Raw genomic sequence first — 56,723 nt, 5'->3', positions numbered from 1 at the left:
GCGAGCTCGACCTCTGCCTGCTCGCCGGTGCGGCCCCGGCGGGCCTGTCCTGGGGCAACCCCGTGAAGAAGGTCACGGACGTGCGCGCGGCCCGCGCCGCCGGCGTCACCCGCTTCACCACCGACGCCCCCGCCGACGTCGACCTCCTCGCCCGCGAGGCCCCGGGCGCCACGGTGGGGGTCCGGTTGGCGGTCGGCGACGACGGGTCGGCCACACCGTTCGCGGGCAAGTTCGGCGCGGGCGAGGACGAGGCCGTCGCCCTGCTCGAGCAGGCACACGCCGGTGGTCTCGACGCGGCCGGCGTCGGCTTCCACGTCGGATCGCAGCAGAACGACCCGCGCGCCTGGGCACGCGCGATCGACGCCGCCGCCCGCGTGGCCGCCCGCCTCGGCGAGCACGCGCCGCGGGAGCTCAACCTCGGGGGCGGCTTCCCCACCCCGCACGCCGGGGGCGCAACGCCCGACGTCGACGCCTGCGCGGCCGCGATCCGCGAGGCCCTCGCCCGGCACGCCGGCTGGTGGCGACCGCGCGCGTTCGCCGAGCCCGGCCGCGCCCTCGTCGCCGACGCGGGCGTGCTGCGCGCCGAGGTCGTCCTCGTCACCGAGCGCGCCGGGCGCCGCTGGGTCTACCTCGACGTCGGCCGCTACCAGGGGCTCGCCGAGACCGAGGGCGAGATGATCGTGTACCGCCTGCGTACGCCGGGCCGTGACGGGGAAACCGGGCCGGTCGTGCTCGCCGGACCGACCTGCGACGGCGACGACGTCCTCTACCGCCACGCGGACGTCCGCCTGCCCCTCGACCTCGCGCCCGGCGACGTCGTGGAGTTCCTCGGCGCCGGCGCGTACACGGCGAGCTACGCCTCGGTGGGCTTCAACGGCCTGCCCCCACTGCCCACGTACGTCCGCGACGAGACCCCGGAGGAAGGTGGAATTGACCACCACACCAGCGAGTACTGAACCCGCCACGTTCGCGGGCCGGCACGTCCTCGCCGAGCTGCGCGGCGTCGACGCTGCGCTCCTCGGCGACGAGCAACGACTGGCCGACGCCCTGCGTCGTGCCCTCGACACCGGCGGGGCGACCGTCCTCGACGTCGTCGCGCACCGGTTCGAGCCCCAGGGCACGACGGTCCTGGCCCTGCTCGCCGAGTCGCACGCGTCGGTGCACGCCTACCCCGAGGCGTCGGCGGCGTTCGTCGACGTCTTCACCTGCGGCGTGCAGGCCGACCCCGAGCTGGTGGTCGACGCGCTGGGCCGGGAGCTCGACGCGCGGGAGGTGCGGGCCCAGGTCGTGGCCCGCGGGGCCGGACTGGCGCCCGCGGCCGGGGGCCGGGAGGTCGACGAGCCGCTCGCCGCGGGGATGCGGCGGCGCTGGCGCCTCGACGAGGTGCTCTGGCGGGGACGCACGGAGTGGCAGGACATGATGGTCGCCCGAACCGCGCAGGGGGTCTCGCTCTTCTGCGACGGCGAGCGCCAGTCCACCGAGGCGACCCAGCTCGTCTACCACGAGGCCCTCGCCGTGCCGCCGATGCTGCTGGCCGACGAGCTGCGCTCGGTGCTGGTCGTCGGGTCGTCCGAGGGTGTGGTCTCGCAGCTCGCCGTGGCCGCCGGCGCCTCCCGCGTCGACCACGTCGACATCGACACCGAGTGCGTCCGCCGCTGCGCCGAGCTCCTCCCCTACGGCTACACCCCCGAGGAGCTCGCGGCTGCGGAGCGCGGCGACGGCCCGGTGCGGATGCACGACGCCGACGGCTGGCAGTTCCTCGCCGACGCCGCCGCGCGCGGCGACCGGTGGGACGTCGTGATCGTCGACCTCCCCGACGAGCCCGTCGAGATCACGGACCCGGCCCAGCACGCCCGCCTCTACGGCGCGGAGTTCCTGCAGCGGTGCCGCGACGTCCTCGCCCCCGGCGGTGTCGTCTGCTCGCAGGCCGGCTGCCCGACGCTGTGGCGCAACGACACCCTCGGGCGCATGACGCGGCGCTTCGACGACGTCTTCGCCACCGTGCTGCCGTACTGCTCCGACGAGCACGAGTGGGCCTACCTGACCGGGCGCGTCGACGACGTCGACGACCCCGTCGAGCTCGCGATCTCCCGCCTCGACCGCTTCCCGACGCTGACGTCCGTCGACGCCGACGCCCTGCGCCGCGGCGCGGTCCTGCCGTTCGCCCTGCGGGCCCGCGAGCGCGTCTCCGTGCCCTGACCGGTCACCCCGGCCACGGTCGCGCACCATCGACGGTGTGCTGACCGTGGCCGGGTGGGTGCCGGGCGGGCTGTGGCTGCTCGGGCTCCTCGGGCTCCTCGGGCTCCTCGCTCGCGGTGTCGGTCGGCTGCCTCGTCACCCACCTCGCCGGCGACCGCCGTCGTTCAGGCCCCTGACAGCGCCGCGGCCAGCTTCTCCGGGATGCCCGGGGCCGTGGACCACGCACCCGTCGCCTCGTCCTTCTCGACGACGACGTAGACGTTGCGTCCCGTCACGGCCACCTCGTCCGCCGAGCGGTAGACGCTGAACCCGAGCGTGAAGCTCGTCGTCCCCTGCCGCTCGCAGACGACCTCGACGTGCGCGTCGTCGCGCCAGCGCACCGACCCGCGGTAGTCGAGCTCCGAGTGCACGACCATGACGTCCACGCCCGCCGCGATGAGGTCGGGGTAGGACATCCCGGCGTGATCGAGGAAGCCGGTGAAGGCCTCGTCGAACCACGTCAGGTAGTGGCCGTTGAACACGACGCCCTGCTGGTCGACCTCCGCGTAGCGCGGGACCACCGGGAACGAATAGGTCACGCGCGCAGCTCCGGGAAGTCCTCGTCCCGGTACTCGCCCTCGGGCGCGGCGCCGGCGGACGGATCGGAGCGCAGGTCGGTCTCGCGGGTCCGCAGCTCGACGCGGCGGATCTTCCCGGAGATCGTCTTCGGGAGCTCGTAGAACTCGAGGCGCCGCACGCGCTTGTAGGCCGGCAGGTTCTCGCGCGCGTGGCGCAGGATCGCCAGCGCCGTCTCGCGGGACGCCTCGTACCGCGACGAGAGCACCACGTACGCCTTGGGCACGGCCAGGCGCAGCGGGTCGGGCGAGGGCACCACCGCGGCCTCGGCGACGGCGTCGTGCTCGATGAGCACGCTCTCGAGCTCGAAGGGGCTGATGCGGTAGTCCGACGCCTTGAACACGTCGTCGGAGCGGCCGATGTAGGTGATGTAGCCGTCCGCGTCGCGGGAGCCGACGTCACCGGTGTGGTACAGCCCGTCGCGCATGACCTCGTCGTTGCGCTCCGGGTCGTCCTTGTAACCGACCATGAGCCCGAGCGGGCGCGCCGCGAGGTCGATGCAGATCTCGCCCTCGTCACCGCGCTCCCCGCTGACCGGGTCGACCAGCACGATCGGGTAGCCGGGCAGCGGCCGACCCATCGAACCGTCCTTGACGGGCTGGCCGGGCGGGTTGCCGATCTGCAGCGTCGACTCGGTCTGCCCGAACCCGTCGCGGATCGTCATGCCCCAGGCCTCGCGGACCTGCTCGATGACCTCGGGGTTCAGCGGCTCCCCGGCCCCGACGAGCTCGCGCACCGGCACCTGGACCCGGGTCAGGTCGGCCTGGATGAGCATGCGCCACACGGTGGGCGGCGCGCAGAAGGTGCTGACGCCCTTCTCGACGATGACGTCGAGCAGCCGGTCGGCGTCGAACTTCGTGTAGTTGTAGATGAAGATCGTCGCCTCGGCGATCCACGGCGCGAAGACGTTCGACCACGCGTGCTTGGCCCAGCCCGGCGATGCGACGTTGAGATGCACGTCGCCGGGCTGCAGGCCGATCCAGTACATCGTCGACAGGTGGCCGACGGGGTAGCTCGTGTGCGTGTGCTCGACGAGCTTGGGCTTCGCCGTCGTGCCGCTGGTGAAGTAGAGCAGCAGCGTGTCGCTGCCCCTGGTCGGCCCGTCGGGGGTGAACTCCGCGGGCGCGTCGTAGGCCGCGGCGAAGTCCAGCCACGGCTCGGTGAGGCGGTCTCCGACGGCGATCCTCGTGTAGTCACCGGGCACGTCGTCGAACTTGTCGACGTCCACGTCGCGGACCACGACGTGGCGGGCGTGCCCTCGGTCGATGCGGTCGCGCAGGTCGGCCGGGCCGAGCATCGGGGTCGAGGGGATGAGGATCGCGCCGAGCTTCATCGCGGCGAGGATCGTCTCCCACAGCTCGACCTGGTTGGCGAGCATGAGGATGATCCGGTCGCCGCGGCCGACGCCCTGCGCGCGCAGCCAGTTGGCGACGCGGTTGGAGCGCTCGCTCATGTCGGCGAACGAGTACCGCTGCTCGCGCCCGTCCTCCTCGACGATCCACAGCGCCGGGCGCTGCGCGGTGCCGGGGTCGGCGCCGATGGCGTCGAAGTGCTCCAGGGCCCAGTTGAACTCGTCGAGCTGCGGCCAGTCGAAGTCCCGCATCGCGGCGTCGAGGTCCTCGCGCCGCTCCAGCAGCAGGTCCCGCGCCCGGCGGAACTCGGTCGCGGCCTTGCTGAGCTCGGACACGGAAGGATCCTCCCCTACAGACGCCGATGGCCGAGGCGGTTTCTACCACCTCGGCCATCGCACCCGGGAGACGAGACGTCTCCGCCGGTGCCCTACCGGAACAGCTTGCGAAGGATCAGCAGCCCCACGAGCGCGCCGGCGGCGTAGACGGCGTACTTGACGCGGGGGTCGGCCCACTTCTGCGCGGCCATCTCCTTGCCCTGCTCCGAGAGGCGCTGGGGATTCGCCCGCTCGGAGAGCTCGTCGAGGGCCCCGGCCAGCGCCTCGCGGGCCTGCTGGATGTCCCTCTCGATGGCGTCCGTGTCCCGTGCCACGGCACCTCCCTTGGTCGTCTCCTCGCCCGGACGGTCCTCGCTGGGGAGGCGACCGGTGTGTGGTCGGCGGCTATCCTGCCCGCCCGTGACCGCCGATACCCGCCTGGCCCCCGGTCAACCCGCCCCGGACTTCTCACTCACCTCCGATCGTGGTGAGACGGTGTCGCTGGCGGACTTCCGGGGACGCCGCGTCCTCGTGTACTTCTACCCGGCCGCCATGACCCCGGGGTGCACCAAGGAGGCCTGCGACTTCCGCGACAACCTGGCGACGTTCGACGACGCCGACGTGGCGGTGCTGGGCATCTCGCCGGACAAGCCGGAGAAGCTCGCGACGTTCCGCGACAAGGAGGAGCTGACCTTCCCCCTGCTCTCCGACCCGGACAAGTCGGTGATGCAGGCGTGGGGTGCCTGGGGCGAGAAGACGATGTACGGGAAGTCGACCACGGGCGTCATCCGCTCGACCTTCCTCGTCGACGCCGACGGGTTGGTCGAGGAGGCCCGGTACGGGGTCAAGGCCACCGGCCACGTGGGCCGGTTGTTGCGGGATCTGAAGCTGTAGGGAGTGCCGGCGGAGGGATTCGAACCCACACTGTCGCGGTCCTAGGCCGCGTGCCTCCTGCCGTTGGGCTACGCCGGCTCTGCCATTGGTCTACCTCTTCCGGCCGCGGGAGCACCACGTCTCGGTCTGTGAGTGACAGTTGGCGCAGAGGATACGGAGGTTCTCGAGCTGGTTGTCGGTGTGGTCACCGTTGATGTGATCGAGCTGCAGCGGGAGCTCCTTCCCGCTCCACTCCGACAAGCCACACTCCTCACACTCAGCCTCCTTCAACCCCGCAGCGATGAGTCGACGGCGGAGGGAGCCTGATCCGACCGTGGACCCCTTCACGAGGGCGTCCGCTAGGGCTCGGGACCTCTTGGCCTCGAAGGTCCGCCCGCGCGACCATCCTTGGCCGGTGAAGTGTTCGGTCTCCGCTCCGATCGCCTTGAGTCGTGCGCTCATCCATCGATGCATGCCGCCGTTGGGCTGACCACCGACCGCCCTGATGACGTCGGACAGATCGGTGGACCGAGCCGCCAGGTCTCGGAGCTCCTCGTCCGACCATGTCCGTGCCCGTCGCGGTCTCCGCTTCCCATTGATCGTGGCCATGAGGTGGTCGTGCGGGATCGCGAGCCTCCTGATGTGTCGGAGCATGGCGGAGTACTTGCCGGGGCGAAGGCCGAGGCGCCGGTGCACCTCGGCGAGAGTCGTACTCGCTGCGACGGCCTCGCGGAGCTGCTCGTCGGTCCAGGATCGTGCTCGGGGCATGACCCCATCTTCGTCGAACACGTGTTCGAACAGGGCTCGTTTCGCGGAACTCCTACAGGAGAGCCCGCACCGCCGCGGCGACCTCGTTCGCCGCCTCCAGCGGCACGAAGTGCCCCACGTCCTCGAGGTGCGACACCCCGCGCAGGTCGGTGAACGCCTGCTCCAGCCCCGCGGCCAGGCGCGGCGGGAAGAGCGGGTCCTGGTCGCCCCAGAGCACCGTGGTCGGCACGGCGACCGGCGCCGGCGGCTCCTGCCCCCGCATCGCGAGCGCCGTGGCCAGCGTCGCCGAGCCCGAGCGGTACCAGTTCACCGACACCGTGAAGGCACCCGGCCGCGCGTAGGCCTCGACGAGGTCGTCGGTCACCGCCGCGATCCTCCGGTGCCCCCAGTGCGACCAGAAGTGCTCCAGGTACGGACGGACGTTCGCCGCGGACCCGTCGAGGAGGTCCTCGACCAGCTCCAGCTGGTGGAAGTCCTGGTACCAGAACTCGGCGCGGTGGTCGTCGTCGAGCGCCGCCCGTGCGGCACCGGGGTGGATGGCGTTGCCGAGCACCAGGGCACGCACGCGCTCGGGGCGGGTCCGCGCGAGGTGGGTCGCCGTCGTCCCGCCCACGTCGTAGCCGACGAGGACCGCGTCGTCGAACCCGAGGTGGTCCATGACCTCGAGCACCGCGGCGGCCTGGGCGTCGCGGCCGAAGTCCGACGCCGGCCGCGCCTCGTCGCCGGGCGTGAACGACGCCCCGAACCCCAGCAGGTCCGGCACCACCACCTGGGCGTCGCGTTCGAGCAGCGGCAGCAGCGCGCGGTAGTCGGTCGCGGCCCCGGGCCAGCCGTGCAGGCAGACCACCGGGACGCCGTTGCCCTCGTGCGCGTACGCGATCACGAGACGTCCAGTACCCGGAAACCCGCGTGCGACGAACGGCGTCGTGTCGGGTGCCCCTGCTCGTCGAGCCACCGGGCCAGGGAGTCCGAGCCCAGGTTCTTGCTGACGACCAGGTACGACGGCCCGTCGACGCGCGGCAACCACCGCAGCAGCAGCTCGTGCAGCGCCGCCTTGCCCGACCGGATCGGCGGGTTGGACCACATCTCCGCGAACCGCACGTCGTCGGGCACCTCGTCGGGACGGCAGGCGCGGACGTTGGTGAGGTGGGCCGCCGCGGCGTTGGACCGCACGAGGTCCAGCGCGCGGTCGTTGACGTCGACCGCCCACACCGTCGACGCGGGCCGCTGGGCGGCGAGCCAGAGCGCGATGGGGCCGTAGCCGCACCCGAGGTCGAGCAGGTCGCCGGTCTCCGCGGGGTCGGGGGCGTTCTCGAGCAGCACGCGCGTGCCCTTGTCGAGACGGCCGCGGGCGAACACCCCGGCGTCGGTCGTGAGGTCGAGCGCGACCCCGCCGATCTCGAGCCGGAAGGAGACCGGGTCGGAGGCCGACGTGGGCTGCTCGGAGAAGTACTGGTCGGTCACGACACCGCTACGCCAGCTCGGACAGACGGGGGATCAGCGCCCGCAGCGCCTGCGCCCGGTGCGACACCGCGTCCTTCTCCTCCGGCGCCATCTCCGCCGACGTCCGCGACTCGCCCTCCGGCACGAACGCCGGGTCGTACCCGAAGCCGTTGGTGCCGCGCGGGAGGCGGATCAGGCTGCCGGCCCAGCGCTCGACGACGACGACCTCGCGGCCGTCGGGGTGCGCGGCGGCGGCGGCGCACACGAACGCGGCGCCGCGACGCTCTTCGGGGACGTCGGCGGTCTGGTCGAGGACGAGCGCGAGGTTGCGGGCGTCGCGCTCGGCGCGCGACCCGTTGCGCCCCGACCAGCGCGCCGAGAGCACGCCCGGCATGCCGTTCAGCGCGTCGACGGCGAGCCCGGAGTCGTCCGCGACCGCCACGAGGCCGGTCGCCGCGGCGGCGTCCCGGGCCTTGGCCAGCGCGTTCTCCTCGAACGTCGCGCCGACCTCGGGGGCCTCGGGGAACTCCGGCACGTCGTCGAGCCCGAGGATCTCGAGGCCCTCGACCCCCTGGGCGGCCGTGAGACGCCGCAGCTCCGCGAGCTTGGCGTCGTTGCGCGTCGCGAGGAGAACCCTCACGGCAGCTCCCCCGGGTACGGCTCGGCGAGCGCGGCGACCTGCAGCTCGGTGAGCTGCGAGCAGCCGGCGAGCGCCGAGTCCAGCATGGCGTCGAGGGTGGCGCGGGTGTAGGTGGCGCCCTCGCCGGTGCCCTGGACCTCGACCAGCGTGCCGGTGTCGGTGGCGACCACGTTCATGTCGACCTCGGCCCGCGAGTCCTCCTCGTAGGGCAGGTCGAGGCGCACGCGCCCGTCGACGACCCCGACCGAGACCGCGGCGATCGAGCACGACAGGGGCTGCGGGTCGGCGAGGCGCTTGTGGGCGCGCAGCCAGGTCACGGCGTCGGCGAGGGCGACGTAGGCGCCGGTGATCGCCGCGGTGCGCGTGCCGCCGTCGGCCTGCAGGACGTCGCAGTCGACCTGGATGGTGTTCTCGCCGAGCGCGCGCAGGTCGATCGCCGCGCGCAGGGCCCGCCCGACCAGGCGGCTGATCTCGTGGGTGCGCCCGCCGACGCGGCCCTTGACCGACTCGCGGTCGCCGCGGGTGTGCGTCGCCGAGGGCAGCATCGCGTACTCCGCGGTGAGCCACCCCAGCCCGCTGCCCTGCCGCCAGCGCGGCACGCCCTCGGTGACGCTGGCTGCGCACAGCACCGTCGTCTGCCCGAACGAGACGAGCACCGACCCGGCCGGGTGCTGCTGGAACCCGCGGGTGATGCTGACCTCGCGGAGCTCGTCGTCCGCCCTGCCGTCGCTGCGTGCCACGGGCGACCACCCTAGGTCTCACCCGGCAGCGCCCCGGTCGTCGGGCCTAGCCTGGACCTTCGTGCGTACCGATGGCCGGACCGGCCTCGTGCTGTTCGCGAGCTGCCTCGCGCAGTTCATGGTCGTGCTCGACGTGTCGATCGTGAATGTGGCGCTGCCCGCGATGCGGGAGGCGCTGGGGTTCGACGCCGAGGGCCTGGCCTGGGTGGTCAACGCCTACACGCTCGCGTTCGCCGGCTTCCTGCTGCTCGGCGGGCGGGCGGCGGACCTCTTCGGTCGCCGCCGCGTCTTCCTCCTCGGCCTCGCCCTCTTCGGGCTGGCGAGCCTCATCGGCGGCCTGGCGAACGACCCGGCCCTGCTGCTCGCCGCGCGGGCCGTGCAGGGCCTCGGGGGTGCCGTCCTCTCCCCCGCCAGCCTGGTGATCCTGCAGACCACCTATCCCGAGGGCGCGGCGCGGTCGCGGGCGTTCGGCTGGTGGTCGGCGATGGGTGGGATCGGCGGCGCCGCGGGCGGCCTGGCCGGCGGGGTGCTCGTGGCCCTGCTGAGCTGGCGCTGGATCTTCCTGGTCAACGTGCCGGTGGTGGTCCTGACCGCGCTGCTGACCCTCGCCGTCGTCCACGAGACCCGTGCCGACGACCGGCCCGGCCTCGACGTCCGGGGCGCGGTGCTCGTGACCGGCGGGCTCGTGGCGCTGGTCTACGGGGTCGTGTCGCTGGAGTCCGCGCCGTGGACCTCCCCGCGCGTCCTGGGCGGGGTCGCCGCGGCCGTCGTGCTGCTCACCGCGTTCGTGTTCTCGCAGCGGCACACCAGCCACCCGCTCGTGCCGCTGTGGGTGTTCCGCATCCGGTCGGTGACCACGGCGAACGTCGTCATCCTGCTCATCACGTCGTCGATGTTCTCGATGTGGTTCTTCGTCTCGCTGCACATGCAGGGCGTCCTCGGGTTCGACGCGCTCACCGCGGGGCTGGCGTTCCTGCCGCAGTCGTTCTCGATCGTGATCGGCTCGCAGATCTCGTCGTGGCTGCTGCCCCGGGCCGGGGCGCGGGCGCTGCTCGTCGGCGGGGGCCTGCTGACCGCCGCGGGCTTCGCCTGGTTCGCGCTCCTCACCCCGACGACGAGCTGGGTGGCCGGCGTCCTCGGGCCCGGCATCGCCGTCTCGCTCGGCATGGGGATCGTCTTCCCGGCGGTGACGACCGCCGCGACGAGCGGGGTCGAGTCCGGGCTCGCGGGGCTGGTCAGCGGCCTGGTGACGACGTCGCGGCAGATCGGGGGCGCGGTCGGGCTGTCGGTGCTCTCGACGCTCGCGGCGGCGCACACAATGTCGGTGGCGGCGACGGGCGCGGCACCTCCGGTGGCGGCGACGGCGGGCACGACGCGGGCGTTCGCCGTCGCCGCGGTGATCGTGCTGTGCTCGGTGGTGGCCGCCCTGTTCGTGCCGGCCCCGCGGAAGGCGGAGGCGCCGGAGCCCGCCCGCACGTAGACGGCGTGTCGCGCCGGCGAGGATGTGGCGATCCTGGCGACCAGTGCCAGCAAAGCCGCATCGCTCGCACCGGCGGTGTCAGATCGTGTAGTGCCCGTCCGGGACGACGAGCTCGGCGGGGCCGGAGAACTCCTCGCGCGCCTCGGCCAGCAGCGCCGGGCCGTCGGCCCAGGCCGGGACGTGGGTGAGCAGGAGCCGCGCCACCCCGGCCTCGCGGGCGGTACGGCCGGCCTGGCGGCCCGAGAGGTGCACGCCGGGGGGGCGCTCGGGGCCGTCGGACCACGTCGCCTCGCACAGCAGCACGTCGGCGCCGCGGGCGAGGTCGACCAGCTCGCGGCACGGCCCGGTGTCGCCGGAGTAGACGAGGCTGCGGCCCTCGTGCTCGAGGCGCACGCCGTAGGCCTCGCACGGGTGGTCGACCGGCGCGCTGGTCAGCGCGACCGGTCCGATCGCGGCCGGGCCCCGGACGAACGGGCGGTGGGAGAAGACGTCGGTGAGGTCGGTGGCGACCCGCTCGTCGGACGACGGCGCGTAGGCCACCGCGAGGCGCACCTCGGACTCGGTCGGCCCGTGCAGCGGGATGATCTTGCCGGGGCCGTCGGGGTGGTAGCGCCGGTGGACGATCAGCCCGGAGACGTCCGCGCAGTGGTCGGGGTGGAGGTGCGAGAGCACCAGGGCGTCGAGCTCGAAGGGGTCCATGTGCCGCTGGAGCACACCGAACGACCCGTTGCCGAGGTCGAGCACCAGGGACGTGTCGTCCGCGCGCACGAGGTAGCCCGAGGCCGGGGAGTGCGGCCCGGCGCCGCTGCCGGAGCACCCCAGGACGATCAGTTCCACGCGCGCACCCTACGGGCCCGACCTCTCCGAACGCACAGGACAGGAGACCGCGGCGGTCACGGAACGAGCACGATGTCTCCGCCGGCGATCAGGGCACGGCGGGCGTGCCGGGCGGGGTGCGCCGGCGGTCGGCCGCGACGGTGATGCGGGCGGCGAGGACGCCGCCGATCGCCCCGCACAGGTGCGCCTGCCACGAGATGCCCGGGTTGCTCGGCAGGACGCCGAGCAGGAGGCCGCCGTAGATGGCGAACAGCACGACGGCGAGCACGATCTGCCCGGCCGACCGGGCGAAGAAGCCGCGGACCAGCAGGAACGCGAACCAGCCGAAGATGATGCCGGACGCGCCGATCGTGGAGCCGGGGCTGCCGATCAGCCAGGTGCCGACGCCGCTGACGACCCAGATCACGGCCGTCACGGCGATGAACTGGCCCAGCCCGCCCGCGAGCACGAGGAACCCGAACACGAGCAGCGGCACGGTGTTGCTCGCGAGGTGGTCGAAGCCGCCGTGCAGCAGCGGCGCCCACAGGATGCCGCCGAGCCCGTCGAGCGTGCGCGGCACGATGCCGTCGTCGTCGAGGCCCTGGGGCGGGTCGAGGGAGACGAAGACCGTCCGGTCGGCCAGCTCGAGGAGCCAGAGGACGGCCACGATCCCGACCATGAGGATCGCCGCCCGCAGCGGACGCTCGGGCAGGAGGCGGGGTGACGGACGGGCCGGGCTGGTCACCCCACCGAGGTTACGGCCGCCGGCGCAGGATCCGCGTGGGTCGCGGCCCCCGGCTTTCCTCGGGGTCGGCCGGACCGCGCCGGTGTGGCGAGGACGGAGTGGAGATACGGACACTGAACGTCTGCGGAGCCACTCCGCAGACACGCCCGCTACGCCCAGAGCTGTCCTTCCAGGGCCTCCGCGGCCTCCTCGAGCGTGCCGGAGTAGGCGCCCGTGGACAGGTACTTCCACCCGCCGTCGCACACCACCATGACGATGTCGGCCTCGTCGTCGGCGCCAGCGGCCTTCTCGGCCTGGGCCAGCGCGGCGTGCAGGATCCCGCCGGTCGAGATGCCGGCGAAGATGCCCTCCTGCTCGACGAGCTGGCGGGTGCGCCGCAGGGCGTCGTACGCCCCGACCGAGTAGCGGCCGGTGAGCACGTCGGGGTCGTAGAGCTCCGGGACGAAGCCCTCGGCGATGTTGCGCAGCCCGTAGACCAGCTCGCCGTAGCGGGGCTCGGCGGCGATGATCTGGCAGTCGGGCTTGTGCTCGCGCAGGTAGCGCCCGGTGCCGACGAGCGTGCCGGTGGTGCCGAGACCCGCGACGAAGTGGGTGATCGTCGGCATGTCCCGCAGGATCTCCGGCCCGGTGCCCTCGTAGTGGGCGAGGGCGTTCGCCGGGTTGCCGTACTGGTAGAGCATCACCCAGTCCGTGTGCTGGGCCGCGATCTCCTTGGCCGTGGCGACGGCCTGGTTCGACCCCCCGGCGGCGGGCGAGAAGATGATCCGGGCGCCGTACATCTCGAGCAGCTGGCGCCGCTCGGCCGAGGTGTTCTCGGGCATGACGCACACCAGCTCGTAGCCCTTGAGCTTGGCGGCCATCGCCAGCGAGATGCCGGTGTTGCCCGAGGTGGGCTCGAGGATGGTGCAGCCAGGGGTGAGCCGGCCGTCCGCCTCGGCCGCCTCGATCATCCGCAGCGCCGGCCGGTCCTTGATCGAGCCCGTCGGGTTGCGGTCCTCGAGCTTCGCCCACAGCCGCACGTGCGGCGCCGGGGAGAAGGACGGCAGGCCGACCATGGGCGTGTCGCCCAGGGCGTGGATCAGGGAGTCGTACCGGGCCATGGGCCTCTCCTGGAGCGCTCCGACGGTGGAGTCGCGCTGGTCAGCGGGCCCCGCCCGCGACCGCGGGCAGGATGGTGACGGTGCCGCCGTCGGGCACCTGCGCGTCGAGGCCGCCGCTGAAGCGGACGTCCTCGTCGTTGACGTAGACGTTGACGAACCGGTGCAGCGCGCCGTCGGTGACCAGCCGGTCCTTGATGCCGGGGTGGTTGGCCTCGAGGTCGGTGATGACCTCCTGGAGCGTCGAGCCCTCGGCCTTGACCTGCTTCTCGCCGCCGGTGTGCGTGCGCAGGATGGTCGGGATCGAGACGGTGGCGGACACGGGTTCCCTCCGGTTCGTGGTGGACGCCTTGCTCGGGTGTCAGCGTCCCACGCGGACGCGACATTCCGTGACCCCGCGACGGGGCACGGCGGGACGTCAGGCCTGCGGGTCCGGGACGTCGTCGGAGCCGGTGTGGGCGAACATGTAGTTCTCCACGACCGCCACGTCGTCCTCGACGACGGCGCCGGCCTCGTCGAGCAGGAACGAGCGCAGGTCGTACGACGACTCGGGCCCGGTCAGCGCGACGATCGCGAAGTGCACCCCGGGCTGCAGGCCCATGTACTGGATGTCCTTCTCCGAGGGGTACGCCTCGGGGAGGCCGGTGTCGGTGAGCGGCCGGCGCGGCACCCGCGTGTGCGAGTGGAAGACCACGACCGGCTCCTCGCCGCGCTCCTCGCTCTCGCGGTGGACGCGCAGCTGCTCGCGCGAGTCGAACGCGTAGTCGCTGGAGACCGCGTCCGTGTTGGTCATCGGGATGTAGCGCTCGGGGCGGTCGGAGCCCTCCGGCCCGGTGAGCTGGCCGCAGGCCTCGAGGGGGTGGTCCCGGCGGGCGTGCGCGACCATCTGCTCGACGAGGTCGGCCCGGATCACCAGCACGCCGTCCAGGATACGGATGCGGGGGCGACTCAGCCCGTCAGCGTCGTCACCAGGGAGTCCTGCAGCCACGTCAGCCAGTGGTAGACGGGCAGGTGGTCGGCGCGGGGGTCGTCGGCGGGAAGCTGCTCGGGCATGTCCTCGGTCACCTCGAGCGCGACGCCGAGGGCAAGGCGCACGTCGTTGACCGCGGCGATCCACTCCTCGGCCTGGGACGGCGCGAGCTCGACGCGCCCGCCGCCGGGCGGACAGGTGGCCAGCACGGTGGCGATGGCGGCCTGCTTGGCCTCGATGAGCTCCGGCTCGCGCACCGAGCGCAGCGCGGCCGACAGCTCGCCCGCGTCGTCCTCTCCCGACGAGGCGAAGTCGGGCAGCAGGCGCGCGAGCACCGGGTCGTCGGGCGGGGTGGACGGGCCGGTGCGGATGCCCGTCAGGGCCGCGAGCTCGTCGTCGGGGGACTCGGCCCCGCGCCCGGTGAGCATCTGCTCGACCTGCCCCATGAGACCCCGCAGCACCGACGCCTCGGGCCGCTCGAGGACCGCGACGATGCGCACGCGGTCGCCCCGGCCCTGCCGTTTCCAGGCTTTCACCCGCGCTAGCTCGCCCGCTGCATCGTGGCCCAGAGGCCCGCGGCGTGCAGGCGCGCGACGTCGCCCTCGACCTTCTCGCGGCTGCCCGAGGACACGGTCGCCCGGCCCTTGTGGTGCACGTCGAGCATGAGCGCGGTGGCCTTGGCCTTGTCGTAGCCGAAGAGCTTCTGGAACACGTAGGTGACGTACGACATGAGGTTGACCGGGTCGTTCCACACGATCGTCTGCCACGGCGTGTCGGCGAGCGTGGCCTCGTCGGCGTCCGCCTCGGCCCGCTCGTCGACCTCGGGGTCGGCCGGAGCGGACAGAACGACCTGCATGGCTCCATCGTGACACCTCGGCGGCACGCCCCGCACGGGGGCGGGCGGACCCGCGTGACCCCCTACTGTGGTGCGCGTGACCTCTCCGGGGCCGAGCACCGCGCTCCTCACCGACCAGTACGAGCTCACGATGCTCGACGCCGCCCTCGCCGACGGCACGGCGCAGCGGCGGTGCACGTTCGAGGTGTTCGCGCGCAGCCTGCCCCACGGGCGGCGCTACGGCGTCGTCGCCGGCGTGCCGCGCCTGCTCGAGGCCCTGTCGCGGTTCACGTTCGACCGGGCCGAGATCGACGTGCTGTGCCACGCCGGGGTGCGTGACCGCGTCGCCGAGTACCTCTCGGGGCACCGCTTCTCCGGGGACATCACCGGCTACCCCGAGGGCGAGCTGTACTTCCCCGGCTCGCCGGTGCTGTCGGTGACCGGGACGTTCGCCGAGTGCGTGCTGCTCGAGACCCTCGTGCTCTCGGTGCTCAACCACGACTGCGCGGTCGCCTCCGCCGCCGCGCGCATGACGACGGCCGCCAACGGCCGCCCGCTGATCGAGATGGGCTCGCGGCGCACCCACGAGGAGGCCGCGGTCGCGTCGGCGCGCGCCGCCTACCTCGCCGGGTTCTCCGCGACCTCGAACCTCGAGGCGCACCGCCGCTTCGGCGTGCCGACCACCGGCACCAGCGCGCACGCGTTCACGCTGCTCCACGACAGCGAGGCCGAGGCGTTCCGCGCGCAGGTCGAAGCCCTGGGCGTCGGCACCACGCTGCTCGTCGACACCTACGACATCACCCGGGGCATCACGACCGCCATCGAGGTGGCGGGCCCCGATCTCGGCGCCGTGCGCATCGACTCCGGCGACGTCGGCGTCCTCGCCCAGCGCGCCCGCGCCCAGCTCGACGCGCTGGGCGCGACGGGCACCCGGGTGGTCATCTCCGGCGACCTCGACGAGTACGCCATCGCCGCCCTGCGCGCCGAGCCGGTCGACGCCTACGGGGTCGGCACCTCGGTGGTCACCGGCTCCGGGGCCCCGGCCGCGGGGATGGTCTACAAGCTCGTCGAGGTCGACGGCCGGCCCGTCGCCAAGCGCAGCTCGTCGAAGGAGTCGCGCGGCGGGGCGAAGTCCGCGGTGCGCCGGCACAAGCCGACCGGCACCGCGGTCGAGGAGCTCGTGCACCGCCTCGACGCCGAGGTCGAGATCGGCGAGCACGACCGCGTCGTGCCCGTCCCGCTGCTGGTCAAGGGCGAGCCGGCCGGCGAGCTGCCGACCCTCGAGGAGTCCCGCGAGCACCTGCGCCGCGGCCTCGTCGCCGTGCCCTGGGAGGGCCTCAAGCTCTCCCGCGGCGAGCCGGCGATCCCGACGACCCAGGTCCCCTGAGGTGTGTCAGCGAAGTGCCGTCGCAGACGTTCAGTGTCCGTATCGGTACTTCGATCATGCTCGGGGCGCTCGGGGCGCTCGTAGGCTCGGGGCATGACGACCGCACTCATCGTCGTGGACGTGCAGCTCGACTTCTGCGAGGGCGGCTCGATGGGCGTCGACGGCGGCGCGGCGGTGGCGGCCGCGATCAGCCGGTTCCTCGGCATGAACGAGGCCGAGTACGCGCACGTCGTCGCGAGCCGTGACTACCACGACGACCCGGGCGACCACTTCTCCTCGACCCCCGACTTCGTCGACACCTGGCCCCCGCACTGCCGCGTCGGCCACCCCGGCGCCGCGTTCCACCCCGACCTCGACGTCGGCCTCCTCGAGGCCGTGTTCTCGAAGGGCGAGTACGAGGCCGCCTACTCGGCGTTCGAGGGCCGCGGGCCGGGCGGGCTGCTGCTGGCGCCCTGGCTGCGCGACCGGCACGTCGACACCGTCGAGATCGTGGGCATCGCCACCGACCACTGCGTGCGCGCCACCGCCCTCGACGCCGTCCGCGCGGGCTTCGCGACCCACGTGCGCCTCGACCTCACCGCCGGCGTCCTGCGCGAGACCACCGACCGCGCCCAGGCGGAGATGGCCGACGCCGGGGTCACGCTGACGGGCGCGCCGCATCGGCCGTGAGCCTCGACGGAACCGATCGGGCCTCCTCGTAGTCTGAACCGTCGTGGGAGACGCGAGCACGGACACGATCACCGGGCCGCCCCCGGTGGCCGAGCTGCTCGCGGCGGCGGTCTCCGCGCTGGGCGGCACCGAGCGCGAGGGCCAGCAGCAGATGGCCGCGGCGGTGGAGCGCGCCCTGCGCACCGGGGAGCATCTGGCGGTGCAGGCGGGCACGGGCACGGGCAAGTCCCTGGCCTACCTCGTGCCCGCGGTGCGCCACTCGCTGTCCGGTGAGCAGGCGGTCGTCGTCGCGACGGCGACCATCGCCCTGCAGACCCAGCTCGTCGACCGCGACCTCCCCCGCCTCGCCAAGGCCCTCGAGCCCGAGCTCGGGCGGGCCCCGACGTTCGCGATCCTCAAGGGCCGCGCCAACTACCTCTGCCTCCACAAGATCCAGAGCAGCGCGCAGGCCGAGGACCCGGTCGACGAGCAGCTCTTCGACCCGTTCCAGGTCTCGGCGCTGGGGCGCCAGGTCACGCGGCTGCACGAGTGGGCCGAGAAGACCACCACCGGCGACCGGGACGAGCTCGTGCCCGGCGTCCCCGACCGCGCGTGGCGGCAGGTGTCGGTGTCGGCCCGCGAGTGCCTCGGGGCGGCCCGCTGCCCGGTCGCCGAGGACTGCTTCTCCGAGCACGCCCGCCACGCCGCCGGCGCCGCGGACATCGTCGTCACCAACCACGCCATGCTGGCGATCGACGCCATCGAGGGCCGCGCCGTGCTGCCCGACCACGACGTGGTCGTCGTCGACGAGGCCCACAACCTCGTCGACCGGGTCACCTCCGTCGCGACCGGCGAGCTGACCGCCGCCACCGTCACCGCCGCCGCCCGCCGCTGCGGCAAGCTGGTCGACCAGGGGCTCTCCGACGCGTTGCTCGACGCGGGCGAGGGCCTCGGCACGGTCCTCGAGGACGTCGTCCCCGGTCGCTGGGAGCGACTCCCGGAGGCGGTCGGGCGGATGCTGTCGTCGATCCGCGACCGGGCGTGGGCGTGCCGCCAGGCGCTCGGCCCGGACCGGGAGCGCGGGAAGGACGACGACGCCACGAACAGGAAGCTCGCGCTGGCCCTCGTCGAGGAGGTCCACGACGTCGCCGGACGCCTGCTGACCGCCTTCGACCGCGAGGACCCGGCGACGCGGCCCGACGTGGTGTGGTGCTCGGAGACCGAGCGGAACTCGGTCACGACGCGCGCGCTGCACGTCGCGCCGCTGTCCGTCGCGGGCCTGCTGGCATCGCGCCTCTTCGGACGCTCGACGGTCGTGCTCACCTCGGCGACGCTCGCCCTCGGCGGGTCGTTCGACGCGCTGGCCCGGCAGTGGGGGCTGCCCGTCGGGAGCTCGCGGGAGGTCACCGAGCCCATCCCCGACGACGGGACTGGTCACGGCAACGACCCGGCCACGAACCTCGTCTGGCACGGCCTCGACGTCGGCTCGCCGTTCGCGCACGACAAGGCCGGCATCCTCTACGTCGCCCGCCACCTGCCCCCGCCCGGGCGCGACGGCCTCTCCCCCGCGGTGCTCGACGAGATCGAGGGCCTCGTGCGGGCCGCCGGCGGGCGGGCGCTGGGGCTGTTCTCGTCGATGCGGGCGGCCAAGCAGGCCGCCGAGGACCTGCGCGGGCGGTGGGACGGCACCGTGCTCTGCCAGGGCGACGACTCCACCGGCACGCTGGTCACGAAGTTCGCCTCCGACGTGGAGAGCGTGCTGTTCGGGACGCTGTCGCTGTGGCAGGGCGTCGACGTGCCCGGCGAGTCGCTGCAGCTCGTCATGATCGACCGCATCCCGTTCCCGCGCCCCGACGACCCGCTCGTCTCGGCCCGCCAGCGCGCCGTCGACGCGCGGGGCGGCAACGGGTTCCTGACGGTGTCGGCGACGCACGCGGCGCTGCTGCTCGCCCAGGGCGCGGGGCGGCTGCTGCGCGGCACCGGCGACCGCGGGGTCGTCGCCCTGCTCGACTCGCGCGTGGCGACGAAGCAGTACGGCGGCTTCCTGCGCGGGTCGCTGCCGCCGTTCTGGACGACGCAGGACCCGGCCGTCGTGCGCGGCGCGCTCGAGCGGTTGCGGGACTCGGCCGGCTGACGTCCGGACCGGGCGGTCGGTGCCGGCGCGCCGAGTCGAGGGACTGACGCACCCCGAGTGTCAGGCCAGGGTCGCGAGGAGGGCGTCGGCGAGGCGGTCGGGGGCGGTGGGGGCGCGGCGGAGGAAGAGCTCGGGCTCGATCAGCTCGAGCTCCATCACCACCGGCTCGCCGTCGAGGCGGACCAGGTCGACGCGGGCCACGGGGACGTCCGTCGGGGCGGCGGCGAGGGCCGCGTCGGCCACCGCCACCTCGCGGGCGGTCGGCGTGTGGTCGTGGAGGCGCCCGCCGTGCTTCTCGTGCACGAGGAAGCCGCCGGCCGCGGGCACCTTGCGCACCGCGTGCGACCACGTCCCGCCGATGCGTACCAGCGACACCTCGCCGTCGCGCGCGATGCTCCCGACGGCGGGCTGGACGAGGACGTCGCCGCCGGCGAGGAGGTCGGCGACGGTGTCGCGCAGGTCGTCGGGCCGGCCGAGGTGCGTGCCGCGGCCGCCCGCCGACACCGCGGGCTTGACGACGAGCGGCCCGGGGCCCAGGTCGTCGGGCACCGCCGCCCCGAGCTCCAGCAGGGTCGTCGGCACCGTCGGGACGCCCGCCGCGGCCAGCTCCACCAGGTAGCGCTTGTGGCTGTTCCAGCGCAGCACCGGCAGGGGGTTCACCAGCCGCGTCGCGGCGGCGACCCGCTCCGCCCACGCGAGGAAGTCGTCGCGGCGCTCGGTGTAGTCCCAGGTCGTGCGCACGGTGACGAGGTCCGCGTCCGCCCAGTCGACGGTGCCGTCGTCCCACGGCGCGTTCGCGGCGTCGACGCCCCGGGCCGCGAGCGCGGCCAGCAGCGGGCGGGTCTCGGCGTCCGAGCGCTCGCTGCGCACCCGCGAGCCGGCGACGAGGACCCTGGTCACGCCGTCGCCCGGCGCTGCGCCAGGCAGGTCACCGTTCCGGGCGCGACCTCGGTGAACCCGGCGTCGCGCACCGGCACGACGCCGTGCTCCTCCCACGCCGTGCGCCCGGAGGGGTCGGCGTCGAGCGCGCGCACCCAGCCGCCCCAGGCCTCCCGCGGGGCCGGGCGCACCGAGCACCGCAGGGCCGCGGCCGGGTCCCCGTGGTTCGAGCCGTCGGCCGCCAGCACCGTCGCGAGGATCATGCTGGCGTGCCCGACCTGTGCGGCGGCCTTGCCGACCGTCTGCTCGACCTCCGGGCTCAGCCAGATCACCGGCCGGTCCTCCGCGGCCGGGCCGGGCTCGTCGGCGGGGAGGTCGGTGCCGCCGATCTGCAGGCGACGCACCTCGTGCGGCACCTCGTCGACCGGCCCGGGCACGAGCGCGCGCACCAGCTCGTCGACCGTCACGCCCTCGACCTCCTGCACCGCGCGCCAGTGCGCCGTCCGCGCCCGCCGCGCGAGCTTGCGGATCCGCCCGGCCCCGGCCCACGCGGCGACGGCGTCGTACCAGGGGCCGCCCGGGGCGGCGCGCTCGTCGAGGCACAGCGCGACCGCCGCGGACGCCGCCGCCTCCAGCACGGCGGTGCGTGTCGGGCCCTCGCGCTCCAGGCGCAGGACCAGCGTCATCGCCCGCACGACACCGTCGGCGGGCTCGTCGTCGGAGAGCTCCGGCGCGGGGCCGTCGACCAACCACGGAGCGACCCGTGCGGCCAGCGCACCCAGCGCGGGGGTCAGCGCGTGCTCGAGCACGAGCTCACAGGGGCACCCGGCGCAGGAGGCCCTCGGCGGCGTCGGCGTGCTCGATCTCGTCGCGCGTGACCCCGAGGATGAACAGCACCGCGTCCAGGTACGGGTAGGACAGCGCGGTGTCCGCGGCGGCCGCCACCACCGGCTTCGCGTTGAACGCCACCCCGAGCCCCGCCGCGGCGAGCATGTCGAGGTCGTTGGCGCCGTCGCCGACGGCCACCGTCTGCTCGAGCGGCACCCCGGCCTCGTCGGCGAAGCGCCGCAACGCCTCCGCCTTGCCCGCACGGTCGACGACGGCCCCGACGACACGGCCGGTGAGCCGGCCGTCGACGATCTCGAGCTCGTTGGCCGCCGAGAAGTCGAGGCCCAGGTCCTCGACGAGACGGTCGATGATGGTCGAGAAGCCGCCGGAGACGACGCCGCACCGGTAGCCGAGGCGCTTGAGGGTGCGCACGGTGGTGCGCGCGCCGGGTGTGAGCTCGAGCTCCGCGGCCACGTCGTCGAGCGCGCCGACGGGCAGGCCGGCGAGTGTCCCGACGCGCTTGTGCAGCGACTCGGCGAAGTCGATCTCGCCGCGCATGGCGGCCTCGGTGATCGCCCGGACCTCGTCCTCGCAGCCCGCACGGGCGGCGAGCATCTCGATGACCTCGCCCTGGATGAGCGTCGAGTCGACGTCGAACACGATGAGGCGCTTGGCCCGCTGGGCGAGCCCGACCCGCTGCACCGCGATGTCGCAGCGCGCCCGCCGCCCGGCGGCGGCCAGGGCCTGGCGCAGCGCGGTGTCGCTCGGCGGGTCGAGCGACGGCAGCGAGACCCGCAGCTCGAGGCCGATCACCGGGTAGTCGGCGATCCGCCGCACCCGGTCGATGTTGACGCGCAGGGCGGCGAGGCCGCGAGCGACCTCGGCGAAGTTCGCCGCGGTGATCGGGCGCCCGAGCACGAGCACGACGTGGGTCGAGAACGGGTGCACGGCCGACGCGTCGCCGCCGGTCTCGATGCTCACCGACAGGCCGAGCGACGGCATCGTCAGCTCCAGCGCCGCCTGCAGCCGCGCGGGGTCGCCGGGCAGCGTGACCAGCGCCGACAGCGTGATGCGGCGGTGGATGGTCGCCTGCTGCACGTCGAGCATGGCCGCGTCGTGCTCGGCCAGGACCGCGAAGAGCGCCGCGTTGACGCCCGGGAAGTCCGGCCCGGTGACGGTCACGAGGACCGGTACCGGGTCGGGCTCACCGTCGGGCGTCGGGGGCGAGCCGGCGTCGGTCAGCACGAACGCCGGGGTCTCGCCGTCGGACGGGTCGTCGGGGACCGCGCGGCTCACTTGTTCCGGGGGTCGGAGCCGGGGATGTGCTCCTGGCCGGTCTGCCCCGCCGCGGCCTCACCGATGCTCGAGTGCCCGGACCCGACGTGGGCCTCGAGGCGGATGCGCTCGGTGAGGTGCGGGTAGTGCAGCTCGAACGCGGGGCGCTCGGAGCGGATGCGCGGCAGCTCGGTGAAGTTGTGCCGCGGGGGCGGGCAGGACGTCGCCCACTCCAGGGAGTTGCCGTGGCCCCAGGGGTCGTCGACCTCCACCGGCCGGCCGTAGCGCCAGCTGTGGAAGGCGTTCCACAGGAACGGTAGCGTCGAGGCCCCGAGGATGAACGCCCCGATCGTCGAGATCGTGTTCAGCGTCGTGAACCCGTCCGTCGCGGCGTAGTCGGCGTAGCGGCGCGGCATGCCCTCGTTGCCCACCCAGTGCTGCACCAGGAACGTCATGTGGAACCCGATGAAGGTCAGCCAGAAGTGGAACTTGCCGATGCGCTCGTCCATCATCCGGCCGGTCATCTTCGGGAACCAGAAGTAGATGCCGGCGTAGGTGGCGAACACGATCGTGCCGAACAGCACGTAGTGGAAGTGCGCCACGACGAAGTACGAGTCGGACACGTGGAAGTCCAGCGGCGGGCTGGCCAGCAGGACACCGGTGAGGCCACCGAAGAGGAACGTCACCAGGAACCCGACCGAGAACAGCATCGGCGTCTCGAACGTCAGCTGGCCGCGCCACATCGTGCCGATCCAGTTGAAGAACTTGATGCCGGTCGGCACGGCGATGAGGAACGTGGTGAACGAGAAGAACGGGAGCAGCACCGCACCGGTGGCGTACATGTGGTGGGCCCAGACGGCCACCGACAGCGCCGCGATCGCCAGCGTCGCGTAGATCAGCGTCTTGTAGCCGAAGATCGGCTTGCGGCTGAACACCGGGAAGATCTCGGTGACGATGCCGAAGAACGGCAGCGCGACGATGTAGACCTCGGGGTGCCCGAAGAACCAGAACAGGTGCTGCCAGAGGATCACACCGCCGTGCTCGGGCGCGAAGAGCTGCGCGCCGAGGTGCCGGTCGGCAGCGAGCCCGAGCAGCGCGGCGGTGAGGATCGGGAAGGCCAGCAGCACGAGCACGACCGTCACGAGGATGTTCCAGGTGAAGATCGGCATCCGGAACATCGTCATGCCCGGCGCGCGCATGCAGACGATGGTCGTCACGAAGTTGACGCCACCGAGGATGGTGCCGAGACCGGAGACGACGAGGCCGACGATCCAGACGTCGGCGCCGAGGCCCGGCGAGTGCACGACGTCCGAGAGCGGCGTGTAGGCGAACCAGCCGAAGGCGGCGGCGCCGTCCGGGGTGAAGAACCCGGAGATGACGATGAGGCCGCCGAAGAGGAACAGCCAGTACGAGAAGGCGTTCAGCCGCGGGAACGCCACGTCCGGCGCGCCGATCTGCAGCGGCACGATGTAGTTGGCGAACCCGAACAGGATCGGCGTCGCGTAGAGCAGCAGCATGATCGTGCCGTGCATGGTGAACAGCTGGTTGTACTGGTCCACCGACAGGATCTGCAGCCCCGGCTGCGCCAGCTCGGCGCGCATCAGCAGCGCCATGAGCCCGCCGACCAGGAAGAACCCGAACGATGTGATCAGGTACAGGATCGCGATGTCCTTGGGGTCCGTCGTCTTGAGCATCCGTCCGACGAACGACCCGCGCTTCGCCTCCCGCGCCGGGTACGGCGTGGTCGCGATCGGCTTGGGTGCCACGGCGGTCACGAGGGCCTCCTGCTCACGGTGCGTCTCCTCCACCCCGGCGGCCGGACCGGCCGCGCGTGCGGACACCGGGATCGTAACCGCCGTGCGGCACCCCGGCTCGCCGGGTGAACCCTCCCACGACGTCTCGTCGTAGACCAGCCGGGGGCCCGCGACGGGTCAGCCGGGCCGCGCCCCGCGGACCTCGTCGTGGTGGCTCACCGGCGCCGCCGGGCCCGGCTGTTCGCGGTCGGGGGCGGGGCCCCGCGAGGTCTCCGGGCGCTCCCCCGTGCGGAGGACCGGCCGCCGCTCCACCGCTCCGGAGGCGCCGGCCAGGGCGTCGTCGAGGGCCCGCAGCGCGCCGGCGCCGCGGCCGCCGAGCACCCGGTCGACGACGCCGCCGACCTGCTGGAGACGGTCGCGCGTCCGGTCGAGCACGGTCAGCGGCAGGGCCGAGAGGACCTGGCCCGGCGGGCGCCGGGACACGACGGGGTGGGCCCGCGTCGGCGACGTCAGCCGCAGCACGCCCCATGCCAGCCCGAGCAGGCGCAGCCGCCACGGCGAGAGCTCCTCCTGCAGGCGCGGGAGGAGCTCGTCCTCCTCGCTGCGCACGTCCTCGTCGAGGGCGGCGAAGGCGCGCTCCATGAGCTCGGCGTGCTCGGGGTCACCCGCGTCGGAGCGGTCGAGGCGAGCCACCAGCTCGTCGACCTCCTGGTGCTCCTGCTCGATGTGCCGGCTCAGCGGGTCGCCCTCGGGCAGCACGCGGCGCGCGGCGGGGAAGAGCACGGCCTCCTCGGCGAAGGCGTGGGTGAACACCAGGCGGGCCAGCGCCCGGAGGGCCACCGCGTGCTCGGGACCGCCCGTCGTCAGCGTCGTGCGAGCACGGTCCATGAGCCGGTCGAGCCGGACGTGGTCGCGGCGTTGCAGGGTCAGGATGCTCAGCGGCCCGCCGAGGGCGGCATCGTCCTGCTGGGCGATCGAGGTCGTCACGAGGGCCTCCTCGGCCGTCGGGCACGCCGCGGGCACGAGGCGCGGCAGCGTGGAGGGCACGGGCAGCGGCGGACTCGGCTCGACCTGCGCCTGACGCTCGTGGCGGTACCCGATCGCTCGCGGCGGCGAACGGGCGTCAGGGCCCGTACGCGGCCGCCAGCGCCGCGGCCCGGTCGCGCACGGCGGCCCGCAGCGACGGCGGGGACACGACCTCGGCGTCCGTGGCGAGCTGCCAGAGGACCCACTCGGCGTGCCGCGCATCCTGGAACGTGACCTCGAGACGGAGCCGGCCGTCGGCGTCGGCCTCCTCACCGTCGAGCGCCAGCGCGGTCCCCACCAGCGCCTCCCGCCGCGCCGGGTCCACCCGGACGACGGCGGTGACCTGCTCGCCGCCGGTGCGGAACCGCGTCGTGCGCTCCTGCCACAGGCGCTCCAGGTCGACACGATCCGGACGGTCGGCGGCCTCGACGAGCTCCTCGGCCTCCAGGACCCGGGACAGCCGGTAGGTGCGGTCCGCGCCGTCCCGCGTCGCCACCAGGTAGCCCCGCCCGCGCACGGTGACCAGGCCGATCGGGTCCACCGTGCGCCACACCGGGTCCCGATCCGTCGCCGCGTACCGGATCCGCAGCCGGTGCCCGGCCAGCACCGCGCGCCGGACCGCGGCGAGCACGGCGCCCGGCACCTCCTCGGCGACGAGCCGGCGCGCGAGCAGGTCGGCCTCGGGGTCGACGAGCAGGCGCTCGGCGGCGCCCGCCGCGACGGCCCGGTGCCCCTCGGGCAGCGCGTCGACCACCTTGAGCATCGCCGACGCGAGCGCCGCGCCGAGCCCGAACGCCTGCGCACCCGGCCGCGACCCGGCGACGAGCAGGGCGAGCGCCTCGTCGTGGTTCAGCCCCGTGAGCTCGGTCCGGAAGCCCGGGAGCAGCGCGAACCCGCCGTGGCGGCCCCGCTCGGCGTACACCGGCACGCCGGACGCGGAGAGCGCCTCGACGTCGCGCAGCACGGTGCGCGTCGACACCTCGAGCTCGCGGGCCAGCGCCGCGGCGGACAGCCGCCCGTGCCGGCGCAGCAGCAGCACCAGCGAGACCAGCCGGTCGGCACGCACGCGAGGACCCTACGGAGATGTACGACACAGGGTGTCGCCTATGGCGCGGATGCTCGTCCCAGGACACGGGAGGAGACCCGGATGACGCTCGCGATGACCAACCCCGACGGACTGCACGACCCCGTCCCCTTCGGGTACAGCCACACCGCCACCGTCCCCGCGGGGTCGGACCTGGTGCTCGTCGCCGGGCAGTACGGATCGGGACCGGACGGCACGGTCACCTCGGGCGACTTCGGCGAGCAGGTGGCGCAGGCGTTCCGCAACCTCGGCGTCGCCCTCGCCGCCCACGGCCTGGGCCTGCGCGACGTGGTGCAGCTGCGCACCTACGTCGTCGACCACGACCTGGCCCGGCTCGGGGCGATCACCGGGGCCGTGCAGGAGGGCTGGGGGTCGGCGCCGCCGACGCAGACCCTCGTCGGGGTGGCGCGCCTGGCGATGCCCGAGATGCTCGTCGAGGTCGAGGCCGTCGCGGTGCGGGCGCCCGGCTAGCGGGCCGGAACGCCGACGAGGCCCGTACCCCGCCGGCGGTCGTGCCGGAGGATGCGGGGCTCGTCTGCCGGGTGGAGCTGAGGGGACTCGAAACCCTGACCCTCACACTGGTCGTCCGCCTGGGCATCGACCGACCGAGTCTCGCTCGGCGCGGCCCCGCTGCTGCTGTCCGCCGCCGTCAGCCGTCAGCCCACGTGCTCGCGGCGGGCGACCGGGTACCACTCGTCTCCAGCGGGTTCCCCACTCAGATTCCAGCTCCACGAGGTCGTCGGCGTGATCCGCATGTAGGTGCCTGGCCCGACCATGCCGACACGCTCGAAGGGCTGCTCGGCCTCGCCGTCCACCCTGATGCCGCGGGCCACGAACGGCTGCATCGACGGCAGGTCATCGAAGACGATGCTGACCCGAGCAGAGCCGCCGGCGACGTTGCGGAACTTGCGTGTCCGGACGACGTCCCCGGGGCCTCCCACCCAGAAATGCTGCCCGTCGAACTCGACCGCGACGGGCACGACGTCCGGCTGACCGTCGGGATCGACCGTTGCCAGCCGTCCGATGCCTTGGGACCGGATGAACTCGATCTCCGCGTCGGTGAACGACACGAGGTCACCCCCTTCGGTACGCCGCAGTATCGGGCACAGCGCCCGCGGTCGACAGCAGTCCTCGGCGCTGCGTTCGGCCCTCGGCCTCCGAGGACCACGACGACGTTGCTGCCATCGCCCGCTGTCACCGACACGACGAAGGCCCGCCGACCGGGGTCGGCGGGCCTCTGTCCTGGGGTGGAGCTGAGGGGACTCGAACCCCTGACCCTCACACTGCCAGTGTGATGCGCTACCAGCTGCGCCACAGCCCCAACGCGGCGCAACGTTACACGCCGGGGGCCGCCGACCGACGCCGGGGGGTGCACGCCGTCCGGTCTAGAAGTCCTTCCGGCCGTGCTCCTGTTCGAGCACCGTATCGAGGTCGGAGAGACGGTCCATCGTGGCCACGGCGCGGGCCGTGCGCTGGTTGCCGCGCAGCAGGGTCTGGTGCCGGTGCACGAACTGCCAGTAGCCGGCGGTGAAGGGGCACGCCTTCTCTCCCACGCGCACCTTGGGGTCGAAGGCGCAGTCGCCGCAGTGGTCGGACATCTTGTTGATGTAGGCGCCGCCCGAGGCGTAGGGCTTGGTGGCGAGCTTGCCGCCGTCGGCGTGCTGGCTCATGCCGATGACGTTGGGCGGCATCACCCAGGCGAACCCGTCGACGAACGACGTCGTGAACCACTCGGACAGCGCGCTCGGGCGGTACTCGCGCTGCAGGGCGTGGTTGCCGAGCACCATGAGCCGCGGGATGTGGTGCACCCAGCCGCGGTCGCGCACGCCGTTCAGCGTCTCGGACAGGCACGCGGCGGTGACGCCGTCGCCGTCGAGCTCGGTCCACCAGGACGGGAGGGCCTTGCGGTGGTCCATCTCGTTGCGCTTGGTGTAGCCCTTCCCGAAGTGCCAGTACAGGTGCCAGATGTACTCGCGCCACCCGAGGATCTGGCGCACGAAGCCCTCGACGGAGTTCAGGCGCGCCGTGCCGTCGTGATAGGCCTGCTCGGCGGCGTGGACGGCCTCGAGAGGGTGCAGCACGCCGAGGTTCTGGGGCACCGAGAGCAGAGAGTGCGCCATCCACGGGTCGCCGGACAGGATCGCGTCCTCGTGCGGCCCGAACGGGTCGAGGCGGTGCTCGACGAACCGCGTCAGCGCCTGGCGGGCCTCGTCCGGGGTGACGGCGAACAGCCGCGGCCCGTCGGACCCGACGGTGGGCAGGTCCATCCCGTCGAGGTCGCGGCGGACCTGCTCGTCGATCTCGTCCTCGGTCGGCCACCACGGGTCGGGCACCCCGAGGGTCCCGGCCTTCTTCGGCGGGGGCTCCCGGTTGTCGTGGTCGAGGTTCCACTTGCCGCCGACGGGGCTCTCGCCCTCCATGAGCACGTCGAAGCGACGGCGCTGGTTGCGGTAGAAGTTCTCCATCGTGAAGGAGCCGTCCTCGCCCGCCCAGGCGGTGAACTCCGCGCGGGGCCGGGCGAAGGTCGTCGGCGGCAGCACCGCCGCGACCAGCCCGTCCTTGCGCAGCCGCTCCACGAACTCGACGGCGGTGTGCGAGGTCGGCTGGTGCACGACGACCGGGCGCCCGACCTTCTCCAGCGCCTCGCGGTAGCCCTCGGTGCGGTGGTAGGTGGCGCGGTCGCCGAGCTCGGCGTCGAGGTGGCGCATCCCCGAGAGCACCAGGTGCAGCTTCTGGCGGTGGTAGCGGCGCCGGCGCAGCACGCCCGCGGACTCGACGAGCACGACCTCGCGCTCGGCATGCTGGGGCAGGCCGTGCACGGCGGGGCCGAGCTGGTCGCCGAACACCCACAGCGGCGCGTCGTGCTCCGCGCCCGCGTCCTCGAGGGCCTGGTCGATCGCCTCGGTGTAGGTGTCCTCGACGCCCGCGGGGACGCCGGTGCGCCGTCGGCTCATGGGCCGCGGGTGCCCGCCTCCTGCTCGGTCGAACCGGCGACCGGACCGCGACCGAGCCGCGCCCACACGACCAGGGCCACCAGGGCGACCGCGGCGGACAGCGCGAAGGCGGCCGGGAACGACGCGCTCTCCGCGAGCGCCCCGGCCGCGATGGGCCCGACGATGGCGCCGACGTCGGCGGCCATCTGGAACCCGGAGAGCGCCGGGCCGCCGCTGCGCCGCGACCCGACGAGGTCGGCGACGGCGGCACCCTGGGCGGGCTGCAGCAGGCCGGCGCCCGCGCCGGCGATCGCGGAGGCGCCGAGGAGGACCACGAGCCCGAGGGCGCCGGGCACCTGCGCCAGCGCGATCGACCCGGTGCCGAGGGCGACCAGCCCGAGGCCGGCGACGACCACCGGGCGCCGTCCGCGCCGATCGGAGAGCCCGCTCGTAGCGAGCAGGACGAGGCCGTCGCCGACCGCGAAGACCGTCAACGCGATCCCGGCCCACAGCGGCTCGCGCCCCAGCGCCACGGCGACGAACAGCGGCACGAGCGCGACGCGCACGCCCTGAACGGCCCACCCCGTCGCGAGGCTCGAGACCAGCGCCGCGCGGTACATCGGCAGGCGCAGCGCGGCCCCGATGGTCAGCGGCGCCTCCTGCCCGCCGTCGCGGCGCGCGCCGACCTGGCGGGACCGCGCGAGCAGCGCCCCGACCACGATCGTCGCCACCACCAGGGCGACGGCGTACACGACGAACGGCGCGCGCAGGTCCACGGCCACCAGCGCGCCGCCGAACGCGGGCCCGGTGACCCCGCCGAGCAGGAACGCGCCGGTGAACAGGCCGCTGGCCTGCCCGCGGCGTCCCTCGGGCGCGAGCCGGAACATCAGCGAGAAGGCGGAGACGGTGAACATCGTCGAGCCGATGCCCCCGAGCCCGCGGAACACGAGCAGCTGGACGTAGCTGGTCGCGAGCGCGCAGGCCCCGGTGGAGGCGGCGACGACGAGCAGGCCGGTGAGGTACATCGTGCGCTCGCCGGTGCGGGCGACCAGCCGCCCGGACACCGGCGCGAACAGCAGCCGCATCACGGGCAGGGCGCTGACCACGGCGGACGCCGCGGTCACCCCGACGCCGAAGCTGCTGGCGAAGACGGGCAGGGCCGGCGCGACGATGCCGTAGCCGGCGGCGACGAGGAAGCTGCCCGCCAGCAGCGCCCAGACCTCCCAGGGCAGGCGCGCATGCTCCGGGGGGCCGGAGGGCCCGTCGGGCGTGCGGTCCCGCTGCGGTGCGGCACCCATTCCTGCTCGGGGGCTCCCTCGCGCTCGGTGTGTCGGCGTGTCTCGGCGGCCGTCCGCCAGTCTGCCCCTCCCCCGGCGGTGCCCGCCCGGGCGGGGCCGGTGATCAGGGACTCGTGCTCCGGGGGGACTCGCGGTCAGGGTGCGGCGAGCGTGGCGCCGCGGGGTGCGGTGGGCGTCGTCGTGGTCGGCCCGGTCGGCCCGGTCGGCCCGGTCGGCCCGCTGGTCGGCCCCGTCGTCGGCTCCGGCTCCGTGGGTCCCGTCGTGGGCCCCGTCGTGGGTCCGGTCGTCGGGCCGGTGGGCACGGTGGTCGGGACGGTCGTGGGCGGCACCGTCGAGGGCACCGGCGGGACCGGCACCGAGGGATCCGTGGACCCCGGCAGCGTGGTGACGTCACTGGTGATCGGGCTGCGCGAGGTCGTGTCCCGCGCGGTGGTCCCGGCGGAGCCGTCGGTGCCGTCCGAGCCGTCGGAGCCGTCGGACTCGTCGCGGGAGACCGGCTCGTCGCTGCCGGACGCGCCGCCGGGCGGGGCCACCGCCACCGGCCCGGGCGCCGCCGGCGTGGTGCGGTCGGAGAGGCCCGCCTCGAGCGGGGTGCCCGGGTCCTCGCCGGTCCAGATGACGAACCCGGAGGCCGCCGCGACGGCGAGCACGGCGCCGCCGAGGGCCGCCATCCGCAGGCCGCCGACCCGCCGGCCCCGACGCGCGCGGCGGGGCGCGGCGGCGGCCGCGAGCGCGGGCTCCGGAGCGGGCGCGGGCGCGGCGGGTGCGGGAAGGGGGGCGGCGGGCTCCGCGACCGGCGCGAGCAGGGCCGCGGGCAGCGCGACGACGCTCGTCTCGTCCTCGTCGACGTGACGCAGCACCTCGGCGACGCGCGCGAGGGACTCGGACGCCGCGCGGGCGGTGACCTCCCCCGCGGCCATGGCGCCGAGCGCGTCGGCCAGCGCAGGTGCGGCGGGGGCCTCGGGGTCGAGGACGACGGTCAGGGCGTGGCCGAGGTCCGCGACGTCGTCGTCCGGGCGCGGCTGGGCCGGGCCGGCCCCGTCGGCGTCCGGGATCTCGCCGGTGCCCGGGCTCGCGGGCGGCGCCGGGTGGAGCGCCGCGGTGAAGCCGGTGAGCCAGGCGTAGGGCGCGCCCGGGGTGCCGCCGACGACCACGCTCGCCGGCCCGATGTGCCCGTGGACCACCCCGCGACCGTGGGCGTGGGCGAGCGCGGAGGCGACCTGCGCCCCGATCTCGGCGACCGCGAGCGGCGACCAGCGTGCGAGGTCCGCGGCGGGCTCCAGGCCCCGTCCGGCGACGCTCTGGAGCACGAGCGTGCTCTCGGTGTCCTCGGCGAGCCCGTCGACGTCGAACACCTCGACGAGGTGGGCGTGGTGCAGCCCGGCCAGCCGGCGGACCTGCTCGGTGCGCACGACGAGGTCGTCGCCGCGCGCCGGCGGCAGCGTGACCATCGCGACCTCGCGGCCGAGAACCGCGTCGAGCCCGCGGGTCGCGGCGTCGACCGCACCGGGCCAGGCGTCGGGCCAGGCCTCGGGAGCCGGGGTCACCGACGGGGGACCGTCGCCGGGCGCGGACGGGGACACGCCGTCGGGCTCCGTGGCCACGTCGCACCTCCCCGTCCTCGTGCTCCTCCGGACGAGTGAGCACCGGTCATTCACGGTAGCGCCCGCCCTCACGCTGAGTCGACCGGTCGACCAGCCAGAGCCGATCAGCCGACAGGACGAGGCCACCTGTCCGAACGACGACGGGCCGGGGAGCGTGTGCTCCCCGGCCCGCCGTCGCCTCGGGGTGGAGGTGCCGGGAATCGAACCCGGGTCCTCCGATCAGCAATCAGGACTTCTCCGTGCGCAGTCCGCCTCGTCTCTGCTCGGATCCACCGGGCCTGCGGACGGGCCGGTGTGACGATCCCAGTCACTGTGCGGTGTCCCGACGGGCTCCGTGACCGAGCCCGCCGGTGGAGTCATCTAGCTGATGCCGGCGACCGGGCCGATGACGAACCCGGGCCGACAGACTTCCCTACTCGCTGTCAGGCAGCGAGCTGGAAGTCGCGCTGAGAACTCTCGGCGCTTATTTCTTTGCGACGGATGGTTAACGAGATCATCGTCGCCTTCCTCGGCACGCTTCTCCTGATGAACCACTCGGAGTCGAAACCAGTCACCCCCTCGGCGCCCGCGCGGTGCGGACGGCCATCGATCATAACGCGGACCGGCGTCCGTTTCATCCGGCCCCGCGTCCTCCCGTCCCCAGCAGCCGCGCCGGGGTGTCGTGCAGGACCGCGCGCAGGAACGACCCGCCGAGGCGGTCGTCCGCGGCGGCCCAGCCGGCGATCGCGGCGAGCTGCTCGTGGTAGGCGTACGGGATGTTCGGGAAGTCGGTGCCGAGCACGACGCGGTCGGCGACGTCGACCAGCCGCGCGGGCCAGTCGGCGGGCACCGGGGCGAACGACTCGGTGAACGCCGTCCCGACCATCGTGGTGTCGAGGTGCACGTGGGAGAAGCGGTCGAGCAGCCGCAGCGTGGTGTCGTACTCCGGCAGGCCCGCGTGCGCGATCACCGCGGTGAGCCGGGGGTGGCGCTCGAGCACCTCGGCGAAGACGTCCATGCCGGTCCAGGTGCCTTGACGCGGCCCGTCGCCGCAGTGGGTGATCACGGGCACGCCCGCGTCGGCGATCAGCCCCCAGGCGGCGTCGAGCAGCGGGTCGCGGGGGTCGTAGTCGCCGACCTGGACGTGCGCCTTGACCGCCCGTGCGCCCGCGGCGAGCGCGTCGCCGAGGTAGGTCGTCACCGACTCCTCGGGATAGAGGGTCGCGGTCGGCACCGCCTCGGGCACCTCCGCGGCCCACTCCAGCGACCACGACGTCAGCCACGCCGCCATGCCCGGCTTGTGCGGGTAGACCAGGGGCGCGAAGGTCCGGACCCCGAACCCCCGCAGCAGGTCCAGGCGCGTCTGCTCGGGCTCGCGGTAGTGGATGGGCCAGGGCATCCCGTAGTTCTGCTCGGCCTGGTCGAAGAACGCCCAGACCTTCTGCAGCATCCGGTCGGGCAGGAAGTGGACGTGGATGTCCACCAGGCCCTCGACCCCGGTCGCCGCCACCCACGCGGGCACGTCGGCGTCGTCCACCGGCGGGGTCGCCAGCGGGTCGCGGGCGGGGCTCACCACCCCTTGATCCGCCGCCCCACGACCCGCTCGGCCTCGCGCTTCGCGTCGCGCTCGGCCATCGCCTCGCGCTTGTCGTGCTTGGCCTTGCCGCGCGCCAGGGCGAGCTCGACCTTGCACAGGCCGCCGCTGAAGTAGAGCGAGAGGGGCACGAGCGTGTGCCCGGTCTCGCGGGTCTTGCCGACGAGCCGCGCGATCTCGGAGCGGTGCAGCAGCAGCTTGCGCGCGCGCCGCGGCTCGTGGTTGGTCCAGGAGCCGAAGTCGTACTCCTGGATGTGCAGGCCGCGCAGCCACACCTCGCCGTCGGTGACGGTGGCGAACGCGTCGTTCAGCGACACGTGCCCGGCGCGCAGGCTCTTGACCTCGGTGCCCTGCAGCGCGATGCCGGCCTCGTAGACGTCGAGGATCTGATAGTCGTACTTCGCCTTACGGTTGGTCGCGACGATCTTGCGTCGCTCCTCGGGGCGGTTGCTGCTGGCCTTCGCCGGCGCCGACTTCGTCTTCGCCATCCCAGCACCTCCCTCGCGCCTACGACCTGACGTAGAGCCTCAACGTCACGTACCCGGTGGCCGTCGCGATCACCGCGCCCACCACCACCAGTACCGGTCCAACGTAACCGAGCACGTCGGTCATCCCGATCGGCGGGATCGTATTGGCCAGGAGCCGGCCGGACAGCAGGTTGTCGAGGAAGAAGACCTTGCCGGCGACCAGCCCGGCGGTGGCGAGCACCGCCCCGACCACGCCGGTGACCACCGCCTCGATGAGGAACGGCACCTGCGTGTACCAGCGGGTGGCGCCGACCAGGCGCATGATCCCGACCTCGGTGCGGCGGGTGAACGCCGAGAGCTGGATGGTGTTGGAGATCAGGAGCACGGCGGCCAGGGCCTGCACGATCGCCAGCCCGAACGTCGCGTTGCGCACGCTGCCGAGGAACGAGAAGAGGTCGGCGACGGTGGCCCGCTGGTCGACGACGTTGCGCACACCCGGCCGGCCGGTGAACCGGTCGACGATCTCGGTGCCGCGCAGTGGGTCGTCCATCGTCACGCGCAGCGTCGCGGGCAGGCTCTGCGGGCGCACCAGCTGCAGGATCGACTGGCCGGCGTAGATCCGCTGGAAGCGTGCGAACGCGGCGTCGCGGCTCTCGTACTCCACCGACGCGACCAGCGGGTCGGCCTCGAGCTGCGCGCGCAGGTCCCGGCACACCGGGCTCGAGCAGTCCGGGTCCTCGGCGCTGGTCGGCTCGTCGAGGGCGACCTGCACGGCGATGAGCGAGTAGTAGAGGTCCTCGGTGCGGTCGATCGTGCGCACCGCGAGCAGGCCGGCGCCGAGCAGGCCCAGCGAGATGGCGGTGGTGATGACCATGGCGAGGGTCATCGTCAGGTTGCGCCGCAGCCCGACGAGGGCCTCGCGCCACACGAAGAGCATCTAGCGGGCCACCCCGTAGACCCCGCGGTGGTCGTCGCGCGCCAGCCGGCCCGACGACAGCTCCACCACCCGGCGACGCGCGCTGTCGACGATCTGGCGGTCGTGGGTCGCCATGAGCACCGTCGTGCCGGTCCGGTTGATCCGCTCAAGCAGCGTCATGATCCCCGTCGCGGTCTCCGGGTCGAGGTTGCCCGTGGGCTCGTCGGCCAGCAGCACCAGCGGCCGGTTGACGAACGCCCGCGCGATCGCGACCCGCTGGGCCTCGCCGCCGGAGAGCTCCGAGGGCATGCGGTCGGCCTTGCCGCCGAGGTCGACCATGTCGAGCACCTCGGGGACCACGGTGCGGATGGTGTGCCGCGGCTTGCCGATCACCTCGAGGGCGAAGGCGACGTTCTCGGCGACGGTCTTGTTCGGCAGCAGCCGGAAGTCCTGGAACACGCAGCCCATGCGCTGGCGCAGGCGCGGGACGCGGCGCCGGGCGAGACGGCCCACGTTCCAGTTGGCGACCCACACGGTGCCCCGGCTCGGCACGTCCTCGCGCAGCAGCAGCCGCAGCAGCGTCGACTTGCCCGACCCCGAGGGCCCGATGAGGAAGACGAACTCGCCCCGCTCCACGTCCACGGTGACGTCGTCGAGGGCCGGCCGCGTCGACGTCGCGTAGACCTTCGAGACGTTCTCCAGCCGGATCACGGCCCGGGATGCTACTGAGGGGTCGTGATCTCCCCGACGGCGCTCCCGCTACGCCGCGGTGTCGATGCGCCGCTACGCGGCGGTCTCGTTCTGCTTGCGCCAGCGGATGCCCGCGTCGAGGAAGTCGTCGATGAACCCGTCGAGCACCTGCGAGGTCTGCGACGTCTCCTGGTTGGTCCGCAGGTCCTTGACCATCTGGTAGGGGTGCAGCACGTAGGACCGCATCTGGTTGCCCCAGCTCGAGCCGGAGTCCTTGAGCGAGTCGAGCAGGGCCTGCTCCTCCTCGCGGCGGCGCGCCAGCAGCTTCGCCGCGAGCACCGCCATGGCGGACGCCTTGTTCTGCAGCTGCGAGCGCTCGTTCTGGCAGGACACGACGATGCCGGTGGGCAGATGGGTCAGGCGCACCGCCGAGTCGGTGGTGTTGACGCCCTGCCCGCCCGGGCCCGACGAGCGGTAGACGTCGACGCGCAGGTCCTTCTCGTCGATCTCCACGTGGTCGGTGGACTCGACGACCGGGGCGACCTCGACGCCGGCGAAGCTCGTCTGGCGGCGGCCCTGGTTGTCGAACGGCGAGATGCGCACGAGCCGGTGGGTGCCCTGCTCCACCGACAGCGTGCCGTAGGCGTAGGGCGCCGAGACCTTGAAGGTCGCCGACTTGATGCCGGCCTCCTCCGCGTACGAGGTGTCGTAGACCTCGGTCGGGTAGCCGTGCCGCTCGGCCCAGCGCAGGTACATGCGCAGGAGCATCTCGGCGAAGTCGGCGGCGTCGACGCCACCGGCCTCCGCCCGCACGGTGACCAGCGCGTCGCGCTCGTCGTACTCGCCGGAGAGCAGCGTGCGGACCTCGAACGCGTCGACGTCGGCCTTGAGCGCGCTGCGCTCGCCGTCGGCCTCGGTGCGCAGCTCCGCGGCGTCGGCGCCGTCGGACTCGTCGGCCATCTCGTAGAGCGTGCCGAGGTCGTCGAGCCGGGAGCGCAGCGACTCGGCCCGCTTGAGGTCGGCCTGCTTGTGGGTGAACGCGCTGGTCAGCTTCTGCGCGGTCTCGACGTCGTCCCACAGATCGGGGGCCGCGACCTGCTGCTCGAGCTCCGCCACCTCGCGCCGCAGACCCTCGAGGTCCATCGCCGCCTCGACGCTGTCGAGGGAGGCGGCGAGGTCCTTCAGCTCGGTCGCGGTCGCGTCGTCCACGCCCCCAGGGTAATCACCGCACGGTCGCGGTCAGTGCGGGCGCGTCGCCTGCTCGGCCGGGCCGGGCTCGACGCCGCGGACGAACGCCTCGCGCTCGGCCGCGGAACCCTCCCGCATGGCGAGCACGGCGGCGAGGGTCACCAGGCACACGAGCACCATGTAGACCGACACCGACAGCGACGTGCCCGTGGCCCCGAGCAGGGCCTGCGCGATCAGCGGCGCGAAGCCGCCGCCGAGCACGGCGCCGAGGGCGTAGGCGAACGAGGCGCCGCTGTAGCGCACCGCGGCCGGGAAGAGCTCGGCGTACGCCGCGGCCTGCGGTCCGTAGGTCAGGCCCAGCCCGATGCCCAGCCCCGCCACGGCGACCAGCATCCAGGGCAACGACGCGGTGTCGAGCAGCCAGAAGAACGGGAACGACCAGGCGAGCAGGGCGATCGTGCCCACGAGGTACACGCGCCGCCGGCCCACCCGGTCCGACCACGAGCCACTCGTGACGATCGCGACGCCCCACACCACCGCGCCGACGATGCCCACGGCGAGCATCGTGGCGCTGGAGACGCCCAGGCTGCGGGTGCCGTACGAGGTGACGAACGCGATGAGCAGGTAGCCGATCATGTTGTTGGCGATGAACAGGCCGATCGCGACCAGCACCGCGCGGGGGTGGTCGCGCAGCACCACGACCAGCGGCGCGGAGCGGCGGGCCCGCTGCTCGCGCAGGCGGGAGAACACCGGGCTCTCGGACACCCGGGCGCGCACGAAGAAGCCGACGCCGACCAGCACGACCGAGAGCAGGAACGGCACGCGCCAGCCCCAGGCGAGGAACTGTTCCTCGGTGGTGCTCGCCGAGACCACCAGGAACACGAGGTTCGCGAGCACCAGGCCGATCGGCACGCCGACCTGCGGGTAGGTGCCGAAGAAGCCGCGGCGGCCCTCCGGGGCGTGCTCCACGGCCATGAGCGCGGCCCCGCCCCACTCCCCGCCGGCCGAGAGGCCCTGCAGGAGGCGCAGCACGACGAGCAGGACCGGCGCGGCCACCCCGATCGAGGCGTAGGTGGGCAGCAGACCCACGCCGACGGTGGACACCCCCATGATCAGCAGGGTCGCGACGAGCATGCCCTTGCGTCCGAACCGGTCACCGAGGTGGCCGGCGAGCACCCCGCCCACGGGCCGGGCGACGAAGCTCACCCCGATGGTCGCGAACGAGACGAGCAGCGCCGAGCTGGCGTCGAGCGCGGTGAAGAACAGCTGGCTGAACACCAGGCCCGCCGCGCTGGCGTAGATGAAGAAGTCGTACCACTCGATCGTCGTACCGACGAGGCTGGCGACCGCGACCCGGCGCACCTCGGTCGGCGACGGCGGGCTCTGCGTCATCGCGGGCTCCCCTCGTCGAACCGCGGGGACCGTAGCCATCCGGACCGACCCCGGGGAAGACCTCGGGGCTCAGCCGCTCGCCACCGGTTCGTACCGGCTGAACCGGCGGGTGAAGCTCGCCGTCCCCGACGTCAGCGCCCGCAGGTCCACCGGGTAGCGCAGCAGCGCCTGCTCGGGCACCTCGGCGCGCACGAGGGTGGTGCCCGGCGCGCCCGGCTCGGTGCCCACCACGCGCCCGTGGCGGGAGGCGAGGTCGCCGAGCACCGCGCCGAGCTGGGCGTCGTCGACGGTGACCTCGACCTCGTAGAGCCGCTCCATGACCACCGTGCCCGCGGCCGCCACCGCCTCCTTGACCGCGAGCGACCCCGCGGTCTGGAACGCCTGGTCCGACGAGTCGACGCTGTGGGCCTTGCCGTCCACGAGCGTCACGCGCACGTCCACCACCGGCCGGCCGGGCGTCACGCCCGCCTCGAGCTGGGCGCGCACGCCCTTCTCGACGCCGGGGATGTAGGCCCGCGGGATGACCCCGCCGACGATCCGGTCGACGAACTCGACGCCCGACCCGCGCGGCAGCGGCTCGATCTCGATCCGGCACACGGCGAACTGCCCGTGCCCGCCGGACTGCTTGACGTGCCGCCCGAGCCCCGTCGCGGGCCCGGCGACCGTCTCGCGCTCGGGGACGGCGACGTCGGTGACCTCGACACTCGCCCCGGACGCCCGCAGGCGCGCGAGGACGACGTCGGCGTGCGCCTCGCCGGTGCACCACAGCACGATCTGGTGGGTGTCGGCGTTGCGCTCGACGCGCAGCGTGGTCTCGGTGGCGGCGAGGCGGGCGAGCCCGCGGGCCATCGCGTCCTGGGCCGAGCGGTCGGCCGCGGTCACCGCGACGGGCAGCAGCGCCTCGGGCAGCTCCCAGCCGTCGAGACCGACGGGGTCCTCGGCGGCGCACAGCGTGTCCCCGGTGGCCACGGGACCCAGGCGGGTCAGCGCGCACAGGTCGCCCGCCACGCACCACGGCACCTCGCGCAGCGTCGCCCCCAGCGGGGCGTAGACGCGGTTGACGCGGACGGTCTCACCGCCGGAGCCGCCGGAGCCGCCGGAGCCGCCGGAGCCGCCGGAGCCGGCCGAGCCGCCCGCGCCGCCGGGGTCGGCAGTGTCGCTGTCGTGGGAGCCGTCGCGCGGGGCGGGGATGCGCAGGGGGTCGGCGCACACGGTCAGCGCGGTGTCGGGGCGCAGCCGGCCGGAGAACACGCGCACGAGCGAGACGCGGCTGCCCTGCGCGTCGGTGCCGGTGTGCACGACCTCGGCGACCAGCGGGCCGTGGGGGTCGGGGTCGACGGGGTCGTGCCCGGCGCCGTCGGGGGCGTGCGCCGGCAGCGGCGGGTGGGCGGTCGGGGGCGGCACGGCGTCGACGACGAGGTCGAGCAGGGCGTCCAGGCCGGCGCCGGTCGGGGCGCAGACGCCGGCCACCGGCACGAGGGCACGGCGCGCGACGGCCGTCGCCAGGTCCGCGCGCAGGGCGTCGAGCGCCACCGCGTCGCCACCGATCCAGGACTCGAGCAGCGCCTCGTCCTCGCTCTGCTCGATGAGGGTCTCGACGAGCTCGCGGCGCAGGTCGTCGGGCTCGTCGGCGGTCGGGTCGTCGCCCGCCAGCAGCGGGTGCACGGTCACCGTGCCGTCGGCGTCGCGCCCGGACCGCGTCACGGGGACGAGCACCTCCCCCGACCCGGCGGCCACCTCGCGGCACGTGGCGAGCGCGGCGTCCACGTCGGCGCGGGCGTGGTCGAGGCGGCTGAGCACGAGCACGGCGGGCAGGCCCGCGCGGCGGCACTCGGCGAGCAGGGCGGATGTCGGGGCGGCGACGCCGTCGGCGGCGTCCGCGGTCCCGACGACGAAGAGCACCGCGTCGGCCGCGCGCAGGCCCGCGCGGACCTCGCCGAGGAAGTCGGGGCAGCCCGGGGTGTCGATGAGGTTGATCTTGACGTCGCGGTGGACCAGCGACGCGACGGACGGGGCCACCGAGCGCTGCTGGCGGCGGGCGTCCGGGTCGTGGTCGGTGACGGTGGTGCCCGCGGTGACCGACCCGGCCCGCGGGATCGCGCCCGCCGCGGCCAGGAGCTCCTCGACCAGCGTGGTCTTGCCCGCCGCCATCGGTCCGACGACGGCGACCGAGCGCACGGCGGCCGGGTCGTCCGGCGCGAGCTCCTCCGTACGCCCGCCCCGACCTCTCCGGGCGTTGTCGGCCTTCCCCATGACGACCACCTCGCAAGTCCCGACCCGTCGTCGCGTCGACGCCCTCAGTCCACCGGAGTGACCGAGATCACGACAAGGGGTCGGGACGGACGAGCTGTCAGACCTGGGCGACGCCGCCGTCGACGGCGAGCACCGAGCCGTTGACGTAGCTCGAGGCGTCCGAGGCCAGGAACACGGCGGCCGCCGCGATCTCCTCGGGCCGGCCGTGCCGCCCCAGCGGGATCACCTCCGCGGCCTGCGCGCGGACCTCCGCGGGGACCAGGTCGAGCAGGCCCGGCGTCGGGACCATGCCCGGGGCGAGGACGTTGACGCGGAAGCCGTACCGGCGCGAGCTGTGGGCCCAGCCGCGCACGAGGTTGTGCACCGCGGCCTTCGTCGCCCCGTAGACCTCGAGGCCCGGATCGGGCCGCGTCGCGGCGGTCGAGCCGGTCACGATCACCGAGGCCCCGTCGCGCAGCAGCGGCAGCGCACCCTGGACGGTGAAGATCGTGCCCTTGACGTTGGTGGCGAACTGGGCGTCGACCTGCTCCTCGGTGACCTCCCCGAACGCGGCGTCGATGCCGATCCCGGCGTTGGCGACCACGACGTCCACGTGCCCGGCCTGCTCGCGCACCGTCTCGTAGAGGGCGTCGAGGTCGGCGGGCACCCCGACGTCGCAGACCACGGCGGTCACGTCCTCGCCGAGCTCGGCGACCGCCGCGTCGAGCGCCTCCTTGCGGCGGCCGGTGATGACCACCGTCGCGCCCTCGTCCCGGAAGGCACGCGCGATCGCGAGCCCGATCCCGCTGCTGCCCCCGGTGACCACCGCGACCTTGTCCGCGAGGACGGGCATGCCGTCCACCTCCCCTAGTTATTGACCGTTCCGTCCAGAACACCTTCGCCGATATGGGCCGCCCGGTCAACATCCTGCGGCTGGTTCTGGCCTGTCGGGTCCAGAACTCGTACGGTCGGGGGGTGCCGCGCCCCCGGGAGTTCGACGAGGACCGCGTCGTCCTCGCCGTCCGCGACGAGTTCTGGGACAAGGGCTACGCCGCGACGTCGATGGACGACCTGCTGCGCGTGAGCGGGCTGGGCAAGGGCAGCCTCTACGGGGCCTTCGGCGACAAGCACCGGCTCTTCCTGCGGGTGCTGCGCGACTACGACGACGCGAACCTCCGCGGGCTGCGCGAGCGTCTGGCGTCCGCCGCACGGGGGGTCGACCTGGTGCGCGAGTTCGTGCTCGGCGCGGCCGGCGACCCGACCGGGGCCGCCGCGCGCCGCGGCTGCCTGCTCGCCAACAGCACCGCCGAGCTCGCGACCAGCACCCCGGACGTCGCGGCCGAGGCCCGCCGCAGCTACGACGCGATCACGGCGATCCTCACCGAGGCGCTCGAGCGCGCCCGGCGCGAGGGCGACGTCGACCCCGACGTCGACCCCGCCGAGACCGCGCGCGCGGTCCTCGCCGCCCAGCTCGGGGTCGTGGCGCTCGGTCGCACCGGGATGGACGTCGCGGCGCTCACCACGGTGGCGCGCTCGGTCCTGGCGCGGTTGCTGCCGGCACCGACCCCGGGCTAGTCGATGGTGAGCGCGGCCAGCCGCTCGCGGTGCTCGTCGGCCGACCCGAACAGCGGGGCGCGGCGGCGGGCGCGCTTGTAGAAGAAGTGCGCCTCGTGCTCCCAGGTGAAGCCGATGCCGCCGAAGAACTGGATCATCGCGCCGGTGGCCGCCCACGCCGCGTCCGACGCCTTCGCCTTCGCCACGGCGACCGCGATGTCCGTGGCCGGGTCGCCCGCGTCGCCCGAGTCGAGCGCGTGCGCGGCGAAGAGCACCGCGTGCTCGGCCATCGTCACGCCGACGTGCAGGTCGGCCATCGTGTGCTTGATCGCCTGGAACGACCCGACCGGCACGCCGAACTGCTTGCGGTCGCGGTCGTAGTCGACGGTGCGGGTGAGCGCCTCGCGGGCGACGCCGACGAGATCCGCCGCGGTGAGCACGGCGCCCCGGGCGGTCACCGCGCCGACGGCCTCGCCGCCGGAGAGCGTCCCGCCGGTGAGGAGCTCGCCCGGGGTGTCGGCGAGCTCGACCGCGCCGACGCGCGCCGTGCCGTCGTAGGTCCGCTGGTCGCGGACGGACAGGCCCTGGGCTCCCGCCTCGACGAGGTAGAGCCCGGGCGCGCCGTCGGCGTCGGTGGCGGCGACCACGAACAGCCCCGCGACCCCCGGGTAGTCGACGGGCGACGCCGTGCCCGAGAGCCGCTCGCCCGAGGCGTCGACGGTGATGCCGCGCCCGCTGCGCCCGTCCCACGACCCCGCCTCCCCGCGCAGCGCCACGGTGCCGACGGTCTCGCCCGCGGCGAGCGCCGGCAGCCAGGCGGCCTGCTGGGCGGGCGAGCCGGCGAGGCGCAGGGCCTCGGCGGCGAGCACGGTGGTGGTCCACGGACCGGGCGCGACGGCGGCACCCAGCTCGCGGGCCACGACCTGCGCGTCGAGCAGCCCCAGCCCCAGGCCGTCGTGCTCCTCGGGCACGAGCACGGCCAGGGCGCCCTGGTCGGCGAGGCCCTTCCACAGCGTCAGCGGGTGGCCGTCGCCGTCGGGGTCCTCGACCACGGCGCGCACCGCGTCGAGGTCGAACCGGTCGGCGACGAACTCGCGGACCGTGGCGGCGAACGCCTGCTGGTCCTCGGTCAGCGCGAAGAACACTCCGGGCTCCTCTACGGTTCTCTACCGTGGCAGGCCGAGCACGCGCTCGGCGACGATGTTGCGCTGGACCTGGGACGAGCCGCCCCAGATGGTGACCGACCGCGACCACATGGCCTGGGCCTGGTACGGCGCGAGGTCGACGTCCGGGCGCGGGCGCTCGAGCGAGGCCTCGGGGCCGAGGACGTCGTCGAACGCCTCCCACAGGTCCTGGAACGTCTCCGACCACTGCAGCTTGGTCATCGACGACTCGGAGCCCAGGTCCCGGCCCTGCTCGACCTGGGTGAGGATGTGCATCGCGTGGTAGCGCAGGCACTCGAGCTCGACCAGGCAGTTCGCCATCTTCTGGCGGGCCACCGGGTCGTCCGAGCGCCCGAAGCGGCGCATCTGCTCGACGATCTCGTCGTACTGCCGGCGGAACTCGGTGTACTGCCCGACGCCCGACGCGCCGCGCTCGAACGAGAGCAGCAGCATCGCCGTGCGCCAGCCCTGGCCGATCTCGCCGAGGCAGTCCTTCGCGGGGACCCGCGCGTCGGTGAAGAACACCTCGCCGAACTCGCTGGCCCCGCTCATCTGCTTGAGCGGGCGGGCCTCCACGCCCGGCTGGTCCATGTCGATGAGCATCATCGACAGGCCCTTGTGCCGCTCCGAGCCGGGCTCGGTGCGCACGAGGGTGAAGATCTTGTCACCGTGCATCGCGTTCGTGGTCCAGATCTTCTGGCCGTTGACCACGAAGTCGTCCCCGTCGCGCACGCCGCGCGTCGCCACCGCCGCGAGGTCCGACCCGGCGCCGGGCTCGGAGAAGCCCTGGCACCAGATGACCTCGTTGCGCAGCATCGGCCCGATGATCTCGGCCTTCTGCTCCGGCGTGCCGATGGCCATGACCGTCGGCGCGAGGAAGGTCAGGCCCAGGACGTTGACGGTCTGCGGGGCGTGCGCCCGCACCGTCTCCTCGTCGTAGATGGCCTTCATGCCCGGCGTGCCGCCGCGCCCGCCGTACTCCGTCGGCCACTGGATGCCGGAGAAGCCGGCGGCCGTCTTCGACGCCTCCCACTCGCGACGCAGCCGGAACGACTCGTCGTCGTCGAGCGAGCGCCAGAAGCCGGGCTCGGCCCACTCCGGCGGGATGCTCCCGGCGAGCCAGTCCCGCAGCTCGGTGCGGAACTGCTCCTCCTCGGCGGTGTAGCTCAGGTCCACGGGCGCCACTCTGGCACGGCCCACCGACGGCCGCAGAGCCGGCTACCCGTCGGTAAGCCGGAGTCGGTCAGGGAGTGCAGCGCAGGACGCCGCGGTGGGCCTTGAGGGCCAGGATGCGGCGGGCGCTCTCGTCGATGCGCGCGGCGAACGCGGGGTCGGCGGCCTCGTCGACCAGCGCGTCGACCATGGGCCCGACGTCGTCGGGCTCGATGGTGAGCACCTGGTCGCCACCCGCGGCGACGAAGCGCACCGCCCGCTGCCCCACCGGCACGTCGGCGACGGCCCGGGCGGCGCCGACGTCGTCGGTGGTCACGACCCCGTCGAAGCCGAGCCGCCCGCGCAGCAGGTCGGTGACGACGGCGCGGGAGAACAGGGCGCGCTCGTCGGGGTCGATGCGGGCGTAGACCGCCGAGGACATCATCACCACCGGCGCGCCGGCCTCGATGCCGGCGCGGAACGAGGCGAGCCCCGGGTCGTCGACGGTGGTCCGCGTGTCCGCGGCGTCGGCGAAGTCGGTGTTCTCCCGCACGCGCCCGAGGCCCGGGAAGTGCTTGAGGGTGCTGTCCACCCCGCCCGCGTCCATGCCCTCGACGAACGCGGCCACCGCCCGCCCGACGCGCGCCGGGTCGGTGCCGAACCCGCGGTCGAGCGCCCCGACCGGCTCGTTGGCGTCGCCGAGGGCGGGGTCGACGACGTCGGCCACCGGCGCGAGGTCCAGCGTCACCCCGGCCCCGGCCATCTCGCGCGCCCAGCCCTGGGCGTCGGAGCGCAGGTCGGCGACGTCGCGGCCCTGCACCGACGCCGACGGGATGCGCGTGAACCCGGCGCCCTTCAGGTCCTGGACCTTGCCGCCCTCCTGGTCGGTCGCGATCGTCACCGGGACGGTCGCGGCCTCCTGCACCGCGGTCGTCGTCGCCGCGACCTGCGCGGCCGAGGCCTCGCCGCCCGTGGCGTCGGTGAGGATCACCCCGCCCGCACCGGCGTCCAGCGCCTCCCGCCCGGCCGCGGTCAGCCCGTCGGCCGGCACCCCGGCCATGACGAGCTGCGCGGCGCGCTCCCGGGTGTCGAGCCGGTCGAGGGTGTTCTGCACGCAGCTCGCGGCGGGGTCGGGGGCCGCGGGGTCGGCGGCGGCGGGGCCCGCCGGCGACGGGGCGGCGGAGCGCCCGCCCGGAGCCGCGGCGGGCTCCGGCGCCGGCGCCGGCCCGCCGCAGGCGCCGAGGGCCAGGGCGGTCGCGAGGGCCGCGGCGGCGGCGAGGACGGGGAGGCGTCGGGCACCGGGCATCGTCCCGGGATTGTGCCGGGCGCCCCGGCGGGCACCTGGAGGGCCTCCGAGGTCTGCTCCGGTCGGCCGACGTCGGTCGACCGTGCCGTCGGACCCCGACCAGGACAGGATGGCCAACGATGACCGCCACACGCCGGACCCGCACGCTGCACGGCCAGCAGATGTCCTACGTCGAGGCGTGCCCGGAGGTCGCCGGCGACGGTGCGGCCGACGGCGACCCGGAGGTCGTCGTCCTCGTCCACGGCATCGCCGGCAGCGCCGAGACCTGGACCCCGGTCCTGCAGGCCTACGAGCGCTCGGGCTGCGACCGGCTGCTCCTGGCCCCCGAGCTCCTCGGCCACGGCGAGTCGGCCGGCGTCGGCGGCGACTTCTCCCTCGGCGCCTACGCCAACGGGCTGCGCGACCTGCTCGCCGTGCTCGGGCACCGGCGGGTCACGGTCGTCGGGCACTCGCTCGGCGGCGGGGTGGCCATGCAGTTCGCCTACCAGTTCCCGGAGATGTGCTCGCGGCTCGTGCTCGTCTCCTCCGGCGGGCTGGGGCGGGGGGTCAGCCCGCTGCTGCGCCTGGCCGCGCTGCCGGGCGCGGAGTACGTGCTGCCGGTGCTCGCGTCCACCGGGGTGCTCCAGCTCGGCGCGCGGGGCCTGCGGCTCGCCGCCGCCCTGCCGTCGTTCGGCGAGGAGTCGGTGTCGCTGCGCGAGACGGCCCGCCACGCCGCGTCGCTGTCGCAGCGCGCGCACCTCGACGCGTTCGTCGACACCGTCCGGAGCGTCATCGGACCCTGGGGCCAGCGCGTCAGCGGCACCGACCGGCTCTACCTCACCGAGGGCCTGCCGACGATGATCGTGTGGGGCGCCCGGGACCCGGTCATCCCGGTCGGGCATGCGCGCCGCGCGGCGGGGCTCGTGCCGCACGGCCGCCTCGAGATCTTCGACCGGGCCGGACACTTCCCGCACTGCGACGAGCCGACGCGCTTCGCGGCGCTGCTCACCGAGTTCTGCGACGCCACCGAGCCCGGCGATCTGTCGGTCGCGAGCCTCGGGCCGCGGGTGGCGGCGCGCGGCACCGGCTGAGCGCCCGGGTCGACGTCAGGCCGTGCGCGGGTGCCGGCACTGGTAGGCCAGCGCCGGGGGCAGGTTGCGCCACACGGTCGGCGTGACGGTCACCTCGGTGAACGCCTGCTCGAGCACCCCGCGGAAGCGGCGCTGGGTCGGGAGGCGCCTCACGTGGCTGTAGGCGAACGTGGTGAACGTCGCGCCGGGGGCGAGCACGCGCGTGACCTGCTCGACGATCCCGCGCTGCGCCGGCTCACCGAACAGCGTCCACGGCAGCCCGCTGATGACGGCGTCGACGCGGTCGACCCCGGCGTCGGCGAGCAGCTTCTGCAGGTCGGCGGCGTCGCCCTGGACGACCTCGAGCCACGGCCGCGTGCGGCGCAGGTGCTCGACCATCCCCGGGTCGATCTCGACCGCGATGTGCCGCGCGCCCGCGGGCAGCCGGCGACGCAGGGCGGCGCTGACGACGCCCGTGCCGGGCCCGAGCTCGACGACGACCGGCCGGCCCTCGGCCGGGGCGACGGAGGCGAGCAGGTCGGACAGCGCCCGCCCGCTGGGCGCGACGGCGCCGATGACGGCCGGGGAACGGACGGCCGAGGTCACGAAGGTGACGAGGTCGCGCACAGGGCTCACGCGGGACACAGTGGCAGCTCCGGACGCGGGTCGCCCACTCGAGAGCCCTCCGTGTGGGCAACGGCGCGCGGGGCGCCGCCCCGGCAGGCGGGGGACTCCGCGGAACGGCTCAGCGCGGGTCGACCACGCGCATGAGGATGAAGGTCACCAGCAGCAGGATCATGATCGACAGATCCAGGCTGATGTTCCCGATCCGCACCGCGGGGATGAGCCGGCGCAGCAGTCTGACCGGCGGGTCGGTCACCATGAAGAGCACCTCGAGCCCGGCCGCGGTGCCGCCGGCCGGGCGCCAGTCGCGCGCGAAGCTGCGCACGATCTCGACCACGAGCCGGCCCACGATGAACAGCCACAGCACGAACAGCGCGTAGTACACGAGCAGGCGGGCGAGCTCCATGCCCTCCAGAGTGCCTGATGTCTCGGGGTCGCCGGTCACGGCCCTGCTCCCGACCCCGCACCCGACCCCGCACCGGACACCGAGGGGTGGCTCCTGCGCGCCCGGACGATTGGCTACCGTCAGCCCCGCCACCACGCGGGTGGCCACGTCGACGGGTGGAGGTCCGGTGGTCGTCCTGGTGCCCGTCGACGATCGGCTGACGGGCCCCGGCGCACCCGGTCTCGCGGAGCTGCGCACCGTGGGGGTCGAGCCGCTGGTCGAGGCGGTGCTGCGCAGCGAGGGCCCCGACGAGGAGCAGTTCGGGGCGCCCGCGGCGTGCGACACCCCGGCGGGCGGTCTGCCCCACGCCTCCATCGAGCCCTGCACGTTCCTGGCCGTCGATCCCCGCGACCGCCAGGTCGTCGGCACCTGCGGCTTCCGCGGGCCGATGCGCGGCGGCCGCGTCGAGATCGCGTTCTGGACCTTCCCGCCGTTCGAGGGCCGCGGCTGGGCGACGGCGATGACCCGCGCCCTCGTCGCCCGCGCGTTCGCCGACCCGGCGGTGCAGACGGTGGTCGCCCACACCCTGCCCGAGCGGGCACCGGCGGCCAGCGTGCTGACGGCGAACGGCCTGGTGCGGGTGCAGTCGCGCCGGCGCGACGAGTCCGGTCCCGGCGGGGCGAAGCGGGGCAAGGTGTGGCGCTGGGAGTCCCACCGCCCGATGCGCGCGCCGTCCCCGACCGCATGACGCCGACCGCCTGACGTGATCCTGCACCTCTGCACGCGCGACGAGCTCGAGGCCGCGCGCCGCGACGGGGCGCGCCGGCCGCCGTCGCTCGACGAGGTCGGGTTCGTGCACTGCTCGGACCCGGGCACCGTGCACCTGCCGGCGTCGCGGCTCTTCGCGGGCCGCACGGACGTCGTGGTGCTCGTCGTCGACCCGGCGCGACTGGACGTGCCGGTGCGCTGGGAGCCGGGCGTGGGTCCCGGCGGGGGCGAGGACCCCCGGGGCCCGTGGTTCCCGCACGTCTACGGCCCGCTGCCCCTCGCCGCCGTCGTGGCCGTGCACGCGCTCGTGCCCGAGGCCGACGGCACCTTCCGCCCGCCGCCCGGGGTCGCGGCGCCGCCCGCGCGTCCTGAGCGAAGGGCACCTTCGGTCGAATAGACGGGCGAGGGGCGCCCTTCGCCAGATCGCCGGGGCAACGACTCCCCTGGCGCCACGCCCCGGGAACGACGACGGCCCCCGACCGGATCGGTCGGGGGCCGTGTCGCGCGTAGCGGGGACAGGATTCGAACCTGTGACCTCTGGGTTATGAGCCCAGCGAGCTACCGAGCTGCTCCACCCCGCGCCGTGCCCGTGGCCCTGGGCTGGGGATCCCGTCGTCCGGAGAGGCTCCGGCGACGGTGTCGTAGCGGGGACAGGATTCGAACCTGTGACCTCTGGGTTATGAGCCCAGCGAGCTACCGAGCTGCTCCACCCCGCGCTGCGTTGTGCCCCAACAGTACACCGGCGCCCACCCCGTCCCGCGGAGGGGGGGTGGGCGCCGGCGGGCTGTCAGCCTCCCGCCGCCGAGGTCGCCGGCGAGGCCCCGGTGGCCGAGCGGAAGCGCTGGATCGCGGAGTCCAGGGCGGCCTCGGCCTCACCGATACCCTGGAAGTCGCGGGCCGCCTGCGCCTGCGCCAGGCGGTCGAGGGCGTCGTTCATCGCCGTCACCGCCTCGGAGAGCTCGGGGCTCAGCGCCTGCCCCGGCGTCCCCGACGGCAGCGGTCCGGACCCCGTGTTGGCGCCGGGGGTCGGTGTCGTCGGCGCCTGCTGGGTGGCCCCCAGCCCCGGCACCGTCAGCCCCGGCGGCAGCGGGACGCCCTGGAACGCGGCCTGCAGCGCCCCCTGCAGCGTCGGCGCGTAGCCGATGTCGCCGTTGTTGAAGCGGGCGATCACGCCGAACAGCTGCGGGAACGACGTCTGGGCGTTGCGCTCGACGTAGATCGGCTCGACGTAGAGCAGCCCGCCCGCGACCGGCAGCGTCAGCAGGTTGCCGTACTGCACCTGCACCGGGGTCCCGGACTGGCGCAGCGGGAACAGGCCCTGGTTGACCGAGTTGCTGGTCAGCAGCTCCGCCTGGACCTGTTGCGGGCCCTGCGGACCGCGCTGGTCCCCGGTGAGCTGCGCGGGGAGCTCGAGCACCGTCATCTGCCCGTAGGTCTCGGGCTCCGAGCTCACCGACAGGTACGCCGAGAGGTTGGGGCGCGACAGCGCGAGGAGGGTGCTCGTGATCTGGAACTGGGTGTCCGGGGCCGCGCCGGGCCGCGGGTCGCCCGCGAGCAGGTAGTAGGGCGGGATCGCGGCGTTGCTCTCCCGCGTCGGGTCCTCCGGGACGGTCCAGAAGTTCTGGGTGGAGAAGAAGTCCCGCGGGTTCTCGACGTGGTACCGGGTGAGCAGGTCGCGCTGGACCTTGAAGATCTCCTCCGGGTAGCGGAAGTGGGCCCGCAGGCTCGGCGAGATCTCGGCGGCCGGCCGCACCACGTCCGGGAAGGCCGCCATCCAGGTGCGCAGCACCGGGTCCTGCTCGTCGACCTGGTAGATCCGCACCTCGCCGCTGTAGGCGTCGACGGTGGCCTTCACCGAGTTGCGCATGTACCCGACCGAGCCCAGGGCGCCGGTGGGCCGCAGCGAGTCGCTGGTGGCCTGGCCGAGGCCGACCTGCTGGGCGTACGGGTAGCGCGGGAGCGTCGTGTAGCCGTCGACGATCCACTGCAGCCGGCCGTCGACCACCGCCGGGTACGGGTCGACGTCGGTGCGCAGCCACGGCGCGACCTTCTCCACCCGCTCGATCGGCGTGCGGTTGTACATGATCCGCGAGTCGGAGCCGATCGAGCCGTTGAACAGGATGTTCCGCTCGCCGTAGGCGGCGGCGAAGATCAGGCGCTGGGCCCAGTTGCCCAGCGGCACCCCGCCGGGCCCCGTGTAGGAGTTGGCGGGGCGTCCGGGGCCGTCGAACTCGCGGGGCGGCGCTCCCGGGTTGCCACCGACGATCGCGTAGTCGTCGGTGCCGCCGACGAACTCGCCGAAGTAGATGCGCGCGCCGTCGGGGCTCAGCCCGAAGGGACCGGGGTTGCTCGAGTCGCTGACGGAGAACTCCGGCAGGCCGCCCTGGCTCGCCTCGGCGTTGCTGGGCACGTTCACCCGGTCCGCGGGGGCCGAGACGATGCCCTGGCCGTGGGTGTAGACGAGGTGCCGGTTGATCCAGTCCTGCTGGTTGCCGATCAGCGCGTCGGGGTTGATCTCGCGCGCCGCCAGCACGAAGTCCTGGCGCTGCCCGTTGACCGTGTACCGGTCGATGTCGAGCTGGGGCGCGAAGGCGTAGAAGTTCGTCAGCTGCTGCTGCACCGCGAAGGTGCGGTTGAGCCGCGACGGGTCCTGGATGCGGATGTTGTTCAGCGTCGCCTGGCTGTTGGCGACGTCCTGCGGGGGCACCGCGGCGTTGCCCGCGGCCGAGGCGACCTGCGGCGCGTAGGGCACGACCCCGACGTTGCCGAGCCCGAAGGCCTGGCGCGTGGCGGCGATGTTCCAGGAGATCGACTGGGCCTCGCGGTCGATCGCGTTCGGGCGCACCGAGACCTGCTCGAGCACCGCGGGCCAGGCCGCGCCGACCAGCACGCTGGAGAGCACCAGCAGCGCCAGCGCGATCGCCGGGATCTGCAGGTTGCGCAGCACGACCGCGGAGAAGAACGCCGCGGCACAGATCACCGCGATGATCAGCAGGATGAGCTTGGCCGGCATCGCGGCGTTGAGGTCGGTGTAGGTGGCGCCGAAGAAGTTGGCGCCGCCCTCGGCCGCCTTGCGGTCGGAGAAGAGCAGCTCGTAGCGGTCGAAGAAGTACGCGACCGCCTTGAGCAGCACGAACGTGCCGGCGAGCACGGCGAGGTGCGCCCGGGCGGGCGGCGCGACGGCGCCGTTGCGCCCGGCGAGGCGGATGCCGCCGAAGAGGTAGTGCGCGACGAGCGCGGCGATGAAGCTCACGGCGATCGCGACGAACAGCCAGCTCAGCAGCCAGCGGTAGAACGGCAGCTGGAAGACGTAGAACGCGATGTCGTGGCCGAAGACCGGGTCGGCGACGCCGAACGGCGTCGAGTTCAGGAAGAGCTGGACGGTCTGCCAGTCGGCCTGCGCCGAGAGCCCGGCGATGAGCGCCACGACGGCCGGGATGCCGATCGCGAACCAGCGGGGTCGCGAGAGGACCACGGTGCGGTAGCGCGCCACCGGGTCCTCGCCCGCACCGGCGCCGGCGACGGGCACGAACACCGGGCGCACCCGGTAGGCGATGACGAGGTTCAGCGCGAGCAGCCCGCCCATCAGCACGGCGGCGACGACGAACTGCAGGACGCGGGTCCACAGGATCGTCGTGAAGACGCCCCGGAAGCCGACCTCCCCGAACCAGGCCCAGTCGACGTAGACGTCGACGAGCCGGGCACCGCCGAGCAGGACGACGAGCGCGACCGCGCCGACGATCAGCAGCGTCTTCGTCCGTCGCGACAGCTGGGGCGTCGCGGTCGGGGGCCGGTTGGCCACGGGGTCACACTCCTGCCAGACGTTTGTTCCTCAGCGCAGGCGAGCCCGCGCGTGCGGACGCCACTCTACGAACACGGTGTGGGGTTGACGTGGCCCGGCATGTCCGGATCCCTCGCGCCCTGCTCCGGACCGGGTGGCCCGCCACCGGAGGTCTCGGGGCGTCAGCAGGAGACGGGCGGGCGACCCTCGCGGACCGCCTCCAGCGCGGCGATCCCCTCGCCCAGCGTCCCCACCCGGGCGAGGGTCAGCCCCTCGGGCGCCTCGGCGACGGCCTCGGCGCAGTTGCCCGCCGGGACGAGGAACACCTCGGCGCCGTCGTGGCGCGCAGCGTCCATCTTGAAGCGGATGCCGCCGATGTCCCCGACGCGGCCGGTGGCGTCGATCGTGCCGGTGCCGGCGACGACGTGGCCACCGGTGAGGTCGCCCGGGGTCAGCTTGTCGACGATCGCCGACGCGAACACCAGCCCGGCCGACGGGCCGCCGATGTCGCCGAGGCTGATGCGGACGTCCACCGGCGAGTCGACGACGTTGGTCGGCGTCACCCCGAGGAAGCCGCGCGGGTCGCCGTCGGGGCGGGCGGCCGCGACGACGGTGACGTCGGTGCGCGGGCCCGGGTTGCCCAGCGGGCCGCGCTGCACGGTGACGGTGACCGGCTGGCCGGGGCGGGTCGGCGCGAGCGCGTCCACGACCTCCTGCGGCGTCGTCACCGGGCGCCCGTCGACGGCGACGATCCGGTCGCCGGGCGAGAGCAGCCCGGCCGAGGGCGAGCGGTCGAGCACCGAGCCGACCTGCACCGCCGTCGGGTACCCGAGGTAGCGCAGGGCCGCGGCCTCGGCGTCGGTCTCGGACTGCACGAACTGCCGGGTGTTCTCCTGGTCGACCTGCTCGCTGGAGCGCCCCGGCGGGTAGACCGACTCGCGCGGGAGCACCTGCTCCTCGCCCGACGCCCACATCGCCATCGCGCCGAACAGCGTGACCTGGGTCGTCACCGCGACGGTGGTCATCCGCAGCTGACCGGACGTCGGGTAGACGCGCACGGGGCCGGTGACGTCGACGACCGTGCGGCCGTCCTCCCCGCCGGCGAGGACGTCGAACGTCGGGCCGTCGCCCAGCGCCACGAACGGCACCCGGACCGTCGCGCCCAGCAGCCCCAGCACCCCGGCCAGGACGAGTCCGAGCGCGAGGGTCGCGCGCAACCGGGTCACGGGCGGACAGGGTAATGATCGGACGTGGGGTCGTCGTGCGGGGACGGCGCCCGGGGCGTTCCTGGGAGGTTCCTGGGTGTTCGCCGTGGGCATGCGTGCACGCCCCCGCGGCCCGTCGTACCCGCGTACCGTCGACACCATGAGTGACCTGCCCTTCGGCTTCGGGCCCTCCGATCCCGACGACGAGTCCCGCCGCTCCGGATCGGGCGGCGCCGGTGGTGCGGGCGGCCACGGGTTCGGCCTGCCCGGCATGGGGGGCCTGCCCGGCGGCGCCGGCGGGCCCGGCGGCTTCGACATGGGGCAGCTCGGGCAGATGCTGACCCAGCTCGGGCAGATGCTCAGCCAGTCGTCCGGCCCGGGCGCCGAGGGCCCCGTGAACTACAAGCTGGCCACCCAGATGGCGCACCAGCAGCTCGGCGAGGACGGCAAGAAGGCGCCGACCGGCGAGCAGCAGCGCGCCGCCGAGGAGTCCGTGCGCCTCGCCGAGCTCTGGCTCGAGGACGCGACGACGCTGCCCTCGGGCGCCTCGCAGGTGGCCGTGTGGTCGCCCGCGCAGTGGATCGACACGACGATGCCCACCTGGCAGCGGCTGTGCGACCCGGTGGCGCAGCGCGTCGCGGGCGCCTGGGTCGAGGGCCTTCCCGAGGAGGCCCGCCAGATGGCGGGGCCGATGCTCGGGATGATCTCGCAGGTCGGCGGCATGGCCTTCGGCTCGCAGCTCGGGTCGGGCCTCGCGCAGCTCGCCAAGGAGGTGCTCACCTCCAGCGACGTCGGGCTGCCGCTCGGCCCGGAGGGCACCGCGGCGCTGCTGCCCGCGGCGATCGCGGACTTCACCGCGGGGCTCGACCGCCCGGCCGGCGAGGTGCTCGTCTTCCTCGCCGCCCGCGAGGCCGCGCACCAGCGCCTGTTCGGGCACGTGCCGTGGCTGCGCCAGCGGCTGCTCGCCACGGTCGAGGAGTTCGCGCGCGGCATCCACATCGACACGTCGCGCATGGAGGAGCTCGCCCGCGAGGTCGACCCGACCAACCCGGCGTCGCTCCAGGAGCTCATGAGCTCGGGGATGTTCGAGCCGCAGACCACGGAGTCGCAGAAGGCGGCGCTGCGCCGCCTCGAGACGCTGCTCGCGCTGGTCGAGGGCTGGGTGGACGTCGTCGTCGCCGACGCGGTCGGCGAGCGCCTGCCCGGGGCCGTCGCCCTCGGCGAGACGCTGCGCCGCCGGCGCGCCTCCGGCGGACCGGCCGAGCAGACGTTCGCGACGCTCGTCGGGCTCGAGCTGCGGCCGCGCCGCCTGCGCGACGCCGCCACCCTGTGGCGTCGCCTCACCGACGAGCGCGGCATCGAGGGCCGCGACGCGGTGTGGGCGCACCCGGACCTCATGCCGACCGCCGACGACCTCGACGACCCGGAGAGGTTCGTCGGCGAGCGCCGGTCCGTCGCGCCGTCGCAGGAGGGCGCCGCCCCGAAGACCGACGAGAGCTTCAGCGACCTCGACGACCCGCTCGCCCGCCTCGAGGCCGAGATGAAGGCCGAGCAGGAGGCGCGCGGCGAGGGCGACCGGTCCGGGGAGAAGGACGGGTCCGGGGAGAAGCCGGACGACGAGGGCCGGAGCGGCTAGTCCTCGTCGGGGTCGGGGTCGGGGTCGGGGTCGGGGTCGGTGTCCGGGTCGCCGTCGGTGTCGGTGATTGGCAGTCCGGCGCCGGCGGCGAGGCCCTCGAGGTAGCCGATCGCGCGCTCGCTGCGCGGGTAGGCGGCCTCGGCGGCGCGGAAGGCCGGGCCGTGGTGCGGCTCGCGCAGGTGCACGAGCTCGTGCACGAGGACGTGGTCGAGCACCCAGCCCGGGACGTCGCGCAGCCGCTCGGACATCCGGATCGTGCCCTCGGTCGGCGTGCACGACGCCCACCGCGTGCGCATGGGCCTCGTCCAGCGCACCGACGCCGGGCGCGGCCAGGCACCACCCGGCGCGATCGGGTCGAGGTGGGCGCGGGCGAGGCGGTCGGCGCGCGCGGCGAGGTCCGCGTCCCCCGCGCGGCGCCCGGGCCGCCGGCGGGTCTCGGCGCGCTCGAGGCGGCGCAGCGCCTCGTCGACCCACCGCCGTTCCTCGGCGCGTGACATCGACGCCGGGATCTGGACGACGACCTTCTCGCCCTCCCGTCGCCACGCCACCGTGCGCCGCCGCCGGGCGCTGCGACGCACCTCCACCTCCGGCTGCGTGTCCGCCACGTCACCGAGGGTAGGAGTCGGATCCGAACGGGCCGCCGGTGCGTCGAACCAGGTGTGCTCCCAGCTCCCGTCGCGTCCCTCACCCCGTCCCTCGCCCCGTCCCTCCCCGACCGGCCGCGCCTGCGCCGCCCGGCGCTGCACCGGTCGGCCGACGTCCTGCAGTTCGGCACCGGCGCGTCCGGCGTCCTCGTCGTCGAGGGCCTGACCCCACCGCTCGCGCGGATGGTCGCGGCCCTCGACGGCACCCGCCCCGTCGCCCGCGTGCTCGCCGAGGCGGTGGCCGCCGGCTCCTCCCCCGCCGCGGCGCGGGCCCTGCTCGACCGCCTGCACGCCGCGGGCCTGCTCGCCGCGCCCGCCACGCCCGACACCGTGCCGGCCGACCGCCGCGTCGTCGTCCGCGGCGCCGGGCGGATCGCGGTGGCGATCGCCGGCCTGCTCGCCGCGGCCGGCGTCGGGCGGGTGCTCGTCGAGGCCGAGGGCGTCGTGACCCGCGACGACCTCGGTACCGGGCTGCTCGCCGGCGACGTCGGGCGGCCGGCGCAGGACGCCGCGCAGGACGCGGTCGCCCGGGCCGCCGTCGCGCCCCCGCCGCCGGGCGCCCCGTCCGCGCGCCGGTGGCTCACGGCGCAGGCCGACCTCGTCGTGCTCGCCGACGCCGCGCGGCCCGACGCGCTGGCCGCGCACCGGCTGGTCCTCGACGGGCGCGCGCACCTGCCGGTCGCCGCGGAGGACGGCATCGCGGCGGTGGGCCCGCTCGTGCTGCCCGGCGCGACGCCCTGCCTGCGCTGCGACGACCTCGCGCGCACCGACGACGACCCGGCCTGGCCCCGCGTCGCCGCCGAGCTCGCCACCCACCGGGCGGCGGTGCCCGTCGCCCTCGCGGCCACCGCGGCGGCGCTGGCCGTCACCGAGATCCTCGCGGTCCTCGACGGCGCCCCCGCGGCCACGCGCGGCGTGGTGCTCACGCTCGGGCCCGACGGCGCCCGCGACGCCCGGCCCGTGCGCCGGCACCCGGGCTGCGGCTGCGACGCGCTGCACTCCCGGCGCGGCGGCAGGAGTGGGCGCGACGTCACGTCCGGGGCGACGGTCCTGGTCAGGGAACCGGCCGGGCCCGTAGCGGCGGGGGCGGCGTGACCTGATCGCGCCGTCACTCCTCGCGCGGGGGAGAATCGTCCCCGTGACCGATGACATCCCCCGCCGGTCGGTCCAGCGGTCGGCGCGGCTGGCCTCGCTGCCGCTGGGCTTCGCCTCCCGCACCGCCGCCGGCTGGGGTCGGCGCCTCGCCGGGGGCGACCAGGGC

General features: G+C 74.4%; 56 protein-coding genes, 4 tRNA genes and 1 other RNA gene (2 of these 61 running past the window's edge). 15 read left to right on the top strand and 46 right to left on the bottom strand.

The features are described 5' to 3' along the window. Positions 1–956: the 3' portion of a type III PLP-dependent enzyme gene (locus ACYX4T_RS26250; RefSeq protein ID WP_476012139.1), read on the top strand. It extends 232 nt beyond the left edge of the window; 956 of the gene's 1,188 nt are visible here — the last part of the coding sequence; its start codon lies beyond the left edge, outside the window; its stop codon occupies positions 954–956. Further along, positions 931–2,199, top strand: coding sequence for an adenosylmethionine decarboxylase (gene speD / locus ACYX4T_RS26245; protein WP_476012138.1), 1,269 nt, complete (start codon positions 931–933; stop codon positions 2,197–2,199). The genes ACYX4T_RS26250 and speD overlap by 26 nt, the downstream gene beginning before the upstream one ends. A gap of 164 nt (positions 2,200–2,363) precedes the next feature. Here speD and ACYX4T_RS26240 read toward each other — a convergent pair whose 3' ends face one another. From ACYX4T_RS26240 to ACYX4T_RS26230, 3 genes are all read right to left on the bottom strand, one after another. After that, entirely contained in the window at positions 2,364–2,777 is a 414-nt protein-coding gene (locus ACYX4T_RS26240; RefSeq protein WP_476012137.1) for an acyl-CoA thioesterase, read from the bottom strand. Next, positions 2,774–4,417, bottom strand: a complete 1,644-nt coding sequence (locus tag ACYX4T_RS26235) for an AMP-binding protein (protein ID WP_476015380.1) — start codon at positions 4,415–4,417, stop codon at positions 2,774–2,776. The genes ACYX4T_RS26240 and ACYX4T_RS26235 overlap by 4 nt, the downstream gene beginning before the upstream one ends. A 176-nt stretch (positions 4,418–4,593) precedes the next feature. After that, positions 4,594–4,815 (bottom strand): DUF3618 domain-containing protein, encoded by a 222-nt coding sequence (locus ACYX4T_RS26230; protein WP_274233402.1) that lies wholly within the window; start codon positions 4,813–4,815, stop codon positions 4,594–4,596. 85 nt (positions 4,816–4,900) lie between these two features. Between ACYX4T_RS26230 and bcp the strand changes: the two genes are divergently transcribed. After that, on the top strand, positions 4,901–5,374 hold the full coding sequence (gene bcp, locus ACYX4T_RS26225; RefSeq protein ID WP_476012136.1) for a thioredoxin-dependent thiol peroxidase: 474 nt from the start codon (positions 4,901–4,903) through the stop codon (positions 5,372–5,374). Between the two features lie 4 nt (positions 5,375–5,378). On the opposite strand, the gene ACYX4T_RS26220 is transcribed toward bcp, so the two are convergent. The 6 genes from ACYX4T_RS26220 to rph form a co-directional block, all read right to left on the bottom strand. Then, positions 5,379–5,452 (bottom strand) — tRNA-Leu (locus ACYX4T_RS26220). Between the two features lie 12 nt (positions 5,453–5,464). Further along, entirely contained in the window at positions 5,465–6,142 is a 678-nt protein-coding gene (locus tag ACYX4T_RS26215) for an HNH endonuclease family protein (RefSeq protein ID WP_476012135.1), read from the bottom strand. Between the two features lie 31 nt (positions 6,143–6,173). Further along, complete coding sequence (locus ACYX4T_RS26210; protein ID WP_476012134.1) at positions 6,174–7,004, bottom strand: alpha/beta fold hydrolase; 831 nt, start codon at positions 7,002–7,004, stop codon at positions 6,174–6,176. Further along, positions 7,001–7,585, bottom strand: coding sequence for a class I SAM-dependent methyltransferase (locus ACYX4T_RS26205; RefSeq protein WP_476012133.1), 585 nt, complete (start codon positions 7,583–7,585; stop codon positions 7,001–7,003). Before ACYX4T_RS26205 ends, ACYX4T_RS26210 begins: the two co-directional genes overlap by 4 nt. 7 nt (positions 7,586–7,592) lie before the next feature. Beyond that, positions 7,593–8,204, bottom strand: coding sequence for a non-canonical purine NTP pyrophosphatase (locus ACYX4T_RS26200; RefSeq protein WP_476012132.1), 612 nt, complete (start codon positions 8,202–8,204; stop codon positions 7,593–7,595). Next, a complete protein-coding gene (rph, locus tag ACYX4T_RS26195) occupies positions 8,201–8,944 on the bottom strand; it encodes a ribonuclease PH (RefSeq protein WP_476012131.1) in 744 nt (247 codons plus the stop codon). The genes ACYX4T_RS26200 and rph overlap by 4 nt, the downstream gene beginning before the upstream one ends. A gap of 61 nt (positions 8,945–9,005) precedes the next feature. On the opposite strand from rph, the gene ACYX4T_RS26190 reads away from it, so the two are divergent. Beyond that, positions 9,006–10,424 (top strand): DHA2 family efflux MFS transporter permease subunit, encoded by a 1,419-nt coding sequence (locus tag ACYX4T_RS26190; protein ID WP_476012130.1) that lies wholly within the window; start codon positions 9,006–9,008, stop codon positions 10,422–10,424. A 78-nt stretch (positions 10,425–10,502) separates the two neighbouring features. Here ACYX4T_RS26190 and ACYX4T_RS26185 read toward each other — a convergent pair whose 3' ends face one another. From ACYX4T_RS26185 to clpS, 7 genes are all read right to left on the bottom strand, one after another. Beyond that, positions 10,503–11,261, bottom strand: a complete 759-nt coding sequence (locus tag ACYX4T_RS26185; RefSeq protein ID WP_476012129.1) for an MBL fold metallo-hydrolase — start codon at positions 11,259–11,261, stop codon at positions 10,503–10,505. Positions 11,262–11,349: 88 nt separating this feature from the next. Beyond that, the gene (locus ACYX4T_RS26180) at positions 11,350–11,985 is read right to left on the bottom strand and encodes a rhomboid family intramembrane serine protease (protein WP_476012128.1); all 636 of its coding nucleotides are present in this window, start codon (positions 11,983–11,985) and stop codon (positions 11,350–11,352) included. Between the two features lie 149 nt (positions 11,986–12,134). Beyond that, positions 12,135–13,085, bottom strand: coding sequence for a PLP-dependent cysteine synthase family protein (locus tag ACYX4T_RS26175; protein WP_476012127.1), 951 nt, complete (start codon positions 13,083–13,085; stop codon positions 12,135–12,137). 40 nt (positions 13,086–13,125) lie between these two features. Beyond that, complete coding sequence (locus ACYX4T_RS26170) at positions 13,126–13,404, bottom strand: MoaD/ThiS family protein (RefSeq protein ID WP_274200129.1); 279 nt, start codon at positions 13,402–13,404, stop codon at positions 13,126–13,128. A 96-nt stretch (positions 13,405–13,500) separates the two neighbouring features. Then, the gene (locus tag ACYX4T_RS26165) at positions 13,501–14,001 is read right to left on the bottom strand and encodes a M67 family metallopeptidase (RefSeq protein WP_476012126.1); all 501 of its coding nucleotides are present in this window, start codon (positions 13,999–14,001) and stop codon (positions 13,501–13,503) included. A 29-nt stretch (positions 14,002–14,030) separates the two neighbouring features. Further along, positions 14,031–14,588 carry a DUF2017 domain-containing protein gene (locus tag ACYX4T_RS26160; RefSeq protein WP_476012125.1) on the bottom strand — a complete coding sequence of 186 codons (558 nt, stop codon included), beginning with the start codon at positions 14,586–14,588 and terminating at the stop codon, positions 14,031–14,033. Positions 14,589–14,593: 5 nt separating this feature from the next. After that, the gene (clpS, locus tag ACYX4T_RS26155) at positions 14,594–14,908 is read right to left on the bottom strand and encodes an ATP-dependent Clp protease adapter ClpS (RefSeq protein ID WP_476012124.1); all 315 of its coding nucleotides are present in this window, start codon (positions 14,906–14,908) and stop codon (positions 14,594–14,596) included. Between the two features lie 130 nt (positions 14,909–15,038). On the opposite strand from clpS, the gene ACYX4T_RS26150 reads away from it, so the two are divergent. The 3 genes from ACYX4T_RS26150 to ACYX4T_RS26140 all read left to right on the top strand — a co-directional run bounded on the left by ACYX4T_RS26150 (position 15,039) and on the right by ACYX4T_RS26140 (position 19,056). Next, positions 15,039–16,274 carry a nicotinate phosphoribosyltransferase gene (locus ACYX4T_RS26150; protein WP_476015379.1) on the top strand — a complete coding sequence of 412 codons (1,236 nt, stop codon included), beginning with the start codon at positions 15,039–15,041 and terminating at the stop codon, positions 16,272–16,274. A gap of 93 nt (positions 16,275–16,367) precedes the next feature. Then, positions 16,368–16,943, top strand: coding sequence for an isochorismatase family protein (locus ACYX4T_RS26145; RefSeq protein ID WP_476012123.1), 576 nt, complete (start codon positions 16,368–16,370; stop codon positions 16,941–16,943). A 43-nt stretch (positions 16,944–16,986) separates the two neighbouring features. Next, positions 16,987–19,056, top strand: a complete 2,070-nt coding sequence (locus ACYX4T_RS26140; RefSeq protein WP_476012122.1) for an ATP-dependent DNA helicase — start codon at positions 16,987–16,989, stop codon at positions 19,054–19,056. A gap of 60 nt (positions 19,057–19,116) precedes the next feature. On the opposite strand, the gene ACYX4T_RS26135 is transcribed toward ACYX4T_RS26140, so the two are convergent. From ACYX4T_RS26135 to ACYX4T_RS26110, 6 genes are all read right to left on the bottom strand, one after another. Continuing rightward, the gene (locus tag ACYX4T_RS26135; protein ID WP_476012121.1) at positions 19,117–19,956 is read right to left on the bottom strand and encodes an ATP-grasp domain-containing protein; all 840 of its coding nucleotides are present in this window, start codon (positions 19,954–19,956) and stop codon (positions 19,117–19,119) included. Beyond that, positions 19,953–20,744 carry a peptidyl-tRNA hydrolase gene (locus ACYX4T_RS26130; RefSeq protein WP_476012120.1) on the bottom strand — a complete coding sequence of 264 codons (792 nt, stop codon included), beginning with the start codon at positions 20,742–20,744 and terminating at the stop codon, positions 19,953–19,955. The genes ACYX4T_RS26135 and ACYX4T_RS26130 overlap by 4 nt, the downstream gene beginning before the upstream one ends. A gap of 4 nt (positions 20,745–20,748) precedes the next feature. Beyond that, entirely contained in the window at positions 20,749–22,005 is a 1,257-nt protein-coding gene (gene serB, locus ACYX4T_RS26125) for a phosphoserine phosphatase SerB (protein ID WP_476015378.1), read from the bottom strand. 50 nt (positions 22,006–22,055) lie between these two features. Beyond that, the gene (gene ctaD / locus ACYX4T_RS26120) at positions 22,056–23,813 is read right to left on the bottom strand and encodes an aa3-type cytochrome oxidase subunit I (protein ID WP_476012119.1); all 1,758 of its coding nucleotides are present in this window, start codon (positions 23,811–23,813) and stop codon (positions 22,056–22,058) included. Positions 23,814–23,969: 156 nt separating this feature from the next. After that, a complete protein-coding gene (locus ACYX4T_RS26115) occupies positions 23,970–24,839 on the bottom strand; it encodes a hemerythrin domain-containing protein (RefSeq protein WP_476012118.1) in 870 nt (289 codons plus the stop codon). Positions 24,840–24,915: 76 nt separating this feature from the next. After that, entirely contained in the window at positions 24,916–25,884 is a 969-nt protein-coding gene (locus tag ACYX4T_RS26110) for a helix-turn-helix transcriptional regulator (RefSeq protein ID WP_476012117.1), read from the bottom strand. 81 nt (positions 25,885–25,965) lie between these two features. Here ACYX4T_RS26110 and ACYX4T_RS26105 point away from each other — a divergent pair, with 81 nt between their 5' ends. Next, positions 25,966–26,373 carry a RidA family protein gene (locus tag ACYX4T_RS26105; protein WP_476012116.1) on the top strand — a complete coding sequence of 136 codons (408 nt, stop codon included), beginning with the start codon at positions 25,966–25,968 and terminating at the stop codon, positions 26,371–26,373. Between the two features lie 185 nt (positions 26,374–26,558). On the opposite strand, the gene ACYX4T_RS26100 is transcribed toward ACYX4T_RS26105, so the two are convergent. The 14 genes from ACYX4T_RS26100 to ACYX4T_RS26035 form a co-directional block, all read right to left on the bottom strand. Then, positions 26,559–26,972: a PPOX class F420-dependent oxidoreductase gene (locus ACYX4T_RS26100; protein ID WP_476012115.1), complete on the bottom strand. Its 414-nt coding sequence runs from the start codon at positions 26,970–26,972 to the stop codon at positions 26,559–26,561. A gap of 178 nt (positions 26,973–27,150) precedes the next feature. Further along, a tRNA-Ala gene (locus ACYX4T_RS26095) sits at positions 27,151–27,223 on the bottom strand. Between the two features lie 64 nt (positions 27,224–27,287). Then, entirely contained in the window at positions 27,288–28,856 is a 1,569-nt protein-coding gene (locus ACYX4T_RS26090; RefSeq protein WP_476012114.1) for a cryptochrome/photolyase family protein, read from the bottom strand. Next, positions 28,853–30,133, bottom strand: a complete 1,281-nt coding sequence (locus ACYX4T_RS26085; protein WP_476012113.1) for an MFS transporter — start codon at positions 30,131–30,133, stop codon at positions 28,853–28,855. Before ACYX4T_RS26085 ends, ACYX4T_RS26090 begins: the two co-directional genes overlap by 4 nt. 134 nt (positions 30,134–30,267) lie before the next feature. Further along, positions 30,268–31,737 carry a protein kinase family protein gene (locus tag ACYX4T_RS26080; protein ID WP_476012112.1) on the bottom strand — a complete coding sequence of 490 codons (1,470 nt, stop codon included), beginning with the start codon at positions 31,735–31,737 and terminating at the stop codon, positions 30,268–30,270. A gap of 182 nt (positions 31,738–31,919) precedes the next feature. Then, positions 31,920–32,295, bottom strand: a transfer-messenger RNA (tmRNA) gene (ssrA, locus tag ACYX4T_RS26075). Between the two features lie 55 nt (positions 32,296–32,350). After that, positions 32,351–33,289 (bottom strand): amidohydrolase family protein, encoded by a 939-nt coding sequence (locus tag ACYX4T_RS26070; RefSeq protein WP_476015377.1) that lies wholly within the window; start codon positions 33,287–33,289, stop codon positions 32,351–32,353. Continuing rightward, complete coding sequence (gene smpB, locus ACYX4T_RS26065; RefSeq protein WP_476012111.1) at positions 33,286–33,798, bottom strand: SsrA-binding protein SmpB; 513 nt, start codon at positions 33,796–33,798, stop codon at positions 33,286–33,288. Before smpB ends, ACYX4T_RS26070 begins: the two co-directional genes overlap by 4 nt. 19 nt (positions 33,799–33,817) lie before the next feature. Beyond that, positions 33,818–34,714 (bottom strand): permease-like cell division protein FtsX, encoded by an 897-nt coding sequence (ftsX, locus tag ACYX4T_RS26060; protein ID WP_476012110.1) that lies wholly within the window; start codon positions 34,712–34,714, stop codon positions 33,818–33,820. Next, positions 34,715–35,404: a cell division ATP-binding protein FtsE gene (gene ftsE, locus ACYX4T_RS26055; protein ID WP_476012109.1), complete on the bottom strand. Its 690-nt coding sequence runs from the start codon at positions 35,402–35,404 to the stop codon at positions 34,715–34,717. It lies immediately after the preceding gene. 72 nt (positions 35,405–35,476) lie between these two features. Beyond that, positions 35,477–36,592 (bottom strand): peptide chain release factor 2, encoded by a 1,116-nt coding sequence (gene prfB / locus ACYX4T_RS26050; protein WP_476012108.1) that lies wholly within the window; start codon positions 36,590–36,592, stop codon positions 35,477–35,479. Positions 36,593–36,622: 30 nt separating this feature from the next. Continuing rightward, positions 36,623–37,963, bottom strand: coding sequence for an MFS transporter (locus ACYX4T_RS26045; protein ID WP_476012107.1), 1,341 nt, complete (start codon positions 37,961–37,963; stop codon positions 36,623–36,625). A gap of 69 nt (positions 37,964–38,032) precedes the next feature. Continuing rightward, positions 38,033–40,216 carry an elongation factor G gene (locus ACYX4T_RS26040; RefSeq protein WP_476012106.1) on the bottom strand — a complete coding sequence of 728 codons (2,184 nt, stop codon included), beginning with the start codon at positions 40,214–40,216 and terminating at the stop codon, positions 38,033–38,035. Between the two features lie 97 nt (positions 40,217–40,313). Beyond that, positions 40,314–41,048, bottom strand: a complete 735-nt coding sequence (locus ACYX4T_RS26035; RefSeq protein WP_476012105.1) for an SDR family NAD(P)-dependent oxidoreductase — start codon at positions 41,046–41,048, stop codon at positions 40,314–40,316. 122 nt (positions 41,049–41,170) lie between these two features. Here ACYX4T_RS26035 and ACYX4T_RS26030 point away from each other — a divergent pair, with 122 nt between their 5' ends. Further along, positions 41,171–41,770, top strand: coding sequence for a TetR/AcrR family transcriptional regulator (locus ACYX4T_RS26030; protein WP_476012104.1), 600 nt, complete (start codon positions 41,171–41,173; stop codon positions 41,768–41,770). Here the strand turns inward: ACYX4T_RS26030 and ACYX4T_RS26025 are convergent. From ACYX4T_RS26025 to ACYX4T_RS26015, 3 genes are all read right to left on the bottom strand, one after another. Then, positions 41,767–42,894 (bottom strand): acyl-CoA dehydrogenase family protein, encoded by a 1,128-nt coding sequence (locus tag ACYX4T_RS26025; RefSeq protein WP_476012103.1) that lies wholly within the window; start codon positions 42,892–42,894, stop codon positions 41,767–41,769. The genes ACYX4T_RS26030 and ACYX4T_RS26025 overlap by 4 nt on opposite strands. 21 nt (positions 42,895–42,915) lie before the next feature. Next, on the bottom strand, positions 42,916–44,088 hold the full coding sequence (locus ACYX4T_RS26020) for an acyl-CoA dehydrogenase family protein (RefSeq protein WP_476012102.1): 1,173 nt from the start codon (positions 44,086–44,088) through the stop codon (positions 42,916–42,918). Between the two features lie 67 nt (positions 44,089–44,155). After that, positions 44,156–45,370, bottom strand: coding sequence for a glycoside hydrolase family 3 N-terminal domain-containing protein (locus ACYX4T_RS26015; RefSeq protein ID WP_476012101.1), 1,215 nt, complete (start codon positions 45,368–45,370; stop codon positions 44,156–44,158). 119 nt (positions 45,371–45,489) lie between these two features. Here ACYX4T_RS26015 and ACYX4T_RS26010 point away from each other — a divergent pair, with 119 nt between their 5' ends. Further along, complete coding sequence (locus tag ACYX4T_RS26010; RefSeq protein WP_476012100.1) at positions 45,490–46,440, top strand: alpha/beta fold hydrolase; 951 nt, start codon at positions 45,490–45,492, stop codon at positions 46,438–46,440. Between the two features lie 15 nt (positions 46,441–46,455). On the opposite strand, the gene ACYX4T_RS26005 is transcribed toward ACYX4T_RS26010, so the two are convergent. Both ACYX4T_RS26005 and ACYX4T_RS26000 read right to left on the bottom strand, forming a co-directional pair. Continuing rightward, on the bottom strand, positions 46,456–47,055 hold the full coding sequence (locus ACYX4T_RS26005) for a class I SAM-dependent methyltransferase (protein WP_476012099.1): 600 nt from the start codon (positions 47,053–47,055) through the stop codon (positions 46,456–46,458). A 109-nt stretch (positions 47,056–47,164) separates the two neighbouring features. Beyond that, positions 47,165–47,449, bottom strand: a complete 285-nt coding sequence (locus ACYX4T_RS26000) for a YggT family protein (protein WP_476015376.1) — start codon at positions 47,447–47,449, stop codon at positions 47,165–47,167. Positions 47,450–47,615: 166 nt separating this feature from the next. On the opposite strand from ACYX4T_RS26000, the gene ACYX4T_RS25995 reads away from it, so the two are divergent. Together ACYX4T_RS25995 and ACYX4T_RS25990 are read left to right on the top strand one after the other, a co-directional pair. Next, the gene (locus tag ACYX4T_RS25995; protein ID WP_476012098.1) at positions 47,616–48,176 is read left to right on the top strand and encodes a GNAT family N-acetyltransferase; all 561 of its coding nucleotides are present in this window, start codon (positions 47,616–47,618) and stop codon (positions 48,174–48,176) included. Positions 48,177–48,191: 15 nt separating this feature from the next. Continuing rightward, a complete protein-coding gene (locus ACYX4T_RS25990; RefSeq protein WP_476012097.1) occupies positions 48,192–48,593 on the top strand; it encodes a DUF952 domain-containing protein in 402 nt (133 codons plus the stop codon). Between the two features lie 110 nt (positions 48,594–48,703). Here the strand turns inward: ACYX4T_RS25990 and ACYX4T_RS25985 are convergent. The 4 genes from ACYX4T_RS25985 to ACYX4T_RS25970 all read right to left on the bottom strand — a co-directional run bounded on the left by ACYX4T_RS25985 (position 48,704) and on the right by ACYX4T_RS25970 (position 53,203). Further along, positions 48,704–48,777 (bottom strand) — tRNA-Met (locus ACYX4T_RS25985). Between the two features lie 61 nt (positions 48,778–48,838). After that, positions 48,839–48,912 (bottom strand) — tRNA-Met (locus ACYX4T_RS25980). A gap of 71 nt (positions 48,913–48,983) precedes the next feature. Continuing rightward, complete coding sequence (locus ACYX4T_RS25975) at positions 48,984–51,998, bottom strand: UPF0182 family membrane protein (RefSeq protein ID WP_476012096.1); 3,015 nt, start codon at positions 51,996–51,998, stop codon at positions 48,984–48,986. Between the two features lie 161 nt (positions 51,999–52,159). Next, complete coding sequence (locus ACYX4T_RS25970) at positions 52,160–53,203, bottom strand: YlbL family protein (protein ID WP_476012095.1); 1,044 nt, start codon at positions 53,201–53,203, stop codon at positions 52,160–52,162. 139 nt (positions 53,204–53,342) lie between these two features. Between ACYX4T_RS25970 and ACYX4T_RS25965 the strand changes: the two genes are divergently transcribed. Further along, the gene (locus tag ACYX4T_RS25965) at positions 53,343–54,818 is read left to right on the top strand and encodes a zinc-dependent metalloprotease (RefSeq protein WP_476012094.1); all 1,476 of its coding nucleotides are present in this window, start codon (positions 53,343–53,345) and stop codon (positions 54,816–54,818) included. Here ACYX4T_RS25965 and ACYX4T_RS25960 read toward each other — a convergent pair. Further along, a complete protein-coding gene (locus ACYX4T_RS25960) occupies positions 54,815–55,423 on the bottom strand; it encodes a M48 metallopeptidase family protein (protein ID WP_476012093.1) in 609 nt (202 codons plus the stop codon). The genes ACYX4T_RS25965 and ACYX4T_RS25960 overlap by 4 nt on opposite strands. 54 nt (positions 55,424–55,477) lie before the next feature. On the opposite strand from ACYX4T_RS25960, the gene ACYX4T_RS25955 reads away from it, so the two are divergent. Both ACYX4T_RS25955 and ACYX4T_RS25950 read left to right on the top strand, forming a co-directional pair. Continuing rightward, on the top strand, positions 55,478–56,557 hold the full coding sequence (locus tag ACYX4T_RS25955) for a TOMM precursor leader peptide-binding protein (RefSeq protein ID WP_476012092.1): 1,080 nt from the start codon (positions 55,478–55,480) through the stop codon (positions 56,555–56,557). Positions 56,558–56,600: 43 nt separating this feature from the next. Beyond that, positions 56,601–56,723: the beginning of an ABC1 kinase family protein gene (locus ACYX4T_RS25950; RefSeq protein WP_476012091.1), read on the top strand. 1,191 nt of this gene lie beyond the right edge of the window; only the first 123 of its 1,314 coding nucleotides appear in the window; it begins with the start codon at positions 56,601–56,603; its stop codon lies off the right edge, out of view.

It is taken from the genome of Actinomycetospora sp. ABD4_176 (assembly GCF_056311855.1).
Note: the sequence above shows the minus strand (reverse complement) of the source record. Positions and strands in the feature narration are given on the sequence as shown.

Coding starts and splice junctions, on each gene's coding strand:
- ACYX4T_RS26085 (WP_476012113.1), bottom strand. CDS start 30,133: ATGGGTGCCGCACCGCAGCGGGACCGCACGCCCGACGGGCCCTCCGGC.
- clpS (WP_476012124.1), bottom strand. CDS start 14,908: ATGCAGGTCGTTCTGTCCGCTCCGGCCGACCCCGAGGTCGACGAGCGG.
- ACYX4T_RS26105 (WP_476012116.1), top strand. CDS start 25,966: ATGACGCTCGCGATGACCAACCCCGACGGACTGCACGACCCCGTCCCC.
- ACYX4T_RS26035 (WP_476012105.1), bottom strand. CDS start 41,048: ATGCCCGTCCTCGCGGACAAGGTCGCGGTGGTCACCGGGGGCAGCAGC.
- ACYX4T_RS26000 (WP_476015376.1), bottom strand. CDS start 47,449: ATGGAGCTCGCCCGCCTGCTCGTGTACTACGCGCTGTTCGTGCTGTGG.
- ACYX4T_RS26145 (WP_476012123.1), top strand. CDS start 16,368: ATGACGACCGCACTCATCGTCGTGGACGTGCAGCTCGACTTCTGCGAG.
- smpB (WP_476012111.1), bottom strand. CDS start 33,798: ATGGCGAAGACGAAGTCGGCGCCGGCGAAGGCCAGCAGCAACCGCCCC.
- ftsX (WP_476012110.1), bottom strand. CDS start 34,714: ATGCTCTTCGTGTGGCGCGAGGCCCTCGTCGGGCTGCGGCGCAACCTG.
- ACYX4T_RS26090 (WP_476012114.1), bottom strand. CDS start 28,856: ATGAGCCGACGGCGCACCGGCGTCCCCGCGGGCGTCGAGGACACCTAC.
- ACYX4T_RS26015 (WP_476012101.1), bottom strand. CDS start 45,370: ATGCCCGGTGCCCGACGCCTCCCCGTCCTCGCCGCCGCCGCGGCCCTC.
- ACYX4T_RS25965 (WP_476012094.1), top strand. CDS start 53,343: ATGAGTGACCTGCCCTTCGGCTTCGGGCCCTCCGATCCCGACGACGAG.
- ACYX4T_RS26045 (WP_476012107.1), bottom strand. CDS start 37,963: ATGACGCAGAGCCCGCCGTCGCCGACCGAGGTGCGCCGGGTCGCGGTC.
- ACYX4T_RS26010 (WP_476012100.1), top strand. CDS start 45,490: ATGACCGCCACACGCCGGACCCGCACGCTGCACGGCCAGCAGATGTCC.
- ACYX4T_RS26040 (WP_476012106.1), bottom strand. CDS start 40,216: ATGGGGAAGGCCGACAACGCCCGGAGAGGTCGGGGCGGGCGTACGGAG.
- ACYX4T_RS26235 (WP_476015380.1), bottom strand. CDS start 4,417: ATGCGGGACTTCGACTGGCCGCAGCTCGACGAGTTCAACTGGGCCCTG.
- ACYX4T_RS26150 (WP_476015379.1), top strand. CDS start 15,039: ATGCTCGACGCCGCCCTCGCCGACGGCACGGCGCAGCGGCGGTGCACG.
- ACYX4T_RS26175 (WP_476012127.1), bottom strand. CDS start 13,085: ATGGCCCGGTACGACTCCCTGATCCACGCCCTGGGCGACACGCCCATG.